Here is a 55,617-nt window from a genome sequence, read left to right as displayed (position 1 = left end):
GGTCAGGATCAGCTTGCCCAGCCGCGTGGCCTGCAGGCGGTAGGTCAGGCCGTTGTGGCTGATGTCCACGGCTTTTTGACCGCGCAGCAACTCGGCGCTGTCAACGCAGCCAGGCCTGCCGATCGCCGGGGTGCCCGGGGAAGCCTTGCCGTCGGCAGGCGACAGCGGTTGCTGGTCCGCGCTGGCGGCGGGACATGGTGTTCTGGACATGGCTTTCTCAGTTCCTGGGTTCGGTGATGAAGCCGATCTTGCGCAGGCCGGCCTGCTGCGCCGCCGCCATGGCCTGCGCCACGCGTTCGTAACGCACCGCCTTGTCGCCGCGAATATGCAGGTCGGGCTGCGGGTTTTGCGCCGCAGTCGCCCTCAAGCGGGGCGCCAGGTCCTCGTCCCTGATTTTTGCGTCGTTGAGGTAATAGCTGCCTTCGGCATCGACGCTGAGCCGCACCGTTTCTGGCTTGATGGCTTGCCGCTCGTTGGTGGCGCGTGGCAGATCGATGTTGACCGAATGCTTCATGACCGGCACGGTGATGATGAAGATGATCAACAGTACCAGCATCACATCGACCAGCGGCGTCATGTTGATCTCGTTCATCACCTCGTCGGTGTCGTCCTGGGTTCCGAAGGCCATGTTCAGCTCCCTTTTCTCATCGCGACGACGTTGGCCGAAGCCGGTCCGGTGACGCGGGCGCCGGTCACGAAATAGGCATGCAGGTCATGGGCAAAGCGGTTGAGCTTGCTGCTCACCGACTTGTTGCCGCGCACCAAGGCGTTGTAGCCGAGCACTGCCGGAATCGCCACGGCCAGGCCCAGCGCCGTCATGATCAGCGACTCGCCCACCGGACCGGCCACCTTGTCGATGCTGGCCTGGCCATTGAGGCCAATCGCCAGCAGCGCATGGTAGATGCCCCAGACGGTGCCAAACAGGCCGACAAACGGCGCGGTCGACCCGACCGACGCCAGAACGGCCAGGCCGGACTGCATCCGGGTGCTGATGTCATCGATTGAATTGCGCAGGCTGCGCGTCACCCATTCGCTCAGGTCCAGCACATCGTGCAACTGCGGCTTGGCATTGCCGTCCTTGTGCAGCACATGGGCCGTGGCCTCGCGGCCTTCCACGGCCAGCAGGCGGAACGGGTTGGCCGCATCCGGGCCGAACTTGGCCAGTCCATCGGCAAAGTCGGCGCTGTGCCAGAAGCTTTCGGTGGCCTTGGCCTGGCTTGACAGCCGGCGCAGGTCCAGCGCCTTGGTGATGATGACGATCCACGAGGCCAGCGACATGAGCAGCAGCAGCACCGCGACGCTTTTGGTGACGATATCGCCTTGTGACCAGACATGGGCAAGGCCGAATTGGGTTTCCATTTGCGAACGACTCCAGGGAAAGTAAAAAATTATTCAAGAACAAAATTGATCGGGACGTTGAACCACATGTCCTCGGCCACGCCACCGCGCTTGCCCGGGACGTAGCGCCATTTGAGGACGGTGGTCAGCGCCGCCTGGTCCAGGCGCTCAAAGCCGCTGGACTGGCGAAGCTCGGCCTTTTGCGGCGTGCCATCGGCGCCGATCAGCACCCGGACCACGACCTTGCCCTGCTCGCCCAAACGTTTGCTGAGCGCAGGGTAGGCGGGTTTGGGGTTTTTCAGGTAGTCGGCATTACTCGACGGCAACTGGACCGACGGCGCCGCCGGCGGACCGCTCGGTGCGGCCGGTCCTGCGGGCGCTTCAGCCACCGGGGCTGGCGTGACCGCAGGCGCCGGGTTGAGGCTGCCCGTCGGTGCATTGGGCGAGGGCGTCGGGTCGGCAATGGCCAGCGGCTGCGCCTGCGGCCGGACGACCGGCTTGGGCACGAATTTTTTCTGCACGGTGGGCGCAGGCGTGACGGGCCGCACTGGCGGCGCCGGTGGCGCAGGTTCAGACTGGGGCTGAGGCGACTCGATCAATTCGGCCAGCACCTCGACCGGCACGATCAATTCGGCCGTGCGCTGCAGAAGGCCGCTTTGCAGCGCCCAGATCAGGCTGACATGCAGCGCCACCACGACCAGGGCAATCACCGCTGTGCGGCTCAGGCGCGCTGGCGGCTTGGGCGTATCGTAAGGAAGACCTGGAAAGGTGGCGTTCATGAAAGGGAGCGTATTCAAAAAAATGAGCAATGCTGCAACGATAAACCCGTTGGCAACAGCTCTTTGACCGGTTTTAGCGGCGAAAAATCCACCAAGCAGAACCCATCACCAACATCAGGCTGGCGGGAAGGATAGAGATCAAGCTGCCTGCATGTTCCATGAAGTGCCTTGCGCAAGGTCTACGGCCAGCGAGATGTTGGCGCTCGGGCAGGTGGCACTGCACCGGGCCATGCCAAGCTCAAACTGGATGTTGTCAAAACCCATGCCGGCATGCGCATGGCGGGCGATTTCCCGGTCGGAAATTCGGCGGCAGGCACAGATGATCATGATGGATGGGTAAATTTAACTGGCTACTGAACAAGGCGTAAAACAAGTATAAATGCGAATGAATCTTATTTGCGATGAATTTCGTTTTGGCCAGTTACTTTTTTGTAACCGGCTGATGGCAGCGTCCGCCGAGCCGGTGGCCCATCAAGCCGGGACCTGCCGGGGCCGGTGAAACAGAGCGCAATTGACTTCGACTGCCCACCATGAAGCGCAAGGCGCCTGATAGTTTTGCTATTAAATAAATAGCTGCTTGCGCATACTGAGTATGCGCGAAAGGGGTTTTTTCTATAAATTTTCGCAAAATACAGCCGCAGCGGATCAGTCTGGCATGAACAGCAGGTGAGGGCCGACCTGCGCCAGCGTACGGCAGCCACACAGCGCCATGGCGATTTCCAGCTCGTCGCGCAGCAGGCGCAGCACATGCGCCACGCCCAGCGCGCCGGCATTGGCCAGGCCGTAGAGGTAAGGGCGTCCGACCAGCACGGCGCTGGCGCCCAGCGCCACGGCTTTCAAAACGTCGGTGCCGCGCCGGATGCCGCCATCGACCAGCACCGGCATCTGACCGCCCACGACCTGCACGATGCGCGGCAGCACGCTGGCCGTGGCCGGCAACGTGTCGAGCGTGCGTCCGCCATGGTTGGAAACAATCACGCCGCCCACGCCCAGCGCGGCGGCCTGCCGCGCATCGTCGGGATGCAGCACGCCCTTGAGCACGACGGGCAGGCGCGTGATCGACTGCAGCCAGGCCACGTCTTCCCAGGTCGGGGCGCTGGCCAGCAAGTCGTCGAACAGCGCGCTCTGGCCCGGCTGCAACGTGCGTTGCGCCGGCGCGGCCATCCCGGCCAGGTTGACCGCCGAGACATGCGCGGGCAAATGAAAGTTAGTGCGCCTTTCGCGGTCGCGCGCGCCGCTGGTCGGCGCATCGACCGTCAGCACCAGCGCTTCATAGCCGGCGCGCTCGGCGCGCTGCACCAGTTCGCGGGTAAAGCCCCGGTCGGGCTGGATGTAAAGCTGGAACCACAGCGGGCCACGATTCGGGTCGGTCGCGATGGCTTCAGCGACCGTTTCCAGCGGAAAACTGGCCTGCGTGCTCAGCACCATGCCGGCGCCCAGCGCGGCCGCCGCGTAGGCGCTGGCCACTTCGCCGCCCGCATGCGCCATGCGCTGGTAGGCCACGGGCGCGAGCAGCACCGGGTGCGCCAGCGTGCGGCCCAGTAGTTTGACGCGCGTGTGTCCGCCGGCCAGCGGCTGCAGCACGCGCGGATTGAGCAGGCGTTCGTTCCACGCGCTGCAGTTGGCGCGCAGGGTGAATTCATCCCCCGCGCCGCCGCTGAAGTAGGCCCAGGTCTTGTCGTCCAGCCGCGTGCGGGCGTGCGCTTCGTGGTCGGCCAGCGTGACGACGCCGGCGGGAATCTGCTCGACGCTCAGCGGCGCAGCACTCATGTGTCGGCCCACATGCGCAACAGGTTGTGGTAAGCGCCGGTGAGTTGCACCACGGCCGGCTCGTCGCCCCGGCGGCGCAGTTGCAGCAGCGCCATGTCCATGTCGAACAGCAACTGGCGCTGCTCGGTGCTGCGCACCATGCTTTCGATCCAGAAAAAGCTCGCCAGCCGCGCCCCACGGGTCACGGGCGCGACCTGGTGCAGCGTGCTGCCGGGGTAGAGCACCATGTCGCCCGCCGCCAGCTTGATGCCGCGCTCGCGCTGCGCTTCCTGGATCAGCAGCTCGCCGCCGTCATAGTCGGCCGGGTCGGCCAGGAACAGCGTGCAGGAAATATCGCTGCGGACCCATTGCGATGTGGCCTTGGAATGCACAACGGCACCGTCGATGTGCGTGCCGTAGAAATTGGAGTCGCCGCTGTAGCGGTTGAACAGCGGGTTGAAGATTTTTTTCGGCAGTGCGGCCGAAAAGAGCAGCGGCTCGCGCTGCAAGGCAGCCAGGACCAGGGCCTGCAGCTGCCGGGCATTCCCGCTGTCCTGGGCGAGTTGCTCGTTGTGTTTTTTGGCCAGGGCTTGATCGCCCGCGCTGCTGCGCCCGTCGATCCACGGCGCGTCGCTGCCAAGCAGACGGCGCGCGCTGTGGAGTTCGTCGGGTGTCAGGATGTTTTTCAGATGCAAAAGCATGGTGTTGACGCAGTGCGGGTGGGGGGTTAAGACGGCCAGGCTTAGAACAGGGTTTTCAGCGTCAGCTGGACCGACCGGGCGGCGCCGGGGGTGTAGAAGCCGCGGTACAGCGAGTCGGCATAGAGCTTGTCGGTGAGGTTGGTGATGTTCAGCTTCAGGGACGTGGTGTCATTGACGCTGTGCTCGGCCATGGCGTCCACGGTGGTGAAGCTGTCGGCCTGGACATGGCGCGCGCCTTCGGGGTTTTGCTTGCCACGGTAGGTAAAGCCGCCGCCGACACGCAGTTGTGGCATGACGCGGTAAGTGGTCCACAGGCTGGCGCTGTGCTTGGGCGTGAGGGCCGAGCGGTCGCCCTTGACCTGCGCGCCGGTGCCTGCCGCATTGAGCGCCACGTTACTCTCGTCGATCTTCGCGCTTGGAATCCAGGTGTGGTTGTAGAAAATTTCCCACAGCGGCGTGATGCGGCCGGCAAGGTTCAATTCCATGCCGGTGGCGTGGCGCTTGCCCGACAGCAGGTTCTGCTGGCTTGCGGTGTCCGGGTCGGTGTTGCGCTCGTTGTATTTCTCGGAGTGGAACAGGGCAACGCCCAGGGATGCGCGTTTTTCAAACAGCTCGAACTTGCTGCCGAACTCGATGTTGCGGCTCTTTTCCGGGCCGGTGTTGGCATCCTTGGCGCTCGGGCTGCCGGGGCTGAACTGGTAGGTGTCGCCCGAGGTGTTGAAGGAGGTGCCGAAGGAAGCGTAGTAGGAACTGTTGTCGTCAGGCTGGAACAGGGCGCCCAGGCGTGGGCTCCAGAGGCCGTCGGAGCGCTCGAAGTTCGCACCTGCATTGGTCTGGTAGGACGCCTTGAAATTGTCATGGCGCAAGCCGCCAATCAGCTTGACGGTCGGTGTGAGGGTCACCGTGTCCTGCACATACAGGCCCAGGTTTCGGGCATCGAAGGTGCCAAACGGTGGAGCGCCCCGGGTGTCGATGCGCGAATCGCCACTGTTGGGCGTGCCCACGGTCGTCATCAAGCTGCTGGCGGCGCCGGCAAAGTTGTTGGCCCGCTTGGCGTCTTCCTGGTAGTAGTCCACCCCGGCGATCAGGCCGTGCTTTTTGCCCAGCGCGCTGAAGCTGCCGGTGTAGTCGCTCTGCAATTGCGTGGTGTCGCTGATGCCGATGCGCCCCTTGGGCGAGCGGCTGATGAGGGTGCTCGGGCTCAGGTTGTTGATGGTGGTGGCCGCGCCGTTGGTCTGGCCGAAACGGATCACGCTGGCCCACAGGTCGCGCTCGTAGCGGCCATGGCGCAGGCGGGTGCTGACCTGGCTGTCCTGGTCAAAGCGGTGGGTGTGGCTCAGGGTTCCGTAGGTCGCCGAGGTGTTCAGGTAGTCGCTGTCGAAGCCATAGTAGTTCCTGGCGGGCAGCGTGGGCTTGATGATGCCGTCCTGGATGAACCAGGGATGGTTGTAGTTGGGCGTGCCCTTGACGTCCAGATGGTAGAGGCCGACCGAAAATTCGTCGCGCGTGCCGATGCCCCAGCGATACGTCGGCGCAATGCCGCGCTTGCTGACTGTGGCGCCGTAGTTGTCGGCTTCATGCACCATGGCATTGATGCGCAAGGCGGACTCTTCGCCTGTCTTGACATTGAAGTCGCCCGTCAGCCGGTGTTCCCTGCCGGTGCCCAGGGTGTAGTTGACCTCGTGCTGGGTCATCAGGAAAGGCTGCTTGTTGACCTGGTTGACGATGCCGCCGGTCGAGCCCTTGCCGAACAGCATCGATGCAGAACCCTTGAGCACCTCGACGCGGTCGTTGTTGAAGGTGTCGCGCTCATACAGGGCGCCATCGCGCATGCCGTCGGTGTAGATGTCGCCGGCCATGCCCAGCGAGAATCCGCGCAGGCGCACATCTTCCTCGCCGGTTTCGCCGGCCTGGAAGGTCACGCCCGCCGTGGTACGCAGCACTTCGCGGAAGTCGTCCAGGTTGCGGTCGTCGATCAGGCGTTCGGTCATCACCGTGACCGATTGAGGAATGTCTCGCAGGGCTTGCGTGCCCTTGCCGATGCCGGTTTCGGTGGCCCGCAGCGTGGCCTTGGAATGGGTGCCTTCGGCTTTTTCCTTGACGATCACCGTGCTTAGGGTTTTTTCGGCGGTCGCTGGCACTGTTTGCGCCCAGCCGCCGACCGAAGCGGCCAGCATCAGCGCGCCCAGGGGAATCAGCGCCTTGTCCGAAGATGCGGGTTTTGGCGTGACCGCCAGGTTCATGAAGGAAACAGAATCAGCGCCGGGACGGGAAATTTTGTTGCGCGCAGGGCGTGCCAAAGGGTGTGCCAAGGAAAGGGCTCCAAGCAGGGACCGTTTTTTTAAATGACGGACCCGGGTTACAGAAAATGGCTTGGCTGTGCTCGGAGCTGTCTTTGGGGGGACGCGAGTTGGCTGGCTTGTGGAATCAGCCCTTGATTCTACAGTGAATGAGAATGATTCGTAATGGCTCATGCCGGAAAAATGCATCTTTTCCCCGGTTTGTTGTTCAACGCCGCAGCCCTCTATACAGCGGCAAGTTGTGCTGCAGCTTTAGCTCAACTCGCCCATCTGGCTTTGCATAAAGTTCTGGATGCCGACCTTGCCGGCCAGCTAGATCCGGGTTTCCAAAAAGCCGATCTGCACTTCGGCTCAGGCAACCCGAAAGACCATCGCTTGACCGTTGTCAGGACCTTCACCCAAAAAAGCACATGTTTTGCAGGAAAATCCCTGCATGAGCAGTTTGAGACACCTCCGCATCAAGATGTACAGAACCGTGGCGCGCCAGTTGCATGGCGTGGTGCCTTGCTGGGTCTGCGGCCAGCATGTCACGCTGGAAGCCGCCACGCTGGAGCACATCCTGGCGCTGTGCGACGGCGGCAACAGCCACGCCGAGAACCTGGCCATCAGCCATGAAGTGTGCAACGGCCAGCGCCATGCGACCGGCCTGGTTCCGGCATCAGGCACCTTGCCCGGGCAGGTGCAGCGGCGGAAAACTGGCGCGCTGTCCGGCGCCGAACCGGTTTTCCTGCACACTCCCGCAGGCTGAGTCCATCTGTCAAAAAAGTAGTATCCATTCATGACCTCCAGCCCGCCGCCCGTTTCCCTTCCTGCTTCGATGAAGCCCAGCTTCCTGCCGCCCGACGACCCGCAGCGCGCCCTGCTGCACAACGAAGTCCACGCACGCCCGCCCGCCCGGGTGCGGCTGCCGGCGCTGATCGTCCAGGTGGCGGTGCTCAATGCAGGCGTCAGCCGCGAACAGGAATGCGAGCATCTGCGGCGCCTGACCGGCCAGGCGCAGCTGTCGCCAGAGCGCCTGCAGGGTAATTTCTTGCGCCTGCCGTGCGGCAACCACACTGTGAAGTGGGAGCGGCACACCGAATTCACCCGCTATTCCATCGTCCAGGCGCTGCCTGATCGCGCCCTGCTGGGTGCGCAGGAGCCCGAATTGCTGTCCAGTCTGGCGGTTGCGCCCGAATGGCTGCGCGGCATTCCGGGGCGAACGGTCTCGGCCATCCAGCTGGTCATGGTGGAGGCAGCGCTGCACGATGAGGTCGCGCTGATGGGCCAAGCGCAGGACTGGTTCGGCGGACGCCCGGTGATTGCGTCGCAACTGGGTCATGGCCATTCCTGGGCGGTGACGGATTTTCAGATCGGCGCCGACGGCTTCGAGCGCATGCTGGTGATTGCCGCGCCCGGCACCAGCGAAAGCCGCGCCGGCCGCATTTCGCAGCGACTGCTGGAAGTCGAAATCTACCGGCTGATGGCCCTGCGCGGCCTGCCGGTGGTCAAACAACTGGCGCCCATGCTGTCCGAGGCCGAAAGCGCGCTGGCCGACATCACCGCGCGGCTTGAAAGCAAGTCGGCTTCGGACCAGGAACTGCTCGACACCCTGGTGTCGCTGGCGGCGCGGGTCGAGCGCGCCACGGCCGAGCATATTTACCGGTTCTCGGCCACCCGCGCCTACAGCACGCTGGTCGGCCAGCGCCTGACCGAACTGCGCGAAAAGCCGATTCCCGGCACCCAGACCCTGAGCGAATTCATGCAGCGCCGGCTGTCGCCCGCCATTGCCACGGTGGCCGCCACGGCGCAGCGACTGACCTCGCTGTCGGAACGGGTGACGCGCACCAGCGCTCTCTTACGCACCCGGGTGGACATTGCCACCGAAACCCAGAACCAGATCCTGCTGGAAAAGCTCACGCGCGGCCAGGAGCTGCAGCTGCGCCTGCAGTCCACGGTCGAAGGCCTGTCGATTGCCGCCATTTCGTATTACGTGATCAGTTTGCTGCTCTACGGCGGCAAGGCGGCCAAGGCGGCGGGCGCGCCGGTGAACCCTGAAATCGTCGTGGGCGCGGCGATTCCGCTGGTGCTGTGGCTGGTGTGGCGCAATATACGGCGCATCCATGCCAAGCTGCATGGCGGGGATTGACGGGCAGGGCGGCTGTTACTTCATCAGCTCCAGCAAACGGTCCAGTCCGCCCGCGTTGATTGCCACCATCGCCTGCTCGCGCACCTTGGGCTTGGCGTGGTAGGCCACCGACAGGCCGGCCGCGCCCATCATCAAGAGGTCGTTCGCGCCGTCGCCCATGGCTATTGCCTGCAGCGGGTTGATGCCCAGCTGGCCGCAGGTTTGAATCAGCATGCGGCGCTTTTCCTCGCCGTCGCAGATGTCGCCCCAGGGCTGGTCCACCATGCGCCCGGTCAGCACGCCGTTTTCAATTTCCAGGATGTTCGAGCGCGTGAAGTCGATGTCCAGCAGATCGCGCACCCGGTCGGTGAAAAAGGTGAAGCCGCCGCTGACCAGCAGGACTTTCAGGCCCGCGTCCTTGCAGGCCCTCACCAGTTCAGCCGCGCCGGGGTTGAGCTTGAGGCGCTCGCGATAGACCTCGTCCATGCTGGCCACGCTCACGCCCTTGAGCAGCGCCACGCGCCGGCGCAGGCTGTCCTTGAAGTCGGTGATTTCGCCGCGCATGGCGGCTTCGGTGATGGCTGCGACTTCGGCTTTGCGGCCCACGGCATCGGCGATTTCATCGACGCATTCGATGTTGATCAGCGTCGAATCCATGTCGAAGGCAATCAGCTTGAAGTCGCCGAGTTGGAGATCGGGGGTGGCGATGTTGACGACCAGGCCGGGGGAGTGTTCGATGGGGTTCATAATTTTTTTACTATTGTTTTGATAGCTGATTGCGAAGGTGGAGCGTGCGCTAAAGGCCTTTTTGATGTTAAAAATATGTCAGGCAGCAGGCGCCGAGTCGCGCATCCATTGCCGCAGGCGCGTGAGGTTGTCAAAGTCCACCACTTCGCTCAAGCTGCCGCTGTCGTCAACAATCTTGAAGCGCTGGGCGTCCTTGGTCAAAAACAAGACCTTGCCATAGGTGCTTGACTGGTGCTTGCCCTTGCGGCTGGCATCCTTCACATCGTGCTTGGTCTCGACCAGCCGAATCAGTGGCTCGTCACCCGGTTCATGCTGCAGACACACCACGAAGTCGGGGTAAAACATGTGGCGGCTGTCGCTGCGCATCAGCGCAATGCTGTAGGGCTTGCCCTGCGGGTTGCGGTGCCACCAGGCGACAAAATCCGCCCGGTCCAGCGACTGCGCAAAAGCCAGCTCCTGCGTGTTGAATTCAAATGTGGCGTCCAGCCGCGCGGTTGAAAATACGTCGCCCGACGGCTGGCCGCCGGCATCCTGCGCAAACACATAGGTCTCGTTTTTAAACAGAGGCTGGGCTTGCAGCGGCAACGCGCTGGCCGCCAGCGCCACGCTGTCGGTTTCGGGGAACAGCACGCCGTAAATATTCTTTCTTGACCGCGCCAAGGGTTTGCCGGCCGGCATCAAGAGTGCATCGGGCAGCGCCTGCGCCGGGGCTTCGCGCGCCTTGCTGGCCCATTGCGCCTGCAAGGCCTCCTGCAGTTCGGGCAATTGCTTGTGAATCACCCAGCAGGCGGCGTCGCGCGCCTGGGTGCGCAGCACGCCGGCGGGCGGGGTTGCGTCTTGCTCGCGGTAGGCGTGGGCGCGCTCGATTTCGGGCAGCAGCCGCCGCGCCAGTTCGCCAATGAGGTCGATGTGGTCCTGCTCTTCAAGCCCCATTTTTTCCAGCGCCGCCTGGGTGTGGTGCATCAGCGCCGTGCGGTCCGTCACGACCTGAACCCGGTCTTCACTGCTAACGCCCGTGAACAGTTCGGTGCGCACTTCCCACTCCGTCAGCAGGTTCAGCGCCGCGCGCGTGGCCATGCTTTTGACCTCTTCGGGCAACGGCAATGCACGCGCCGCCGCTTTGATGTCGAGTTCCAGCACGTCAAACACCGGCTTGGTTTCGGTGACGAACTGTTTGGGCGTCGCGCGCTGCGCCACCCGGTCCAGCCGGGGGTAGGCGCGAAGCCCGCAGGCGTCCAGCGCCGCCAGCAATTGGACCTGGTTCGCCGGCGCGTTGCGCGTGGATGCCGGCCGGTTGCCGCTGACCGCCTCCATGAAGTCCAGCGCATCGAACTCGCCGCTGTGCGCCATGGCGCCAAACAGCTCGGGGGTCGTGCCAATTTCGGCCAGCGGCGGCGCGGGCAAACCAGCCGAGTCACCCGGCAGCGGCGCGGCGGGCGCTACCGGCGGGCGCACCGTGCCATCCTGGCCCAGCGTGGCCAGCAAGCCTATTTCATAGCTCAGCGGCGTCTGGTCCGTGGCGTGGTTGCTCAATGCAATGCCACCGTGCGCGGTGCGCCGCACCACCAGTTCCTCGATCTGGCCTTCGAGCTGCGAGATCACCGCTTGCGTCGAAGCCGCCGCCTCTGCAAAACCCGTCTGCGCCTGCTCATTGGCCAGGAAAACATAGGCCGTGTCCAGTTCCGGTGGCGCGGTGTAGGGCACTGGAAAAGCCCGCTGCAACTCAGCCGGCACCCGCATCACGCGGCCGATGAACTGCATTGCAAAGTCTTCATCGTTCACGTTTTTCGTCGAAGCCAGCACAAAGGCGCGCGGCGCGTCAAAGCCCGTGCCCGCCGACTGCTTGAAGACCAGCACCTCGATGCGCGTGTTCACCGCAATCGCCGCCATCATCACCGGGTCGGGCTCGTCGGCTGAGTGCATGCCGATTGCTTCCGGCGCAATGCCCAGGTGTTGCGTCAAAAACGCAAAGGCCTCCCGAATCGCGTCCTCGCCATTGGCCACCTGCACCAGCATCAGCGGCACCGTGGCCAGGCCCCGGTTTTTCAGCATCTTGCCAATATGTTGGTTGCGCAGCCAGGCGCGGCGCAGCACCGTCAGCTTCAGGTCAGTGACGCCCTGCATCGACTCGCTCATCGGGTAGATCACGGTTTCCAGCCAGGGCTTGTTCAGCCGCTCGGCCACCACGTCGGCGCGGCTGACGCTGAAAGCCTTGAAGGCGATGTTGCCCGCGCTGGCGATGAAGGCGTTGAGCCGCGCATCCTTGGGCGTGGCGCTGGCCATGAGCAAATAGTCGGCCTTGAGCCATTTCACAAACTTGCCGAACTCGGTGGCGCTGTCCAGCGCAATGTGTACCTCGTCCACCACCAGGCCAATTTCCATGCCGCGCGCCCTTGCCAGTTCAAAGTAGGCGGCCAGGCTGCGCCGCTCGTCGTCGCTTTTGTCGGTATAGCCGGCCTTGTGCGACTTGGCGCTGGCCACACCCTGCAAGGTGGAGACCAACACCTGGCCCGCTTCAGGCGCTTCGTTTTGCGCCGTGGACAGGTGTTTGGCGACCAGCCCAGTTTCGGTGGTCTGGTTGTCCAGCGTGTCCACGGTTTGCGCCACCAGGTTGACGTAAGGCACGAACCACAGCCACAGCACCGGTGTTGCCTGGGAGATGTTGGCCAGAATGCGGGTCAGCACGAAAGTCTTGCCCGACCCCGTGGGGCTGCGCAGCAGGCAGGGCGGGCGCGGCTGGCGGGCCAGGGCGTCGCACACGTTGCTGATGATCTGCGCCTGAAAGGATTTGGGAACCAGCCCGGCTGACTGCGGGGCGGTGATGGGGCTGATGGGGGCGAGGGCGCTCATGAGCTGGCGCTTTCTGAAGGGGTTTGGGGAGAATTTTCAGTGCCATTTAGGCCTGATGCGCTTGCTGCATCTGCGTGGCTAGCTATTGAATTAGTAGCGTCTGGCGGCAAAGCGACGGCCTTGCGCCGCGCCCGTGGGCTTTGCTGGCCGTGCAGCAGCGCTTGCGCCAGCGACAGGCTTTCGACCTCGCGGCCCAGCGCCTGGAAGTGTTCGCGCACCGTTGCCGGGCGCGTCGAATAGACCCGCAACTGGCGGCACGGCAGAGCGGCCAGCGCGTCGAGCGCGGCGCGCGTGAGCTTGTGGCACAGCACCGTGAGCGCGCCGTCGCCCGTGTTTTGCACGAGTACCTTGACGCCCCGGTCGGTGGCCGGCACGGGTCGGGCAACCTGGCCCAGGCGCAGCGTGAGCAACTGGAAGGCCTGCGCGCAACTGGAGTCAAACGGTGCATCGCCGGGCGCAAGCTTGTCGAGCTGCAGGTAGGCAAAGCTGTTGCCGGACAGCGCCGCGTCGGATTCGATGACCTTTTTGATGCGCGCCGCGCACACGTCGCGGCACAGGTTCTTGGCCGGTTCTTTGGCGGTGGCTTCAGTGCTGGAGCAGAGGATGAATTTTCGGTTGCCACCGTCCAGCGCATTGAGCGCCAGCACCGCGTGGCCCGTGGTGCCGCTGCCCGCGAAGAAATCGAGGATGGTGTCGCCGGGGCGGCTGGCTTGGGCTAGCAGGCCTTGGATGAGGGAAATCGGTTTGGCGTAATTGAAGGCGCGGTTGCCAAAAATCTCGGCTACCTGCCGCGCTCCTTCCTGATTGGTGGCGGAAACGAGGCTGTTTTCAGCTTCGTAGTCGCCATCTTCAAAAGTTGGAACAATCCAGCTGCTTAAAGGCTGCGTCTGATTGCGTAAATCTGCCTTGTAGCGTTTGAATGCAGGCCGACCAAAGCCAACTGGTTTGCCCACCCAAAATTCCAAATTTGGCAAATCGCGCCGCAAAATGGGCGATTTGCCCGAACGAGGAACGTCGCCCGAGTCAATGGCTGCAAGCAGCGCGTCCATGGTTGGCCATGTTTCGACACGTTGTTCTTTCGGGAACAAAATTTGTTTGAGCCGAATGAACTCATCCATTGTTTTGGCTTGAACGGTTTGCCCTTCTTTTAACCGGGACTCCGATGCATAGACCCAAATTCGGTCTGGATTGGGCGGGTAGTAAATTCCCGTTTCCGTGTCCTGCAAGGGGTAGTACAAGTTTGGACGCTCCTTGAAGGAAAAACCTAGCGTCAAGTCACTTGTCCGCCAGTCGCCGCGCAGATCGTTGTCCGCATTCCCATACATCTGATAGCTTTTCTCGAAGCCGTTGAACTTGAAACCCGGATTGCCATAAACCAGCACATGTTCATGGTCAACCGATAAAAAGCATTGCTGGTCGGCATTGGAGCCCTGGCGGGTTCGCCAGGTGATGGTGCCAAGCCGCCGCCCCGGAAACACCTCGTCCATCAGCAACTCCAGCCGCGCCCGGTTTTCGTCGTTGATGCTGACCATGATCACGCCGTCCTGCGTGAGCAAATCCCTGGCCAGCAGCAGGCGCTGGAACAAAAATTCCAGCCACTGGCTGTGCCGCCAGCGGTCGTTGGCGCCCACGAAGCGGTCGTTGTACACCCAGTCTTTGTTGCCGGTGTTGTAGGGCGGGTCGATGTAGATCACGCGGATTTTGCCGGCGTGCGTGCTTTTGAGCAGGCGCAGGGAGTCGAAGTTGTCGCCCTCGATGACCAGGTTGGCCGTGCCCGGCCCGCCAAGTGCGGCCAGTCCGTGCGAGTCGGCTTCGCTCAGGCGCGGCAGCACGATGTTGGCGTTCAGCGCCGCATCGCGCTCGATGGCGCTGCTTTCCCAGTACAGCCCCAGCTTTTGCTTCGTCAGATGCTCGGTCAGCAGGCGGCGCAGTTGAGCCGCGCTCAGGTGCTCCAGGTTTTTCAGCAGGTCGTCGGGTTGACTCATGGGGGAATTGTTACTATGTTTTTGATAGCTGCCTGCGCACGGCTGGTGTGCGCAAGAGGCTTATTTCGTTATAAATTTTAGGCTGTGAAGCTCGGCGCAAGGGTATATCAGTCGTCGTTCCCTGCCCAGCCTTGCAAACGCGCTGCAATCTGCTCCGGGCTGGGCAGGTCGTTGCGGTAGCTGGCCGGCAGTTGCGGGGTGACGGTGTAGGTGGCAATGCCCAGCGGGCGCGTCATGGTGCGCAGGGCGTACTCGACCATCGTTTTGGTCTTGTTGCGGCAAATCACGATGCCAATCGGCGGGTTTTCGCCTTCCATGCGGTGTTGCTGGTCGAGTGTGTCCAGGTAGAACTCGATCTGGCCCTTGTGCTCGGGCTTGAAGTCGCCGATTTTTAGCTCGATGGCGACCAGGCAGCGCAGGCGGCGGTGAAACAGCAGCAGGTCGATGAAGTATTCCTTGCCATCGACTTCGAGCCGGTACTGGTTGCCGACAAAGGTGAAGGCGCCGCCCATCTCGCTCAGAAAGCTGCGCAGGTTGCGCACCAGCGCCTGCTCCAGTTCGCGCTCAGAGTGTTCTTCGGCCAGGCCGAGAAAGTCGAAGGTGTAGTGGTCCTTGACGGCCAGCAAGGCCTGGGCCTTGATGCTGTCAGGAACGGCGGCGTCGAAGTTGGTCTGGCCGTTCAGGTATTGGGCGTAGCTGTGGTTGTCGAGCTGATGTTGCAGCACGCTTTTGGTCCAGCCGAAGCGGGCTGTTGCGCGCAGGTAAAACTCGCGCTCCAGGTCGTCCTTGCAGCGGGCCAGGACGACGAGGTTTTTGGCCCAGCTGATTTCTGCAACCAGCGGTTGCAGTTTTGGCTTGCCGGCATAGTCGCGGTAAAAATCCAGCATGTTCCAAAGGTTACGGGCTGAAAACCCGTTGCGCCCCGGAAACTCAGCCTGCAGGTCGCGCGCCAGATTCTCCACCACGCTTTTTCCCCAGCCGAGCGCCAGCTGCCGCTGGCTGATGTTCTCGCCCAGCCACCAGTACAGCGCCAGCAGTTCGCGGTTGGCGGCGCGTAAGGCCTGGAACTGCCGCTGGCGAATCTGCGCCTTGATTTCAAGCAGGAAGTCGCCGTAGCCTGCGGGCGCCACTGGCAGATTCGCTGATTCGGAATGGGCGGCAGGTTTGGATGTCATGGGATTTCCTTCGCCAGCCAGTTCTCGACCCGCAAACCGGGCACGCGCAAAAACTCGGCATCTGCGCTGACCAGGGTGGCATTCAGGGCCATGGCATGGGCGGCAATCAAGGCGTCGTTGGCGCCTATGAGCGTGCCTTCGGCTTCAAGCTGCGCGCGTAAGCGGGCGTAAATTGGAGGGACCGTCTCGGTCAGCGGCATCACCTGCAAACGGGCAATTTCAAGATCGTAGGCCGCTTGCAGCCGAAGAGATGGCCGTTTCAAGAGACCGAACATCAACTCGCACTGCACGATCACGCTGGTGCAAACCGAAGCCATCCTGCCTTGCGCAACCGCCTCGCGGCCGCGCAGCGCTGCCAGGCTGCGTTCGCCTTTCATGAGGTCGCTGATGATGTTGGTGTCGAGCAGAAAAATGCCTGATGCCGCGCCGGCGTCTGTGTTCGCTGCCTTGCTCACAGCACGATGTCGTCAAGCGGCAGCATGCCAGCGTCCACATCGGGAAATTCGTCGTCGCAAGGGCCGAGTTTGGCAATTTCGTCGAGCGCCTGTAAAAAAGCCTGCGGGGAACCTCGGGGATACTCCACTGGCAACAGCTCTATGACCAGGGTATTCCCAACTTTGCGCATCATGGCCTGTGTTCCGGCCAACTCAAATTCACGGGGAATTCGCACCGCCTGGTTGGCGCCGTTTCGAAACAGCCTGACCTGGCGGGCTGGCGTTTCACCTTGGTCGTCAAAGGGTTTTTCAGCGATTTGATTCATTGCTTTTCTCCAGTGAAGTGGTGAAAGTAGTTTAGCCTATGCCATGGCCTATGCCAATACCTCTGCCGCCACCGGCTGCCCCAGACTTCGCAGCACATCGCGCACCATCTGCGCCCGATCCTTTGCTTCCGGCAGAAGGCGCTCGATGCGCAGCTTGTCGTTGCCGGCGAGCTTGATGTGCTTGTTTTTCTGGATCAGGTGGATGATGGCCATCGAATCAATCGGCGGGTCTTTGCGGAAAGTGATGGTGATGGCGCCGGGCGCGGCATCGACCTTGACCACGCCGTAGGGCTTGGCAATCACGCGCAGGCGGTGCACGTCGATCAACGTCTGCGCCTGGGCGGGCAGCTTGCCGAAGCGGTCCACGATTTCCTCCAGCAGCGCGTCAATCTGCTCGGTCTTCTTGGCTGTGGCGAGCTTTTTGTAGAACGACAGGCGCAGATGCACGTCGCCGCAGTAGTCGCTCGGCAGCAGGGCGGGGGCGTGCAGATTGATCTCGGTCGTGACGCTGAGCGGCGACAGCAGGTCCGGTTCGCGGCCGGCCTTGAGAGACGCGACCGCCTCGCTGAGCATTTCGTTGTAGAGCTGAAAGCCGATCTCCAGCATGTTGCCGCTCTGGTTTTCGCCCAGCACTTCGCCGGTGCCGCGAATCTCCAGGTCGTGCATCGCCAGGTAAAAACCGGAGCCGAGTTCTTCCATCTGCTGGATCGCGTCCAGCCGCTGGCTGGCCTGCTTGGTCAGGCCTTCGAGGTCGGGCACCATCAGATAGGCATAAGCCTGGTGGTGGCTGCGGCCAACCCGGCCGCGCAGCTGGTGCAGTTGCGCCAGGCCGAACTTGTCGGCGCGGCTCATCAAGATGGTGTTGGCGGTCGGCACGTCAATGCCGGTTTCGATGATGGTCGAGCACAGCAGCAGGTTGTAGCGCTGGGCGACGAAATCCTTCATCACCCGCTCCAGGTCGCGCTCGGGCATTTGCCCGTGAGCGACGGCGATGCGCGCCTCGGGCAGCAGTTCTTCGAGCTTCTGGCGGCGGTTCTCGATGGTTTCGACTTCGTTGTGCAAAAAGTAAACCTGGCCGCCGCGTTTCAATTCGCGCAGCACGGCCTCGCGGATCACGCCGTTGCCTTCGCTGCGCACAAAGGTCTTGATGGCAAGCCGCCGTTGCGGCGCCGTGGCGATCACGCTCAGGTCGCGCAGGCCTTCAAGCGCCATGCCGAGCGTGCGCGGAATCGGCGTGGCGGTCAGCGTCAGCACATCGACTTCGGCGCGCATGGCTTTCATCGCCTCCTTGTGGCGCACGCCGAAACGGTGTTCCTCGTCAATGATCAAGAGGCCCAGCCGGGCGAACTTCACGTCCTGGCTCAGCAGCTTGTGGGTGCCGACGACGATATCGACCGTGCCGTCAGCCAGCCCCTTGATTGCGGCGGTGATTTCCTTGGCCGAGCGAAAGCGGCTCATTTCGGCGACCTTGACCGGCCACTTGGCAAAGCGGTCCACCAGCGTCTGGTAATGCTGCTCGGCCAGCAGCGTGGTCGGCGCCAGCAGCGCGACCTGCTTGCCGCCGGTGATGGCGATGAAGGCGGCGCGCAGCGCGACCTCGGTTTTGCCGAAACCCACGTCGCCGCAGACCAGCCGGTCCATGGGGCGCGGGCTGATCATGTCCTGGATGACGGCGTGAATCGCCGCGCTCTGGTCGGGTGTTTCGTCAAAGCCGAAATCGTTCGCAAACATCTCGTAGTCGCCGGGCGAGTAGCGAAAGGCATGGCCTTCGCGCAGCGCGCGGCGGGCGTAGATGTTGAGCAGTTCGGCCGCCGAATCGCGGATTTGCTCGGCGGCTTTGCGCTTGGCTTTTTCCCACTGGCCGCTGCCCAGGCGGTGCAGCGGCGCTTCGTCGGCGCTGACGCCGGTGTAGCGGCTGATCTGGTGCAACTGGCTGACCGGCACATACAACGTAGCCTTGTCGGCGTATTCGAGGTGCAGGAATTCCTGCAATGCGGGCGAGCCATCGGGACTTTTTTCGCCCAGGTCGAGGTTGATCAGCCCCCGGTAGCGGCCGATGCCGTGGGCGCTGTGCACCACCGGGTCGCCAACGTTGAGCTCGGACAAGTCCTTGATCAGCGCTTCGACATCGCTGACCTGTTCCTGCCGCTTGTTGCGCCGGCGGATGGTGACGCCGGCGGCGAACAGCTCGGTTTCGGTGACGAAGTCGATGCTTTCTTCGAGCCAGCTGAAGCCGCTGTTCAGCGCGGCGGTGGCGATGCCGATTTTTTCGCTGCTGGTCTGGAAGTCTTCGAGCGAGTCGAAAGCGGGCGGGCTGACGTTGCTGGCGCGCAAAAAGTCCAGCAGGCTTTCACGCCGGCCATCGCTTTCGGCCAGCAGCAGCACGCGGTGGGGGGTAGCTTTGGCATGGCGTTTGAAGCCGGCCAGCGGGTCTTCGGCGCCACGCACCACGGCCATTTCGCCGAGTTTCTGGAACTGGGCGTTGTCGGCCACGTCTTCGACCGTGCCGCGCAGCGCCAGTTGGGCGTAGTCGTTAGCGCGCGAATAAAACTGCTCGGCGCTCAAAAACAGCGACTCGGGCGGCAGCGCCGGGCGGTCAGGCGCGTCCTTCACCAGACGGTAGCGGTCTTTCGTGTCCTGCCAGAAGCGCTGAAAAGCCGGCTCCAGGTCGCCGTGCAGCACCACGGTGGCGTTCTTGCCGAGGTAGTCGAACACGGTGGCGGTTTCCTCGAAAAACAGCGGCAGGTAGTACTCAATGCCTGCCGTGGCCACGCCGTTGCCCATGTCCTTGTAGATGCGGCTCTTGGTCGGATCGCCCTCTAACAGCTCGCGCCAGCGGTTGCGGAACTTGGCCCGCGCGTCGTTGTCCATGGGGAACTCGCGGCCCGGCAGCAGCCGCACTTCGGGCACCGGGTACAGGCTGCGCTGGCTGTCCGGGTCAAAGGTGCGGATGGAGTCGATCTCATCGTCGAACAGGTCCACCCGGTAGGGCACCAGCGAACCCATCGGGAACAAATCGATCAGCCCGCCGCGCACCGCATATTCGCCGGGGCTGACGACCTGGGTGACATGGCTGTAGCCGGCCAGCGTCAACTGAGCTTTCAGTTTCGCCTCGTCGAGCTTTTGCTTGACTTTGAATTCAAAGGTGTAGCCGGCGAGAAAAGCGGGCGGCGCCAGCCGGTACAGCGCCGTGGTGGCCGGCACGATGACCACGTCGGCGCCGGTTTCCTTGTCGCGCTGCTGGATGCGCCACAGCGTCGCCAGCCGTTCGCTGATCAAGTCCTGGTGCGGAGAAAACGCGTCGTAGGGCAGGGTTTCCCAGTCGGGAAAAAGTGCGCAGCGCAGGTCGGGCGCAAAAAATGCCATCTCGTCCATCAGCCGCTGGGCGGCGCTAGCATCCGAGGTGACGATGGCGGTGAGTTTGCCGGCGGCTTTCTCGCGTTGCCCGAGGCTCGCCAGGATCAATGAGTCGGCGGAACTGGTGGGTTGGGGCAGGGTGTAGCGTTTGCCGGTCACAAGTAGGGGAAGGTGCATCGGCCCGATTTTAGAATTTATGATGAGGCGATGATGACCGAACCCGCCGATACCCGCCCCAGCGCCCGATTTTTTGCACTGATTCCCTGCGCTGGCCAGGGCAGCCGGGCCGGCGTGGCGGCCGGACAGGCCAAGCAATACCAGGCCATCGCCGGCCTGCCGATGGTGCTGCACACGCTGGCGGCCTTTCTGGAAATCGAGCGCCTGGCCCGCACGCTGGTGGTGGTCGCACCGGGTGACGGGTTTTTTGATTCCATCAGTAAAAGACCATTCGACGTGGCTGCCTGCGGCGGCGCCAGCCGCGCCGATACTGTGCGCCAGGGGCTTGACGCGCTGCTCCAGGCGGGGGCTGAAATTGGCGACTGGGTGCTGGTTCACGATGCCGCCCGCTGCCTGGTGACGCCTGGCCAGATCAATCAACTCATCGATGCCTGCCAGCATGATGCCGTGGGAGGGCTGCTGGCGCACAAGCTGCCGGACACGCTGAAAAGCGAAGGCACGCTGGACCGGAGCGGCCGGGTGGCCGTGACGCTGGAGCGCAGCGACAAATGGCTGGCGCAAACGCCGCAGATGTTTCGCATCGGCATGTTGATGCAGGCGCTGGTGCTGGCCGGCGCGGCGGTCACCGACGAGTCCAGCGCCATCGAAATGCTGGGCCTGGCGCCCCGGCTGGTGGCGGGCAGCGCGCAGAACTTCAAGGTGACGTACCCGGAAGACTTTGCGCTGGCCGAAGCGATTTTGCTGAACCGCAGCCGCACGGCCTAGCCATTTTTAATCCAACGAAAGCCCGACCCATGAATTCGAACCCCATCGCCCCGCCTCCCCCGTTCCGCATCGGTGAAGGCTGGGACACGCATGCGCTGGTGCCCGGCCGCAAGCTCATCCTGGGCGGCGTCGAAGTCCCGCATACGCTGGGCCTGCTGGGCCATTCGGATGCCGATGTGCTGCTGCACGCCATCATCGATGCGCTGCTGGGTGCGGCGGGGCTGGGCGACATCGGCAGCCATTTTCCGGACACCGATGCGCGCTTCAAGGGCGCCGATTCAATCGTTCTGCTGCGCGAGACCGGCCGGCTGCTGGCTGAACGCGGGCTGCGCATCGGCAACATCGACAGCACCGTCGTCGCCCAGGCGCCCCGGTTGGCGCCGCACATTGCGGCCATGCGCTTGCGGATCGCGCAGGCGCTGGGTTTGCAGGAGGACAGGGTGAACGTGAAGGCCAAGACCGCCGAGAAGCTTGGCCCGGTCGGCCAGGGCTTGAGCCTTGAAGCTCGCGCCGTGGCGCTTCTTTATTGATAGCTGGTAACGCCCGTGAATAGTGCGTGAAAGCCGTATTTGGTTCAATAAATACGCTAGCCCCGGCGCAACTTGATGTGGGCAGCCAGGCCGCCGGAGCCGGTGTTGGACAGGCTGAACAGCCCGCCCATGCGCAGCACGGTCTTTTCGGCAATTGCCAGCCCCAGGCCGGCGCCGGTCGCCTCGGTGCGCGCGACATCGCCCCTGAAAAAAGGATTGGTGAGCCTGGACAACACTTCGGATGCCACGCCGTTGCCATGGTCGCGGATCTTCAGCAGCACCCAGGCTTCGCTGACCCGGGCCGTGATGTCCACCTGCGCCGTGCCGGTGTCGCTGCTCTTGCCATAGCGCCTGGAGTTTTCCAGCAGGTTGGCAATCACCCGAGACAGATCGACCCGGTCGGCCAGCACCTTGGTGTTGTCCGGAATGCTGACGGTGACGTCCATGTCCGGGTAGTCGGCTACCGCGTACATCGATTGCGCAATCACGTCGTTGAGCACGATGGGCTCCAGGTGGGCCGGTTCAGGCCGGGCGTAATCGAGGAATTTGTCGATGATCGCGTCGAGCTGGGCAATGTCGGCCACCATGTGCTGGCGCGCGTCCGGGTCTGCCACGCTCATTTCGGTTTCCAGGCGAAGCCGGGCCAGCGGGGTGCGCAGGTCATGCGAAATGCCGGCCAGCATCACCACCCGGTCCTGTTCGACCTTGGACAGCTGCGCGGCCATGCGGTTAAAGCCGATGTTGACCTCGCGCACTTCGCTGGTCGCCACCTGCTCGTCAAGCCGGCTGGCATCGAAGTCGCCGTCGCGCATCCGGCTGGCGGCAAAAGACAGCTGCTTGAGCGGCTGGTTGATCAGGCGCGCAATCACTGCGGCACCGGCCAGCGACAGGGCCACTGCCGTGACCAGCCAGATCGCCCAGGTGCTGGTGCGCGACGGTCCCAGCTGGGAAGGGTCGGTCAATAGCCAGTAATCGTCGCCATTGATGGAAAAGCCGATCCACAGGCCTTTCTTTTGGTTGACGGCGCCGGCCACCACCGTTCCGCCACCAAGCCGCTGGGCCAGTTCGTTCGCCATCCGTTCACCGAATTCATCGCTGACATAAGGCGCGAAAGCATCCTTCGGGTTACGCAGCATGATGCGGACATGCTCTTCCTCGGCCAGCGTCTTGATCAGCATGCCGCGCCCAATCGGATCGGCATAGCGCAGCGCTACCCGGGCGGTGTTGACCAGGGTGGCCAGCTGCTGCGCACTTTGAATCGCCCTGGGTTCGGTTTCAAGCGTGCGGAACGTCTGCAACCAGGCAATGATCGAGCCGAACAGCAGCAGCGCCAGAAAGAAAAAAGTTCGCCAGAACAAGTTGATGCGCCGACGCGGGCGCACTTCCAGCGGCGCAGGCATGGTTTCAAGCGGGGACGGGCGGGAAGATTGCATGGCAAAGAGCGGACGTCCTCGGGATGAACGGTGAATCAGGCTCGGCGCGCTGAAAGAGGGAAATTGGCCATTATCACTTGGCCGGCATGGCGATTTTTATCTGCCGCAGGCCAGCGGCAGAATTCAAAAAAGGCGGCAGGTGCTCAGTTGTTGCCGTCCGGCACAAACACGTAGCCGATTCCCCAGACGGTCTGGATGTAGCGCGGGACTGCTGCATCGGTTTCAATCAGCTTGCGCAGGCGCGACACCTGCACGTCCAGGCTGCGGTCAAAGGGTTCGAACTCGCGGCCACGTGCCAGCTGCGCCAGTTTTTCACGCGACAGCGGCTGGCGCGGATGGCGCACCAAGGTCTTGAGCATGGCGAATTCGCCGGTGGTCAGTGGCAGTTCCTCGCCGTTTTTCTGCAGTGTGCGCAGGCTCATGTCGAAAGAGAACGGGCCGAAAGTGATGACTTCCTGGTCGCTCGACGGAGCGCCCGGCACTTCGGCGGTGGGCCGGCGGCGCAGCACGGCATGGATGCGCGCCAGCAGTTCACGTGGGTTGAAGGGCTTGGCCAGGTAGTCGTCGGCGCCGACTTCGAGGCCGACGATGCGGTCCACGTCCTCGCCCTTGGCGGTCAGCATGATGATGGGCGTGCGGTCGTTGGCTGCGCGCAGGCGCCGGCAGATCGACAGGCCGTCTTCGCCCGGCATCATCAGGTCGAGCACGATCAGGTCCACCGCATCGCGCAGCATGATGCGGTTCAGCGCCTTGCTGTCTTCGGCCAGGATGACGTCAAAACCCTCCTGGGCCAGGTAGCGGCGCAACAGGTCGCGAATGCGAGCGTCGTCGTCAAGAATCAGGATTTTGTCGGCACGGGCGTTGGATTGGGATTGAAGCATGGTGGTCTTTTAATATGTAACAGAGGCCATTTTGAAGGCGGAAAAAAGCAAATGTCTCTTTTTTTCGTCAAAAAAACTTTATGTTACCCATATTTCTATTTGTGTTATTCGCGTTGGACACGCTTCGAATGGCTGGTTCTTTGCAATCAATATCGCTTTTGCGACAGCTGGAGTGCAGGGTTTCGGTGTGGACAAGACGCGCTTCGGGAGGCGTTGCAGTCTTGAAGAACCTACCGGATTTTGGTGAGTTTATGCTAGGCCGCTGCACGCATGATGTTGCGCCATGCCGCCGCTTGCTGTTTGGGTTGCGGCCTGGACTATAGGCCGGTTTTCAGCGGCTTTCATGCGATTTGTCTCTTCGTGAAAGGTAAATCCAATATGCTGACTGCTACTAAATCAATAGCTGCTTGCGCCCTTGCAGTATGCGCAACCGGCGTTTTTTCTCAAAATATGCCGAACGAGGCGCTGAAAAACGTGGCCCAGCTTTCCGCCAACGGTTCGGTCGAGGTGCAGCAGGACCTGTTGTCGATTTCGATGACCACCAGCCGCGACGGGCCAGATGCCGCCGCCGTGCAAACGCAGCTCAGGCAGGCGCTTGATGCCGCCTTGAGCCAGGCCCGGCAGGCCGCATCGCCTGGCCAGATGGACGTGCGCACCGGCAATTTCAGCCTCTACCCGCGCTACGGCAAGGACGGCAAGATCAACGGCTGGCAGGGATCGACCGAACTGGTGCTCGAAGGCAAGGATTTTCCGCGCATCACCGCAACGGCCGGCAAGATTCAGACCCTGAGCCTGGGCAGCGTCAGCTTTGCCTTGAGCCGCGAACAGCGCGCCAGGGTCGAGGGCGAGGCGCAGGCGCAGGCGATCGAGCGCTTCAAGGCCAAGGCGGGCGAGGTTTCCAGCGCCTTCGGCTTTGGCGGCTACGCCTTGCGCGAGGTCTCGATCAACACCAACGATCAGGGCTCCATGCCGCGCCCGCGCGCGATGGCCATGAGTGCCAAGTCCGAGATGGCCGATGCGCCCGTGCCGGTCGAGGCCGGCAAGAGCACGGTGCTGGTCAACATTTCGGGGTCCGTGCAGATGCTGCCCTTGCCGGCCCGCCCTTAGTGTCGCGTGACGCGACACTAGCCCTGGCTTGACGAGGCAAGCCAGGGACCCGCCTGAAAAGCGGGTTTGGCTGACAATGCAGCCCATGCCGCCGGTTTATTCTTCCGGGCATGACCGACACTCAGGAAATCGCCCGCTGCGGGCCGCTATTCATCGTATTCAACGGCGGTTCGGGCCATCGCGACGCTGAAGAGGAAAAGCAGACCATCAGTCGCGTGCTGCAGGAAGGCGGACGCGAATTCGAATTCCTGCAATGCGAAGGAAGCGAGTCCATTGACATGCTAGCCAGGCGAGCGGTGGACCAGGCCAGGGCAGAGCGCGGCGTGGTGGTCGCCGCAGGCGGCGACGGCACGATCAATGCCGTCGCCAATGCGGTGCTTGGCAGCGGCTGTCCTTTTGGCGTGATTCCCCAGGGCACCTTCAATTATTTCGGCCGGGACAATGCGATTTCGCAGGACAGCGCCCGGGCCGCCCGGGTCCTGCTGCGTGGCCGCGTCTCGCCGGTCCAGGCCGGCAAGGTCAATGGCCGGCTGTTTCTGGTCAATGCAAGTGTTGGCCTTTATCCCCAGATACTGGAAGATCGTGAAGCCTGGAAGCAGCAGTTCGGGCGCAGCCGCTTCGTCGCTTTTGTCTCGGGCATGGCGACGCTGCTGAAGGCCCGGGGCCAGCTGGACCTGCGCATTGAATCGGCCGGCCAGGCCGCGTCCTGGCGCACGCCCACGCTGTTTGTCGGAAACAACCGCCTGCAGCTGGTCCAGGCCGGCATTGATGCGCAGCATGCCGATGCCGTGGGGCAGGGGCAACTGGCGGCGGTGGCGGTTCGCCCGATGGGCACGCTGGCCTTGTTTGGCCTGCTGCTCCGCGGCGTTCTCGGGCGGCTCGGGGAAGCCGAGAACATCCGCAGCTTTTCCTTTCGCCGCCTGACGGTCACGCCGCGCCGGATGAAACGCATCAAGGTGGCCACCGACGGCGAAATCGTCTGGATGCAGACGCCGCTGGTGTTCGAGGTGGCGCCCGAGCCCTTGCTGCTGGTGGTGCCGTTGCCGGACGACCAGGCGGAGATTGAATGAACCATCATGACCATGATTCAAGGGCGGCCGGCGCATGAGCAGCCTGCTGCAAATTTCCGACCCGCACTTTGGCACCGTCCAGCCGGCCGTGATGCAGGCGCTGGCGCAACTGGCCAGGGAGCAGCGGCCCGACGTGCTGGTGCTGTCCGGAGACATCACGCAACGCGCCCGCGCGTCGCAGTTTGCGCAGGCGCGAGGCTTTTGCGACAGCCTGGCGATTCCGCGGTTGCTGGCCATACCGGGTAACCACGACGTTCCGCTGTTCAACCTTTACCAGCGGCTGTTCACGCCGTATGCGCGCTACCGTCAGGCTTTTGGCCCGGTGCTGGAGCCCGTGCTGTCCACGCCCGGGATGCATGTCATCGGCGTGAAGACGACGCGCCGCTGGCGGCACAAAAACGGCGAGGTGTCGAGCGCGCAAGTCGAGTGGGTGGTGGCTCAATTGCAGCGTTCCGACCCGGGGCAATTGCGCATCGTCGTGGTGCACCAGCCGGTGCATGTCATGAATGCCGAGGACCAGCACGACCGCCTGCGCGGCTGGGAGCCGGCCGTGCATGCCTGGTCAAGAGCGGGGGCTGACATTGTCATGGGCGGGCATATCCACCTGCCTTCGGTGTGCGATCTGTCGACGCGGCTTGACGGCCTGGAGCGCCGGCTCTGGTGTGTGCAGGCGGGCACCGCGCTTTCCAGCCGGGTGCGTGCGGGCATACCGAATTCGGTCAACCTGTTGCGCTGCCACGGCCCTGGAGAGCCGCCGTCGTGCCGGTTGGAGCGCTGGGATTTCCAGGCTGCCAGCGGCCGTTTTGAATGCGTCGAGTCCAGCGAACTGCCGCTTGGAAGCCGTGGCATGGGCAGCTGAGCCGCCAGGTTCAAGCCCGGGCGCGCCGGATTTTTCGGGCGATGAGGCGTGCCCGCAGCACGTCGTAGGTCCAGTTGAAAAAATACGTGTACGGCAGGAAGAACAGCGCAATGCCGATGTCCAGCACGAAAGCCTGCCACAGGCCGATGCCGAGCCACCAGGCGGCCAGCGGCACGATCGCCAGCAGCAATCCGATTTCAAACAGCACCGCATGAATGGCGCGCACCACCACTGTCCGGTCAAAGCCCATGCGGCGCTGGGCGCGGTCGAACAGCAGGTTGAACAGCATGTTCCAGCTCATCGCAATGAGCGAAATCATCAGCGTCAACCAGCCGATATGCGCCAGCGGATAGCCCAGCAGCCACGCGCCAAGCGGCGCGCAAAGGGCAATGGCCAGCACTTCGAACAGCAAAGCTTGGAAAAAACGTTCACTGACTGACTTGTCGGGATGCATGGGGGCGGGGTTGTGCTCTGGAGTCAAGAAAATCCTCGTATTTTCGCTGATCAGCGCGCCGCACCGGGATCGCGGCTCGTCAAGCAGCAAAAATCCAGCGGCAAAAGAAAAGGCCCGCAAACCGGCTAGGGTCTGCAGGCCTGGCTGGCCGGCTTGGGCCGGCGGGCAGGGTGCTTAGAAGCGGTAGCGCAGGCCGACCGTGGTGGCGTTGACGCGGTCGCTGCCATCGCCAGCAAACTTCAGCTTGTGCTCGTCATACTGAAGCACGGCGGACAGCTGCGGATTGAAGGAGTATTCCGCGCCAATGCCGTACGACACGCCAAAGCCGTTTTCCTTGCCCGATGCCACGCCAAAACCCTGGCTCGACACATCAGTGCGGCCGTAGGTGGTGCCGAGCTTGCCGAACAGGTTGAACGACTGGGTGATGGGTGCCCGGCCGACCAGGCTCAGGTTGATACCTTGGGCCTTGGTGTTGCCGCCCGCCCGCTCGATCTTGCCGAAGTTGGTGTAGCCCAGTTCAAGTCCGAAGTTTGGGGTGAAGAACGTGCCGGTGTAGATGTTGTAGACCGTGTCGGTGTCATCCGATGCGAAGGGTCCAAACCCGTTGCCCAGCGAGTAATTGGACGAACCAAGGTTCAGGCCGATATAACTGGCGCCGGGTGAATACAAGGAGTAATTGCTTTGGGCCTGAGCGCCCGCGACAGCCGTCAGTGCAGCGACCGACAGGACGGCGGCTGAAAAGCTACGGTTGAATGATTTCATGATGCTCCTTTGATGGGTAAATAATGGCAAGCGCTGGTGTATGACCTGAACTTCGGGCTGTTGTTCCTGAATAATTCTAGGGAAGCAAACAGTTGCAACCATGGGGTCAACAGGGAAAGTTTTGTAGGACAGAAGGCTGGCTTGCAAGGATTTTCCAGAAAGGCCTGATTCGCCCCAGCCTATTTTTGCAAGCCTGCGGATCTGCGTTCAACGCGGTTACGCGCAGTGTGAAGGCTGCTGATAAAGTCGCATCATGCAGCTCATCACCCATCTTCCCGGCACCAGTGCGCTGGTCCTTGACTCGCCGCACAGCGGCGTGGTGTATCCCCCGGACTTTCTGTATACCTGCGAAACATCGGTTCTGCGCAAGGCCGAAGACACGCATGTTGAAAAGCTCTACGACTTTGCGCCTGGCCTGGGCGCGCACTGGATCGAGGCGCAGTTTCCGCGCAGCTACCTGGACGCCAACCGCAACACCACGGAACTCGATGTTTCGCTGCTGGACGAACCCTGGCCTCATCCGGTCGCGACCGATCCGGTCGTGCTTTCCAAGGTGCGGCTCGGCAAGGGGCTGATCTGGCGCACGACCGATGACGGTTTGCCGATTTACGAGCGCAGGCTGTCGGTGGGCGAGGTGATGCAGCGCATCGAGCAGTGCTGGACGCCCTACCACGCGGCGGTGGCCGAGGCGATTGATGCTGCGCATGCCGCGCACGGCTACAGCATTCATGTCAATTGCCATTCGATGCCGGCGGTGGCCTCCAGCCATGCGACGAACTTTCCGGGCGAAAAACATGCTGACTTCGTCGTCGGCGACCGCGACGGCAGCACCGCCAGCCCGGCCCTGTCCCGGCTGGTCTGCGCGCATCTGACTGCGCTGGGCTATCGCGTGGCCTATAACCATCCGTACAAAGGCGTGGAACTGGTGCGGCGCTACAGCGACCCGGCTGCGCAACGGCACAGCATCCAGCTGGAAATCAACCGCAAGCTCTACATGAACGAGGAAACACTGGAATTGACCGCCGGTTTTGACACGCTGAAGGCGCACCTGCGCTCGCTGGTCGAGCTGCTGCTCAAGACTGATCCCCGGCTGCTGTGACCGCGCCATGCCGCCGCAATGCCGGGCTTTTTTTGTTCGTGAGTTGCTTTTTCGCGTTCTCGGATGACGTTTGAAGCGCCGGGGCTGGACACGTTCGAGGATGATCCGATCTCGACGTTCGCCCTGAAGGCGGGCGATTTCAGCCGCTTGGGCCAGCGCCTGGGCGCACTGGGCCTGCCCACGGTCTTTGTGCTGGAGGGCGGTTATGCGGCGGCCGCATTAGGCATGAATGCGGTCAATGTGATTGAAGGTTTTGAGGAGGCATGAATGGAAAAAATCGAATGCGTGGTGATTGGCGCGGGCGTGGTCGGGCTGGCCGTGGCGCGCGCCCTGGCCTTGCAGGGCAGGGATGTGATGGTGCTGGAAGCGGCCGATGCCATCGGCACCGGCACGAGTTCGCGCAACAGCGAGGTCATTCATGCGGGCATTTACTACCCGCAAGGCTCGCTCAAGGCCTTGCTCTGCGTGCAGGGCCGGGCCATGCTGTACGACTACTGCGCAGCGCGCGGCGTGGGCCATAGCCGCTGCGGCAAGCTGCTGGTGGCCACCAGCGACGAGCAGGTGGCGCAGCTGCAGGGCATCATCAAAAAAGCCGCCGCCAACGGCGTGCATGACCTGGTGCTGATCTCGCGCGAGCAAGCCCAGGCCATGGAGCCTGCGCTGCAATGCGTGGCCGCCGTGCATTCCCCCAGCACCGGCATCGTCGACAGCCATGCGCTGATGCTGGCCTTTCAGGGCGATCTGGAGAATGCAGGCGGACTTGTAGTGCTTAACTCGCCTCTGGCGCACGCCCACTGTTCGCCAGGCGCTATCACTTTGGTGGCAAACGACGGTACCGAATTGCAGGCCCGCTGGGTCGTCAATTCAGCAGGGCTGCAGGCGCAGGCGCTGGCGTTGCGCTTTGCCGGGCTGCCTGCGCAGGCGGTGCCGCCGAGTTATTTCGCGAAAGGCAATTATTTCACCCTGGCCGGCCGTTCGCCGTTTTCCCGGCTCATCTACCCGGTGCCGGAAGCTGCCGGGCTGGGCGTTCACCTGACCATCGACCTGGGCGGTCAGGCCAAGTTCGGCCCCGATGTGCAGTGGGTCGAGTCAAGCGACGATCTGGTCGTAGACCCGGCGCGCGGCGATGCCTTTTATGCCGAGGTGCGCAAATACTGGCCGGACCTGAAGGATGGCGCCTTGCTGCCGGGCTATGCCGGCATGCGCCCCAAGATCCAGGCGCCCGACGAGCCGGCAAAGGATTTCCTGATCCAGGGGCCTGCGGCGCATGGCGTGGCCGGTCTGGTCAACCTGTTCGGCATCGAGTCGCCGGGCCTCACGAGTTCGCTGGCGATTGGCGGGCTGGTGAGCCGGATACTGGCTGATGCGTAACGTCAGGTGTCGCTCCGATTGCTATTTAATCAATAGCTTGTGGCGCATGCTGGGTATGCGCAAAATGCCTTTTCGATGCTAAAAATCCGCTCGCTGATCGCAACCCATCAAGGTCATTGCGCGGTCCAGCCGCCGTCCATGTTCCAGGCCACGCCGCGAATGTTGGCGCCGGCCGGCGAGCAGAAAAACACCGCCAGCGCGCCCAGTTCCTCGGGCGTGGTGAACTGCATCGAAGGCTCTTTTTCGCCCAGCAGTTGCTGCTTGGCCGCCTCATTGCTGATGCCAGACGCCTCGGCCCGGGCATCGACCTGTTTTTGCACCAGCGGCGTGAGCACCCAGCCCGGGCAGATGGCATTGCAGGTCACGCCGGAGGTGGCGTTTTCCAGCGCCGTCACCTTGGTCAGCCCGACGATGCCGTGCTTGGCCGCCACATAAGCCGATTTTTCAGCCGAACCCACCAGGCCATGCACCGATGCCAGGTTGATGATGCGGCCCCAGCCCTTGCCGCCATCGGCCGCCTGCATGGCCGGCAGTGCCAGGCGCGTGGCATGAAAGGCGCTGCTCAGGTTGATGGCGATGATGGCATCCCACTTTTCAGCCGGAAAATTTTCAATGCGGGCGACATGCTGGATGCCGGCGTTGTTGACCAGGATATCGACCTGGCCAAACTCGGCAGCGGCAAACTTCATCATCGCCTCGATCTCGCCGGGTTTGCTCATGTCGGCGCCATGGTAGGCAACCTTCACGCCCAGCTCGGCAATCTCGGCCTTCGGGCCGTCCACATCGCCAAAACCGTTGAGCACGATGTTGGCGCCTTGTGCGGCCAGTGCCTTGGCAATGCCCAGGCCGATACCGCTGGTCGAGCCGGTGACAAGAGCCGTTTTACCTTTGAGCATGAAATTCCTCCGGATGATTTACGATGGTTGACTTGAAGCGCGGTAGCGTCTTGCGCGCCAGGCGGCGCAAAACTTGCTCGGACAATTATCAAGCTTTCTCCAGCCTTTTCCCGAGAGCCACACCATGACCGAACCCAGCCTGAACCACGTGATCTGCCTTGATGCCGCCGACGGCCACCGCATGGCCTATTGGCAATGGGGTCATCCCGACAGCTCGCATGTGGTGCTGTGCGTGCATGGCCTGACCCGCCAGGGCCGCGACTTCGACGTGCTGGCGCGGGCCTTGTGCGCGCAGGCCGGGCTATCGGCTGCGGACGGCATTCGCGTCGTCTGTCCCGACGTGGCGGGCCGTGGCGAAAGCGAGTGGCTCAAGGACCCAATGGGCTACCAGGTGCCGGCCTATGCGGCAGACATGCTCGCGCTGCTGGCGCAGCTTCATGCGCAGGCGCCCATCGCCACGCTGGACTGGGTCGGCACCAGCATGGGCGGGCTGATCGGCATGGTGGTGTGCGGCCAGCCGGGCTTGCCGCTGCCGGTGCCGGTGCGCAAACTGGTGCTGAACGACGTCGGCCCGGCGCTGCAGTGGCAGGCGATTCAGCGCATTGGCGCCTATCTGGGGCAGGCCGGCCATTTCGATACGCTTCAGGATGCGGCCGACGCGATGTGGACCATCTCCAGCAGTTTTGGCCCGCATACGCCGGAGCAATGGCTGGCCCTGTCGCAGCCCATGGTCAGGCCGGTGTTGCCAGGTGCCGCAAGTCCGCTGCGGCTGCACTACGACCCGGCCATTTCCATTCCTTTCAATCTGGCTGACGAAGAAGGCGCGCAGCAGGGCGAAACAACGCTCTGGCAGCTTTACGATGGCATTCAGGCCGAAACGCTGGTGCTGCGCGGCGCGCAGTCCGATTTGCTGAACCCGCAAACGGCCCACACCATGACGCTGCGCGGTCCGCGCGCCAGGCTGGTCGAGTTCGACGGCGTCGGACATGCGCCAACGCTGATTGCGCCGGATCAGGTCGCTGCGGTGACAGGTTTTTTGCTCTGGTGAGGAATGACAACAAGGTGACAGGGATTTCATGAAAAACAAAGCGGCGGGAACGCACATTCCCTCGGCTTCCCCCGACGTGCCTAGCCCTATCGTCATGGCCACGGCCGACAACCTGGCCGATCAGCCGCACGCGCTGTTGCGCGCACGCGCCTTTGCCGAGCCGCTGATCGCCTGCGAGGTGATGGACACCGGCGAAAACGTACTGGTCCATGCCGACGCGGTGGTGGCGATCCTCCAGTCTATCGGCGGCTCCGAGGCGATGCAGGCGGCCATTTACCTGGTGCATGCATGCCAGCACCTGAACAAGCCGCAGGAGGTGATTGCCAAGGCTTTTGGCCCCAGCTATGCCGCGCTGGCGGTGGAAACCACCAAGCTGATCTATGTGCAGCGGCAGACGCGCGCGGTTGACAGCAAGTCCCAGTTGCATGACGACCCCGCCGCCCAGACCGAGAACGTGCGCAGGATGCTGCTGGCGTTTTCCCGCGACCTGCGGGTGGTCATGTTGCGCCTGGCTTCGCGCCTGCAGACTTTGCGCCAATACGCGGCCAGCCGCCAGGCTGCTCCGAGGGCCTTGGCGCATGAGTCGCTGCATGTGTTTGCGCCGCTGGCCAACCGCCTGGGCATCTGGCAGATCAAGTGGGAGATGGAAGACCTGTCGTTTCGCTTCCTGGAGCCCGAAACCTACCGGCAGATCGCCCGGCTGCTCGATGAAAAACGTGCCGAGCGCGAAGTCTTCATGGAAGCCCTGCGCACGCAACTTGAACGCGACCTGAACCGCAACGGCATTGCCGCGCTGGTGCAGGGTAGGCCCAAGCACATCTACAGCATCGTCAAAAAGATGCGCGGCAAATCGCTTGACTTTGACCAGGTGTTCGACATCCGGGCGATGCGCGTGATTGCTGCCGATGTGAAGGGCTGCTATGCCGCGCTGGGTTTTGTGCATTCATGTTTCGAGCCGATAGACGGGGAGTTCGATGACTACATTGCCAAGCCCAAGGCCAATGGCTACCAGTCGCTTCATACGGTGGTCCGCGACAAAAACGGGCGCGCCGTCGAAATCCAGATTCGCACGCAGGCCATGCACGACCATGCCGAACATGGCGTGGCGGCGCACTGGGCCTACAAGGAAGCCGGCACCAAAGGCTACGCCGGCGTTTCGGCCAGCAGCGAGTACGACGCCAAGATCGCGGTTCTGCGGCAGTTGCTGGCATGGGAGCGGGAGCTGTCCGCGCCGGCGGCACAGCGCGCCCGTGATGCCAACCAGGGCTTGTTCGAGGACCGCATCTATGTGCTGACGCCCGATGCCGCCATTGTGGAGTTGCCCCAGGGTGCCACCACGGTCGACTTTGCTTACAGCGTCCACACCAGCCTGGGCCATCGCTGCCGTGGCGCGCGCGTTGACGGCGTCATGGTGCCGCTCAACACGCCTTTGCAGAACGGCCAGACGGTTGAAGTCATCACCACCAAGGAGGGCGGGCCATCCCGGGACTGGCTGAACCCGGAGCTGGGTTTCCTGTCGAGCAACCGGGCCAAATCGAAGGTACGCGCCTGGTTCAACGGCCTGGCCATGGAGCAGACCGTGGCCAAGGGCCGGGAGGCCGTTGAAAAACTCCTGCAGCGCGAAGGCAAGACGGCCATGAAGCTGCAGGATCTGGCGCTCCAGCTGGGTTTCAAGACGGCAGATGATCTGTTCGAAGTGGTGGGCAAGGACGAGTTTTCCTTGCGTACCATTGAAACCATGCTCAGGCCTCCAGAACCCGTCTTGTCGCCAGACGAGTTTGTGCTCGCCAAGAAGCCCAGGCAGTCCGACAAGTCGGGCGCCACTGGAAAAGGCGGGCAGGGCAGCGTGCTGGTCGTGGGAATGGATTCGTTGCTGACCCAACTGGCCAAATGCTGCAAGCCCGCGCCCCCGGATGTGATCCTTGGGTTTGTCACCAAGGGAAAGGGTGTGAGCATCCACCGAAGCGACTGCAGTAATTTTCGCAACATGGCCAGCGGCAGTCCTGACCGCGTGATTGAAGTCCAGTGGGCTTCGGCCAAGGCACCGGACGGCGCGGTTTATCCGGTGGATGTCACGGTGGAAGCGGCCGACCGGCAAGGCCTGCTGCGCGATATTTCAGAAGTGTTCGCAAAAGAAAAAATGAACGTGATCGGCGTGCAGACCCAGTCGGTCAAGGACAACCGTGGAGGAACTGCCTGGATGACCTTCACGGTCGAGGTATCCCAGTCTGGCCGGCTTCATCAGGTGCTCGGTATCGTCGGCAACGTGCCTGGCGTTCGCTCGGCGCGAAGGCGGTGAACTGATTGCAGTTATTTTCACGACGGTTTGAAAACTCATGTTTTGCACTGCTAGAATACGACCTTCGAATAGTTCTTTAGGCGCGTAGCTCAGCTGGTTAGAGCACCACCTTGACATGGTGGGGGTCGTTGGTTCGAGTCCAATCGCGCCTACCAATTTTTATGAATTGGTTTTTTTTCAATGTTCAGTTCCTGCTGAGGAAAACATTGGCAAAAGATAATCCATAAAAAATTGTGTAGATCAAGACATTCCTAGAATGTACTAAACCCCGCCCTGAAAAGGCAGGTAGCCGTCATTTCATGGAGTCATCATTGCATAGCAACAAGCCCGTAATTTCGCCAACTCTTTCGCCTCCCTTTGAAGGCGAATTGCCTGCGGCTGCCAGTTCTAATAGCGCAAGCAAAGAAATGGCTGCCGGTAGCATCGAGCCAGCACGTATCATCAAAAAGTACCCCAATCGGCGTCTCTATGACACCGAAACGTCGGCCTATATCACGCTTGCCGAGGTACGCCGCTTGGTAATGAGCAGCACGCATTTTGTTGTGCGGGATGCCAAAACCAATGAAGATCTCACGCGCAGCATTCTGCTTCAGATTATTCTCGAAGAAGAGGCCGGCGGTGCGCCCATGTTTACCGAAGCCGTACTGTCCAACATTATTCGTTTCTACGGCGATGCGATGCAAAGCTTCATGGGGGCGTATCTCGAAAAAAATGTGCAGAGTTTCATGGACTTGCAGTTGAAGATGGCAGAGCAGTCCAAAGGTTTGAGTCCAGAAATGTGGGCACAGTTTATGAATGCGAAGTCGCCCATGATGCAGGGCATGATGGGTGCTTACGTCGAGCAGTCCAAGAATGTCTTTACGCAAATGCAGGAGCAGATGCAAAAGCAAAGCGAGCAGATGCTCGCGGCACTGGGATTGAAGCGTTAGCAGGCCGCTGGGACTCCCCATGCAGTCAAGCATTACTGATTGAGCTGCTTTTCCTTGATTACGGTACTCGGCGTTGGTGTGAGGCAAAGCGGCTAGAAAACAAGGAACAGACTGCACATTGACAGACGGGCTTGTTGCACGGATGGTGCGACCCCAGATACGAACCGTTTGGTGGGACTCCATTTGCTGAACGGCACGATACCGAAGCATTCCCTTGCCTGCCATCGAGTTTTCCACCATCGGTCTGACCTGTCTTCTGCATCTTCAATTTCATGTCTTGCAGAAACACACCTATCGACTCAACTGCATCATTGCTGTTGCTGCACCAACTGGGTTGACACTCACATGCCTGGGATCAAAGCGACACCCTTTGGTCATCATGTCCCACCATAAGCGCGCATTTTTGTTTGTCACTGCCACGGTCGCCTTTTGCCAGCCCGACTTCTCTCGCAGTTGAAACAGCCATCTTCAAGCGCATGGTTCACCGTTTCCAGCGGGGCTGTCTTGTGCAGCCACAGGTCGGCATAAACCGGCAGCATGCCGGCCTTGTGCGCTTGCGGCGCCAAGTCGTGGTCCAGAAAGAAGGTTTTGCCGACGCGCCGGGGCGCAAACAGCGCCAGCGGCCGGCCGGGCTGGGCGCCCAGCAGCGCGAGATACGCTTGCGCAAGGACAGGCCGCCGGACTTCAAGGTCATCGAAGGTTTTCATGAATCCATTGTTGTTGATTGCCGTAAAAATCGCAATTGCTGATTTTTTGGCATTCAATCGCAATGCTTGCCGGTCATGAAAAAACCCGCCGAAGCGGGTCGGGCTAACGGCCGTTTGACCAATCGGTCTGCCGTGACGCAGCCTTATTGGGAAGCGGCCGGCGCGGGTGCGCTGGCCGAAGGTGTCTGGATAGCCGCAGCTTCCGGCGCCTGGGCTGGCGCCGGTGCGGGCATGACCGGCGTGGTTGGCACGCTGGCGGGCGTACTGATGACCGTGGGCGCCACGACGGGCGCGAGCGGCGCGGCGTGCACCTCGCCGCCGTGGAATTTCATCACCAGCGGAACGATCAGCAACGCCACGATGTTGATGATCTTGATCAAGGGGTTGATGGCCGGGCCGGCCGTGTCCTTGTAGGGGTCGCCCACGGTGTCGCCCGTGACGGCGGCCTTGTGTGACTCGCTTCCCTTGCCGCCGTGGTGGCCGTCCTCAATGTATTTCTTGGCGTTGTCCCAGGCGCCGCCGCCGGTACACATCGAAATGGCGACGAACAGGCCGGTGACGATGGTGCCCATCAACAGGCCGCCCAGCGCCTTGGGACCGAGCAGCAGGCCGACCAGGATCGGCACCACCACGGGCAGCAGGCTGGGAATGATCATCTCCTTGATCGCCGCCGTCGTCAGCATGTCCACCGCGCGGCCGTATTCGGGCTTGGCCGTGCCTTCCATGATGCCGGGAATTTCCTTGAACTGGCGGCGCACCTCGACCACCACGGCCCCTGCGGCGCGGCCCACGGCTTCCATCGCCATGGCGCCGAACAGGTAGGGAATCAGCCCGCCGATGAACAGGCCGACGATGACCATCGGGTCGCTCAGGTCAAAGCTGATGGCCCGGCCGTAGCTTTCCAGCTTGTGCGTGTAGTCGGCAAACAGCACCAGCGCGGCCAGGCCGGCCGAGCCAATCGCGTAGCCCTTGGTCACTGCCTTGGTGGTGTTGCCCACGGCGTCGAGCGGGTCGGTCACGGCGCGCACTTCGGGCGGCATGTCGGCCATTTCTGCAATGCCGCCGGCGTTGTCGGTGATCGGGCCGTAGGCATCCAGCGCCACCACGATGCCGGCCATGCTGAGCATAGAAGTGGCGGCAATTGCAATGCCATACAGCCCGGCCAGGTTGTACGACACCAAAATCGCGATGCAGACAAAGATCACCGGCCAGGCGGTCGAGCGCATCGAAACGCCCAGGCCGGCAATGATGTTGGTGCCGTGGCCGGTGGTCGAGGCCTGCGCGATGTGCCGGACCGGTGCGTACTGCGTGCCGGTGTAGTACTCGGTCACCCAGACCAGCGCGGCCGTCAGCACCAGTCCGACGGCGCAGGCGCCGAACAGCTTCATCTGGCTGCCGCTGGCGTAAATCGCGTTGTCGGGCATCAGCCAGGTGGTGACTGCGTAAAACGCGATCAGGGAAAGCACGCCGGCCACGGCTAGCCCTTTGTACAGCGCCGGCATCACATTGGTCATGCCCGGCGAGGCCTTGACGAAAAAGCAGCCGATGATCGACGCGATGATCGACACCGCGCCCAGCGCCAGCGGATACAGCACCGCATTCATCGGGCTGGCCGCCACCAGCAGCGCGCCCAGCACCATGGTGGCAATCAAGGTGACTGCGTAGGTCTCGAACAAATCGGCCGCCATGCCGGCGCAGTCGCCGACGTTGTCGCCCACGTTGTCGGCAATCACCGCCGGGTTGCGCGGGTCGTCCTCGGGAATGCCGGCTTCGACCTTGCCCACCAGGTCGGCGCCCACGTCGGCGCCCTTGGTGAAGATGCCGCCGCCCAGCCGCGCAAAGATCGAGATCAAGGAAGAGCCAAACGCAAAGCCGATCAGCGGATTGAGCAGGTCCGCGAGTTTGGCGGTCGGCGTGTAGTTGCCGTTGCCGACCAGGAACCAGAAAAATCCGGTCACGCCCAGCAGGCCCAGCCCCACCACCAGCATGCCGGTGATGGCGCCGCCGCGAAACGCCACGTCCAGCGCCGGGCCAATGCCGCGCGTGGCCGCCTGCGCGGTTCGCACATTGGCGCGCACCGAGACATTCATGCCAATGAAGCCGCAGGCGCCCGACAGCACCGCGCCGATCACAAAGCCCACGGCGGTCTTGCCGTCAAGGAAAAAGCCGATCAGCACCGCCAGGATCACGCCGACGATGGCAATGGTGGTGTACTGCCGGGCCAGGTAAGCGCTAGCTCCCGTCTGGATGGCGGCCGATATTTCCTGCATTCGCGCGTTGCCCGCGTCTTGGGAAAGAATCCAGCTTCTCGCCCAGAAGCCGTATCCCACGGCAATGAGCCCGCAAACCAGCGCAAGAATGAGCGCGGCTGAGTAACCAGTCATAAATACCTCCGACGTTATTTTTTTGCCTTGATGGGTGCCACGCAAGCGGACCCCCGCTGCGTTGCTTCCTCGTGGCTCACGCGCAAGGCGATCGGACGATTGGCCAACTCAAGGAAATTAAACGCGAAAACAGGCGCCGTTGGCAACCCGTAAGGTGGGCATCAGTAAAATGAAATGCAAAACCGTCCGGTTGACGTTGCTGAGCGCGCCTGCGCAATCAGCCAGATTCCGGCAATCCGGCAGAAGCGGCACGGCAGCTGTTTCCTTTTTTCAACGTCTTTTCATCAACTCCAAAGCGACCATGTCCCTAGATAAAGTTACCCCCGGCAAAAACGCTCCTGACTCCTTCAACGTGATCATCGAAATCCCGATGAACGCCGACCCGGTGAAGTACGAGGTGGACAAGGAGTCCGGCGCGATTTTTGTCGACCGCTTCATGAGCACGTCCATGCATTACCCCTGCAACTACGGCTATGTGCCCCAGACCCTGAGCGGCGACGGCGACCCGGTCGATGTGCTGGTGATCACGCCGGTGCCGCTGATTTCCGGCGTGGTGGTGACCTGTCGCGTCATCGGCATCCTGAAGATGACCGACGAAGCCGGCGAAGACGGTAAGGTGCTGGCCGTGCCCATCGACAAGAAATGCTCGCTGTACAGCCACTGGCAAAAGCCCGAGGACATGAATCCCTTGCGCCTGAAAACCATTGCCCACTTTTTTGAGCATTACAAAGACCTCGAAGAAGGCAAATGGGTCAAGGTGTCGGGCTGGGAAGGCCCGGAAGCCGCCAAGCAGGAAATCGCTGACGGCATCGCCAACTATGCCAAGGAACAGCAGGCCAAGTAATTCCAGCTTTTTATAAGACTTTTATGCCCTTTGCGCTTTACCAGTGTGCATAAACTGCTATAAAAATAATAGTATTTCGTAAGGTCGGTCTTTGCACGCAAAAGCGCCTTCAGTTTAGTCTGGAGGCGCTTTTTGCATGCTAAGTGGATGCCTGCGGTGCGGCAATCCTTCGGCCGGGGCTGTTTGGCGCTCTATGTCCAGGTTTTATGCCTGATACCGAGAATGACGGCGTTCGGGGCCTGGTCATTCTTGCTGGCCCGGATAAATAATGTCGGATGCGATGCGGCGTCAGCCGGGAACATTTTCATGTCAGTATCCAACGGTATTATCAAATTCCATTTACGCAGACTGGTTCATCAGGATGGCAGACCCGCATGACGTTTCCCCGCACCCTGGAAATACCGACGAGTTGACCAAAAGCATGCTCAATTTCCCTGTGGTGGGCATCGGCGCCTCGGCTGGTGGCCTGCAGGCTTTGCTGCGCTTCTTCGAACACATGCCCGCTGGCAATGGAATGGCTTTTGTGGTCATTCTTCATCTGTCGCCAGATCATGAAAGCAATGTGGCCGAGATTTTGCAGCGGGTGGCCAACATGCCGGTCGTCCAGGTCAACGAGCCGACCGCTATCGAAGCCAACCATGTGTACGTGATACCGCCCACGCACGACCTGGAAATGAATGACGGGCATCTGCAACTGTCCGGTCGTTCGCGCGCAAGGGGCGCGCACTTGGCCATCGACCTGTTTTTTCGTACCTTGGCAGCGGTGCACCAGGAAAGAGCGATTGCCGTCGTGATGTCCGGCACGGGCAACGACGGCGCCGCCGGCCTGGCGCGGGTCAAGGAAGAGGGCGGCATCACCTTGGTGCAACAACCCGGGGATGCCGAATATGACGGCATGCCCAAAGCCGCGATCGCCACCGGCATGGTCGATTTCATCGTGACTTCAGCCGACATGCCGCAGCGACTGCAGCAACTCTGGGCCAATGCCTCCCGCATCAGCCTGCCCAGGAAAGACGGCTCGTCGCTACGGGCCGCGGCTCCCGACAGTGAGGAGGTAGCCCGGCTTGCCGAAGATGCACTGCGCGACATCGTGTCGGCGCTGCGTATCTACTCCAGGAATGATTTTCGTCAGTACAAGCGGGCCACGGTTCTGCGCCGCATCGAGCGCCGGCTCCAGGTCAACGGCCTGCCGGACCTGCCGGACCTGCCGGCCTATCGGAACTTCTTGCGCGCGCATCCTGAAGAGGTCAAGCTGCTGCTTCAGGACATGCTGATCAGCGTCACGAACTTCTTTCGCGACCCGGCGGCTTTTGAAGCGCTTGAACGCGAGGTGCTGCCCGCCCTGCTGGCCCATCGTTCGCCAGACGAGTCGGTGCGGGTCTGGGTGGTGGGCTGCGCCACGGGTGAAGAAGCCTATTCGGTGGCTATCTTGCTCAAGGAGCAGATGGAACTGCACCACTGCATGTCCGAGCTCCAGATTTTTGCCACCGACATTGATGAAAGGGCGGTCAACTTCGGCCGCAACGGGCTGTTCCCGGCATCGATCGCAACCGATGTGTCGCCTGCCAGGCTGAAAAAGTTTTTCAGTCAGGAAAAAGAGCAGTTCAGGGTGATCAAGCAGGTACGAGAAAAGGTGCTGTTTGCCAACCACAATGTGCTGCGCGATCCGCCATTTTCCCGCATCGACCTGATTTGCTGCCGCAACCTGCTGATCTACCTGGACAAATCGGCCCAGGCCAGTGTTCTGGGAACCTTTCGCTTTGCGCTCAAGCCCGAAGGATTTTTGTTTTTGGGCTCTTCGGAGTTTGTCGAGGCAGCGCCCAAGCTTTACACCGTGTTTGACAAAAAGAACCGCTTCTTCAAGGTCAATCCGACGGGCATTTCCATCCGCCATTTGCTGCTCGCCACCGACCAGCCCAGAAATCGCCTGGTTTATAACCCGCGCGGGCCGGACCGGCGTGCGCCCAAGCCGGCTTCGTTCGCGGATCTGCACCACAAGCTGATTGACCAGATTGTCTTGCCCAGCGTGTTGATCGACGGCAACCACAACATCCTGCACCTGTCGGAGAATGTTGGAAAATTCCTGCTGCCGGGTAGTGGCACGCCATCGGTCAACCTGCTTGACAACACGCAGGCCGAGTTGCGCACCGAATTGCGCACGGCGCTTTACCAGGCAACGCATACCGGCAAGCCGGTCAGGACGCATGCCGTTCCGGTCCGGCGCGGAAACAGCACGATCCTGGTGGAAATGAGCGTGCATTTCTTCAAGGAAGTTGAAGCCGAATCGGCGCTGGCGCTGGCGCTGGTGATGTTCGAAGAGGTGCCTGAAAAACCGCCAGCCCAGGAGCCCAGCGGCGATGGCCAGGCGCACCAGGTGCTGATAGAGCAGCTGGAAACCGAGATCAGGCAGCTCAAGGAAAATCTTCAGCAAACCATCGAGCAGACCGAGATATCGACCAAAGAACTCAAGTCATCCAACCAAGAGCAGCAGGCCGTCAATGAAGAACTCCGCTCGGCGACCGAGGAACTGGAAACCAGCAAGGAAGAACTCCAGTCGATCAACGAAGAGCTGAGCACCGTCAACTTTGAATTGAAACTCAAGGTCGATGAAACCTGCATGATGAACGACGACCTGCAAAACCTGATTGCCTCGTCGGACATTGCCACCATCTTCGTTGACCGGAGCCTGCACATCAAGCGCTTCACCCCGCAGGCCACCCGCATCTTCAACCTGATCGAGTCCGACATCAACCGCCCCTTGATGGACATCACCCACAAGCTCGACTACGGGTCGCTGGCTGACGATGCTGCCGGAATGCTCAAGACGCTGAACCCGATCGAGCGGCCAGTCGGCAGCAGCGACGGCAGGAGTTACCTGGCCCGCATTCGTCCCTACCGCACGATGGATGACCACATTGATGGCGTCGTGCTGACGTTTGTCGATGTCACCAAATTGCGCAAGGCCGAGGAAAGGCTGCGCGCTGGCGAGGAGCGGCTTCGAATTGCCGCTGAAACCACCAAGGATTACGCCATTTTGACCATCGATGAGGAGGGCATCATCACCAGCTGGAACGTCGGTGCCCAGCGCAATTTTGGCTATACGCCGCAAGAAATCGTTGGCCAGCCGTTTTTCACCATTTTCACCCCCGAAGACCGTGCCGCCGGGGCGCCGGAGGAAGAGTTGCGGGGCGCGCGCGAGGAAGGCCGCAGCCTGGACGAGCGCTGGCACCTGCGCAAGGATGGCAGCACCTTTTTTTGCAGCGGCGTGGTCACCCGGCTGGAAGGCAAGGCCGGCGGCTTTGCCAAGATTGCCCGGGACATGACCGAAAGCCGCTCGCAGCAGGTGAGCCGCGACGAGTTGCTGGCCATGGAAAAGCAGGCCAACGAACTCAAGGACCAGTTTTTGGCCGTGATGTCGCATGAACTCAAGCACCCGCTGAACCTGATCCAGGTCAACACCGAATTGCTGCTAAGCCATCCCGAGGTGCGCGCGCTGCCTGAAGTGGCGCGGGCTGGCGAAACCATTCGCAGCGCCGTGGTCAGCCAGACCAAGATCATCGATGACCTGCTGGACCTGTCGCGTGCCCGCACGGGCAAGCTGACGCTGCGGCTGGCGCCGGTTGACCTGGCTGAAATGGTCACATCGATTGCAGCGGCTGCGCGCGAGGCCGCCAGCAAGAAAAGCCTGACACTGAATTACGAATGCAGGGAAAAGGAACTGGTGGCGGCCCTGTGCGACCGCGTTCGCACCGAGCAAGTCCTGTGGAACCTGATCAACAACGCCATCAAGTTCACGCCTGCCGGGGGAAGCATCACCGTGCGGCTGGGCCGCGACGGCACGTTTGCCACCGTCAGCGTGATCGACACCGGCCAGGGCATCGAACCGGCGTTCCTCCCGCACATCTTCGGCATGTTTATCCAGGCGCCCGATCAGAAAATCTACAACACCAACACCGGGCTGGGCGTGGGCCTGACGCTGGTGCGCGACCTAACGGTGGCACAGGGCGGCAAGGTGCTGGCCGATTCGGAGGGCATCGGCAAGGGCACGTGCTTGACCATCTGGTTGCCGCTGGCGCAAACCAAGGTGCAGGACAAAAAAACCGACCTGCCGGGCGGAAACCTCAAGGGGCTGAGGATTCTGGCGGTCGATGACATGATCGACCTGCTGGAGCCTTTTTCGGCGCTGCTGCGCCTGGAGGGCGCGACTGTTGACATGGCCACCAGCGGCCAGCAGGCGCTGGAAATGCTGGAGGCAACTGGCTACGACCTGCTGATCTCGGACCTGGGCATGCCCTATATGGACGGCTACGAGCTGATCCGCAAGATACGCAAGCGCCCCGACTGGCGCAACCTCAAGGCGATTGCGCTCAGCGGCTACGGCCGGCAGGTGGACACCGTGCGGGCCTTGCAAAGCGGCTTCAATGCCCATCTTTCGAAACCTGCCACGGTGGCGCATATCTGCCAGAGCATTGCGCAACTGGTTCCCAGCGGCCAGGGTTGATGTTTGCCGCCTGGCTTGGTCGCGCGAGGCTGCTCATGGCTGGCGGGTTTGACAACTTGTTATAAAAGTGCCGAGTGAGTAGTTGCTGGTTACAAATTCACGAGCTTCAAAGGGCCGGGGCGTGTTTTGTTTTGATACAAACAGTCCAGCATATTTTTCAGGAAACTTGCTCCGGCAGCCATCTGCTTTAAACACCATGCCTTGGGTACACACGTCAACAAGACGTTACACAAGAAAGCCAACCCATTTCTCGTGGAGAGCAGCAAAAATGACCATCCAGGAAACCCCTCAAGCTTCAATAGAGTGCGCGTTGCCCGCCGAGGTGTCCGCCCAGCAGATCGAGGCAGCGCGTTATGCGGTGCTCAGGCGACTGGCGCCTGCATTGCGGCACCACATGGTTCGGCCGTTGCAGCCTATCGGGCTGATCTACGGCGTCATGCACCACAAGCTTTCAGCCGCCCAGCCCGATCTGCGGTCGGTGCGCGAAGAAGCCGGCAAGATCAATGAATTCGCCAAGGCCGCGCTGGACGAATGCATAGACATGGGCACTTGGCTGGCGCCCGAGCCGGGTGTCGTGACCGCTGTTGAGTCCGGCGTGCGGGAGTGCGTCGGCCTGATGGCCACCACGCTGCATTTTTGCGGTTTTCGCTTGGTCAACGAGGTCGAGGACGTGCCGGCCCAGGTCCTGCGCGATGCCCTGCGCATGGTGCTGAGCGCTGCCTTGTTTGCGTTGACCGATGCCATGGACGAGCCCGTCACCGTGACGATCCATGCCCAGGCAAGCCCGGTCGATGTCACGGTTACGCTGCTGACCGATCCCATCGGCGACGGCCAGCTGGACCGTTATGACGATGGTTACCGACAACTGGAGTGGGTCGATGTGCAGGCGCTGGCGCTGGCGGAGCATGTCGGCCTGTCCCGGCAGGGCAGTCAGGTCACCCTGTGCTTTGCCGTCGAGCCGGCGCGCGTGGATTAAAGCCCGGCAACACCGCCGGCTTGTTCCCGGCGTGAAGCCGAATCAGGCGGGCCGGGACGGGTCGGGGTAGATCAGGTCCTGGATCCGGCCGCGCGTTTCACGCATGAAAGGGGTCCATTGCCCTTCCGGCTGGGCCAGCCGGTCGGCAATTGCCCACCAGGCGCTGGGGTTGAAACCGAGTCCGACATGGCTGGCCAGGACTTCGATGTTTTCAGTCTGCGGGTTTTGGCGGCTCGGCGACTGGACGCTGCCCTGCCAGGCGACCACGCCGTCGGTGCGCGAATAAATGCTGGTGGTCGGCACGGGCGGCGCCTTCGGCAGGTTGAAACTTTCACTTTCCTGCTCGATGCTGCGGCCGCTGGCGAGTTCGTACAGCCGCCAGGCATTGGTCGATTTGTGCGAACCCGCAAATGGCGTTCCCAGCGTGATGACGCCGCGCACCATCTGTGGCACTTCTTTGGCCAGTTCGCGCGCATAGATGCCGCCCAGGCTCCAGCCCAGCAGGCTGATCTTGCGGCCGGTGCTTTCGAACGTGCGCAACAGCTGGTCCCGGGCCTCAATCAGAACGCCAGGGCGCGGGCCGAAATTGAATCCCTGGTCCCAGCCGCAGGCCGAATGGTTGAGCAGCTGAAGGTAGCGGCGCAGCGGCGCGGTCGATATGTCATTGGCCGTGAGCCCGGGAAACACCACCACCGGGTGGCTGTCGCCCCGGGGTGCGCGATTGAGCAACGGCCAGGCCGGCAGCAGTGCGCTGAGTTCCCAGAGGGCGCGCACTTCAAGCGCCAGCAACCAGCCGCTGGGTGGCACGTCATGCAGCGCCGCTTTGGACTTTGGCAAGGGCGCCCCGGCAGTCAGGACGGAAAGGCTTTGCGCTGGCGGTCGATTGGATGGTTTTGCCATGGCGTGAAAAGGTCTGGAAAGGTTGCCGCGTGGGGCATGAACCCAGTCAGTATCGGTCTGGCCGGCGCGATTGAACAGGGGAGAGCCCTCTAACCGGGCCGCTTCCCTGAGCGTCTGCCAGCTAGGCGCATTCGCCGAGCAGGCCTTGCATGCCATCGTTCAGGCCGGCCACCGGCGTCGCCTTGGCCAGTGCCATCCACACGCCCAGCGGCAGGTTTTTCCGCGAGCGCCGGGGCGCTGGCCGGGCCACCACCAGTCGGCCGTTTTCAAGCTGCATCACGCCGCATTCGGCGGGAATCTCATCGGCCGCGCCTATCGGCCGGCCTTTGGCGTCGCAGCCCAGCACGTACCAGCATTCGCCGCCCAGGTCGAGGTAGGCGCCGCGCTTCTCAGGCCGGCGCAGGTCGCCGAGCAGGTCCGAGCGCTTGACCTTGATCTCGTGGACGATCGGGTCCACATAGGTCTCGACCGTCGTGTTGCGGATCGAAAACACGTCGGGCCGTACCATGCACCACCGGGCCTTTTCGCCTTCCGTGGCCGGTGGCAGTTGTGCACGCAGGCTCAGGGCGCGCCAGGCGATGCGGCCGGCGCGCACCATTTCGCAGGCCATGCGTTCCACCAGCGCCTCGTGCGCCGACAGCGTCGCCCGGTTGACCGCCAGCGTGGCTGCCAGCCAGGCAATGCCCGCATCACTGACGCGCAGGGTCTGGTGGCCCGCCGGGCTGGCGACGCGCTCCAGCATGCCACCGGCCAGCAGTTCGACCTCGACCATGTCCTGGCAGGGCCAGCCGGCCGAGCGGTAAATCTCGCGCAGCCGCCGGGCGTGGGTGCGGCCGAGCGCGATGGCGGGTGCCATCGGCGTGGCGGCAAGCGGCTCGGCCAAGGATGGCGAGGCGTTATCGGGGCTGGATTTGGAATTCATGGTCAAAAAAGCTTTTTGCGCAATCAGCGCGGGCGTAAGCAGCTATCAATAAAGAAGCATTGAAGCCTTGATGTTCAGAGGCTGATTTCAAACCGTGCGTCACCCGTGTCGCGGTTCAGCGGCTTGAGCGCCGTCATGATGGCTTTATCCTCGGCGTTTTCCCAGAGTGCGATCACTTCGCGTTCGGCAGCATGGTCGGCGTCGGCCAGTTCCTCGGGCGCCAAATGGCGGGTGAGCGACCGCGCCAGCATGCACGCCTGCAGCGTGGGCACGACCAGATCGCGGCCGCCGACGCCGGCTTCCAGCGCCATGCGAAAACGCAGTTCGGCGGCGCTGCGCTCGACGGCGCTCAGGCCGGTGGCGTCAACCAGCTTGACGGTGTAGGGGGCAGTCTTTTCGCTCATGAGGGGATTGTCGGGTCTGTTGGGTGTTGAAGAAGTGCCGGCGCCTTGAAGGGGCTGCGCCGCTCCAGGTCTTCCATGTATTGGTCGATGCCCGCGCCTTCGCGCTCCAGGAAACGCTCGACGGCGTCGGCAAAGGACGGGTGCGCCAGCCAGTGCGCACTGGTGGTCTTGACGGGCAGCAGGGCTCTGGCCATCTTGTGCTCCCCTTGCGCGCCGCCTTCAAAACTTTGAAAGCCATGCGCAATGCACCATTCGATGGGCTGGTAGTAGCAGGCCTCGAAGTGCAGGCAATCCACCCGCGCCAGCGCGCCCCAGTAGCGCCCGTAGGCGGTCAAGCCTTGAGGTGGCGGGTTCGCTGAACTTTCTGGCTGTCCTGGATGATTTTCAGTATCAAAACGGTCATTTGCGCAATCAGGACGGGCGCTGACAGCTATCAAACTGCTAGCAACGGGGGTTTCGCCATGCTCGGCCACGAACAGCAGCCAGTTCTCCGGCATAGTGCTTTCCATGCGATGAAAGAAGTCGCGGCTCAGGTAAGGCGCATTGCCGTGCTCCAGGTAGGTGCGCTCATAGCAGCGGTAGAAAAAATCCCAGTCGGCGCTTGAAATCTGCGGTCCCAGCGACCAGCGAAAGGTAATCCCGGCGTCCCGCACCTTGCGGCGTTCCTGGCGGATTTTCTTGCGCTTTTCCTGGCTCAGCGTCATCAGGAAGTCGTCGAAGTCCTTGAACAAGCCAGTCCCTTCAAGAGGCAGCGCGGTACGCGCAGCGACAGACGTGGAGGCGGCAGTTCCCTGCGAGTCAGGGCCGTGGAACCGGCTTTGCCGGGCCGCAGGCGCAGCGGCCCCCTCGGGGGGCAGCGCACCACGCGCAGCGGGAAGCGTGGGGGCTTTATTGGTCCAGTGAAACTGCACGGTGTGGCGCAGCATCAATCCAGCGTCTTCGCAGGCTTTCACATCGTCATCGGCGCCAAACAGCAGATGCAGCGAAGACAGTTTTTCCTCATCGCACCAGGCCACCAGCGCGTTGACCAGCAGCGCACGCTCGGCCGGGTTGCGCGCCAGCAGCCGTGCGCCGGGCACGGGCGTGAACGGCACGGCGACCAGCGCCTTGGGGTAGTAGTTCAGGCCGTTTTGCGCATAGGCATTGGCCCAGGCCCAGTCAAAAACGTATTCGCCGTAGGAATGCGCCTTGAGGTACAGGGGACAAGCCCCGGCCAGCGTGTCGCCCTGCCACAAGGTGACAAAGCGTGGCGTCCAGCCGGTCTTGGGCGTGGCGCTGCCGCTGGCGTGCAGCGCGGCCAGGTACTCGTGGCGCATGAAGGGGTTTACGGTGGCGTCCGGGCCTTGCGCGGCCAGCAGGGCATTCCACTGGCCGGCATTCACGGCCAGCGGCGAATCTAGGATGCGGATGACATAATCGTTTGACTTGTTTTTCACGTGTTTCTTGGCGTTTTTTTCAGGGTTCGATTTTTCACATGTCACTCAAAATCTGCGTTGCCCAATTGAACTACTGCGTCGGCGACATGACCGGCAATGCGCAAAAAATTATCGCCGCCGCCCGCACCGCCTACCAGCAGGGCGCCCGGCTGGTGCTGACGCCGGAAATGGCGATTTGCGGCTACGCGGCCGAAGACCTGTTTTTGCGGACCTCGTTCATCCAGGCCTGTGATGATGCCGTGAATCTGGTGGCCCGTGAGCTGGCCGGGTTAAAAGGCTTGAGCGTCGTCGTCGGCACGCCCACGCACGGCGACAGCGGCCTGGGCCTGCGCACCCGAAGCGTGGCCGTGCAGCAGCGCCACAATGCCGCACGGGTGCTGCGCGAAGGCCGCATCATTGAAAGCTACGCCAAGCGCGAACTGCCCAACTACCAGGTGTTTGACGAGCGCCGCTATTTCACGCCCGGTCAAGGCACCTGTGTGTTTCAGGCCGGCGAAGGCATTGACGCGGTCAGCATCGGCCTGCTGATCTGCGAAGACGCCTGGTTCGAGGAACCCGCGCGGCTGGCCAAGCAGGCCGGCGCTGAGTTGCTGGTGGTCATCAACGCCTCGCCGTTTCACGTCGGCAAGGGCAGCGAGCGCGAACTGATGATGCGCGAACGCTGCCTGGCGACCGGCTTGCCGCTGGTCTATGCGCACTTGGTCGGCGGCCAGGACGAAATCGTTTTCGAGGGCCATTCATTTGCCCTGCAGGCCGACGGGCTGCTTGCTGGCCGGGCCGAGAGTTTTAAGGAAAATCTGTTTTTTGCGCAGGCGGGACGGGCGCAGGGTGCTATTGAACTGGTAGCGGACAGCGTGCCTTTGCGCAGCCCCGAGGCTGACCTCTGGGATGCGCTGGTGCTGGGCGTGCGCGACTACCTGGGCAAGAACGGCTTTCCCGGCGCCATTCTGGGCCTGTCGGGCGGTATCGACTCGGCGCTGGTGCTGGCCATCGCGGTCGATGCCCTGGGAGCGGACAAGGTGCGCACGGTGATGATGCCGTCGCCCTACACGGCCGACATTTCCTGGATCGACGCGCGCGACATGGCCGAACGCATGGGGGTGCGCTACGACGAGATATCCATCGTTCCCGAATTTGAAGCCTTCAAGGCCTCGCTGGCCGGCGAGTTCAAGGGGCTGGCCGAGGACACCACCGAGGAAAACATCCAGGCGCGCATCCGGGGCGTGTTTCTGATGGCGCTGTCCAACAAGTTCGGCTCGATTGTCCTGACCACCGGCAACAAGAGCGAAATGGCGACCGGCTACTGCACGCTGTATGGCGACATGGCCGGCGGCTTCGCGGTCATCAAGGACCTGCTCAAAACCACGGTGTTCCGCCTGGCCCGCTGGCGCAACGAGAACGACCCCTACGGCACCGCAAGCAGCCCGATCCCGGAGCGCATCATCACGCGCCCGCCCAGCGCCGAGCTGCGTGCCGACCAGACCGACCAGGATAGTTTGCCCCCCTACGACGTGCTCGACGACATCCTCAAGCGCTACATGGAAAACGACCAGAGCGTCGACGCCATCGTGGACGCAGGCTTCGAGCGGGCTGTGGTCGAGCGCGTGGCCCGGCTCATCCGCATCAATGAATACAAACGCCGTCAGGCGCCGGTCGGCATCCGTGTGAGCCACAGGAGTTTCGGCAAGGATTGGCGTTATCCTATTACCAGCAAGTTTGGCGCCTGACGACCGGTAGCGATTCACAATCGTTACATCTCCGACCTCAGTCAGCCTTTACCATTTAGTTTTCAGACCCATAGAGAGATTTTCGTGAAACAAATTACCGCCATCCTCAAGCCCTTCAAACTGGAAGAAGTCCGCGAAGCTCTTGCGGAATGCGGCGTGACTGGCCTGACCGTGACCGAGGTCAAGGGCTTTGGACGCCAGAAAGGCCATACCGAGCTTTATCGTGGCGCCGAGTATGTGGTTGACTTCCTGCCCAAGGTCAAGGTCGAAGTGGTCGTCAAGACCGACGACGTTGATCGCTGCGTCGAAGCCATCGTGCGCGCGGCGCGCACCGGCAAGATTGGCGACGGCAAGATTTTTGTCACCAGCGTCGAGCGCGTGTTGCGCATTCGCACTGGCGAAGAAGACGAATCGGCAATCTAAGCCGGCTCAGATCTGGTCCAGCTGCACCGTCGTCAACGCTGTGCCGGCCGCCTGCACCAGTTCGGTCATGAGCAGTTCCGCATCGTTGCCGGTGCGGATCAGTCCCATCTGCCATTCATTCATGAAGCCGCTCGTGACCGCAGAATCCAGGAAGGTGAGCAGGCTGTCGTAAAAGCCGCCCAGGTTGAGAAGGCCGACCGGCTTGTCGTGGTAGCCGAGCTGGCGCCAGGTCCAGACCTCAAAGAATTCTTCGAGCGTACCAATGCCGCCGGGCAGCGCCAGAAATGCGTCGGCATGCTCGGCCATGATGCGCTTGCGCTCATGCATGTTTTCCACGACATGCAGTTCTGTGCAGCCGGTGTGCGCCCATTCCTTTTCGACCAGCGCCTTTGGAATCACGCCGATGACCCGCGCGCCAGCCGCCAGCGCCGCATCGGCCAGGATGCCCATCAGGCCATTGTGGCCGCCGCCATACACCAGCTGGCCGCCATGGCGGCCAATCCAGGTGCCGACCTGCCGCGCCAGCGCGGCAAATTCAGGGCTGTTGCCGGGACGCGAACCGCAGTACACGCACAAGGAAAATGAAGGTTTGTTCATATTGCCAGTTTCACGATTCATGCCCCAAGCCGGTCGGCCAGCGCCAGCGTCCAGGTGCCTGCGCAAAGCAGCAGGCAGAGCAGAACCGCAGCGCTGCCCATGTCCTTGGCGCGTTTGGACAGTTCATGCCATTCAGGCCCGATGCGGTCGATGGCCGCCTCGATGCCGGTGTTGAGCAATTCGACAATCAACACCAGCATGACGGTTCCTGCGAGCAAGATCGTTTCCACCCAGTTGCGGCCCAGCCAGAAGGCGGCCGGCACCAGCACCAGCGAGACTAGCGCCTCTTGCCGGAAAGCCGTTTCCCTCCACGCGGCGCGAAGGCCGGCCAAGGAGAAGCCGGCGGCATGCCACATACGGCTCAGGCCATGGCGGTTTTTCTGAGCGCTGGCGGGGGAAGGAAACGGAACTTGTTCAGGCATGAAGATCATTGTTGCGGCGCAGCATGATAATGCGCTTTCAGGACGGCTTTGAGCCCGCAGCCTTTGCGGATGCCGTGCGCTTGGCTTTGGGTGGGGTGATCGAGGTGATCAGCCGGGTGCCGGCCCAGGCGTCGTGCCAGAACTGCTGCTGCGGATGAAAGCGCGCCAGGATGGCCCAGATGGCCACCCAGCCCATGGTCAGAACGGCACCGTCCGCAGCCGACAGGCCTAGTATCCAGCTTGCTGCCAATGCCGGCAGAAACCACATCCAGCTGAGCAGGTAGCGAAGCAGGGCACGTTGCTGGGTGATGGGCTGGCCATTCATACCAACAACGCGGATGTGCCAGGTTTTCATGGCAAGTGTCTGGCCCTTGGCCCAGAACCAGACAAAGTAGACGGCAAAAACCATGAATACGAAAGCCTGCAACCCATGGCGGTTGTCCAGCGCATTGCGCGTCTGGCTCAGTGTGCCGAACAGGTAGCCGGCGATGAACACCACGCCGAACATGAGCATGCCTTCATACATCCAGCAGGCCATGCGCCTCAGAATTGACGGTATTTGAATATTTTTTGCAATCAAGGGGGCAACTTATGGTGAATACGGACAGGATGCCATTGCACTGACTGGGGCAAACAATGCCGGGCCGGTTCTTTATCGCTGCGGTGCCGTCTCGTTTGCTGGCGCAGGCGGCGTCGTCGGAGCAAGCACTGGCACTGCGGGCAAAGGACCAATTTTAGGAGCAGGCTTGAAAGCCTGTTGGCTGGCAGCCTGTTCGGGAACGGTGGCGAGTTTTTGCGGCGCCACGGGCTTGACGGCAGTGGCCGCGCCGCTTGGCCTGGGACTTGCCGTGGCGGCGAGTTTTTGTTTTTCCTCAGGGCTCAAGGCTTGGTAGGCCTCCCACTTGGCCTTTTTTTCTTCTGGCGTCAGTTGCCGGGACAATTCCAGCGTTTTGCCGAAATTCAGCCGGGCCTGGGCGCGCTGCTGCGGGCTGAGTGCCACCCATTCATTCATGCGGCTGTTCAGCGTGGCCTGGGCCTGGGGCGAGAGGGCGCCGTAGTTTTTTGAAATCTCCAGCCACTTGCGTTTTTGCGGCTCGCTCATGCTGGTGTTCCAGCTTGACGCCAGCGGTGCCAGGGTCTGTTGCTGCGATGGCGTCAACTCGGACCAGGCTGGTCCGGAGGCTGGGGGCTTGCCCAAAGCCGGTGCACTGGCTGGCGTCGAAGGTTGCTGAATCTGTGACGAAGCGACGGGTGGCCAAGCCAGCAGGATGGCAAGCGCCAGGCCCAGCAAGACTGCACGCATTGGGGCCAGCGCTCGGTGCGCCATGGGCCCGTCAAGAATGCCGGAGGGCAGCGCCCCTGAAAAATCAGCCGGTAGCGTCATTGGGGGTTGGCAGGCTGGCGTCCTGTTTGAAGGAACTGGACAAAACCAGGGTCTGCAAATGCGGCCGGCGGCAAGTCATCGGTCAGCAGCGCAGCGTCCACTTCGGCCAGTTCCTGGGTCCAGTTGTCACTTTGAAACGAATTGATAGCCAACAGGCCAGCAACCAATGCAATCAAGGGCAGCACCGAGCCAATCCGGCTCCACCAGCTCAAGCCTTCGCCGGACCCCCAGGTCAGCGCCGCGCTGCCTCTTGAGTGAACCACCCCGCCGGCAGTCTGGGTAGTGGTGATCTTGCGCTGGGATACCGCTTGGACGCGGGCGGACCGCAGCCGTTCGGAAATGTCGTGGGGTAGCTCGGCCGTACCGGCCGACAGATAGGACGCAGTTTTGAGTCCAAACCGGTCCTGCAAAAGAGCAGCTTTTTTTGGGGGCGAAATCTTCATAGTTTTATTCCTTTGGCGCTCAGGGCTTTGCTGAGGGCGTGAACTGCACGAGAACAGTGTGTCTTGACGCTGCCTTCTGAGCAACCCATGGCGGCGGCCGTTTCGGCCACATCCATTTCCTCCCAATAACGCATCAGAAAGGCTTCCCGTTGACGGTCTGGAAGCGCCTGAATCTGAACTTCTATGGAATGCAAAATCTGAGCCCGTTCGGTAGCATCCTGCGCACTTTCTGTCCCCTCAGAGTTGGTCAAGCTCTCCAAAGTTTCCAGAAGATCGAAATCTCCATCATCTCCGGACGCGGAAAATTCGCTCATATTGGAAAAAAGGGCGTTTCGCGTCTTGCGGCGCCGGAACCAGTCCAGTGTCGTATTTGAAAGGATTCGCTGAAACAGCATGGGCAATTGGGCCGCCGGCTTGTCGCCGTAGTGCTGGGCCAGTTTCATCATGCTGTCCTGAACGATGTCAAGTGCTGCTTCTTCGTCGCGGACGTGATAAATGCTTCGCTTGAAGGCCCGCTTTTCAACGCTTTTCAGGAAGTCGGAAAGTTCTTGTTCAGTTGCCAACGGTGTGAGTCCTGGTTGTCCATCGTTGTCAGTGTGCTCAGGACTTGATGTGTTGTTACATGGGCTTCAGGCCGATGCCCAGCGCGAAATTATCGCATTGCGCCTGCGCCTGCCCCAGGCGTGCCGTCTCCCGCATCGGTGGGTTCATGACGGCAGGCGGGCTGCGCTCGGTGTCATAATGCGGCCTGCACATCAAAAGGCAAACGGGTCATGGCTCGGCGGATTATGTTTCTGCTTATGGTTTTGGCCTCAAGTCTCGACGCAGCTTCACAAGAGCGGGCCAAGAGGCACCCTAGGTATTTCGTTAGAGAAATTCACAAAGGTTCATCATGGAAATCAATAAAGCGGAAATCGCTTCCGCAGCAGCAGCATCTGCCCCCACCAGTTCTCAAGACCTGCGCGGTGCTGAAATCCTCGTCAAGTCGCTTCAGGCTGAAGGTGTCAAGTACATCTGGGGCTATCCGGGTGGCGCGGTTCTTCATATTTACGACGCTTTTTACAAGCAGGACTCGATTCAGCATGTGCTGGTGCGCCACGAGCAGGCTGCGGTGCATGCCGCCGATGGCTACGCCCGCGCCACCGGCGATGTGGGCGTGGCCCTGGTCACCTCGGGCCCGGGCCTGACCAATGCCGTGACCGGCATTGCGACCGCCTACATGGACAGCATTCCGATGGTCATCATCAGCGGCCAGGTGCCGACGGCCGCCATCGGCCTGGATGCCTTCCAGGAATGCGACACCGTGGGCATTACGCGCCCCATCGTTAAGCATAACTTCTTGGTAAAAGACGTGCGCGACATGGCTTCCACCATGAAAAAAGCTTTTCACATTGCCCGTACCGGCCGCCCCGGCCCGGTGGTGGTGGATATTCCCAAGGATGTCTCGTTCAACAAGACCCTGTACACCGGCTATCCGAAGAACGTCGAGATGCGTTCTTACAATCCGGTTCGCAAAGGTCATGCCGGCCAGATCCGCAAGGCGCTGCACCTGCTGATGGCTGCCAAGCGGCCCTATATCTATACCGGTGGCGGTGTGCTGCTGAGCAATGCATCGCAGGAATTGCGCACCCTGGTGGACATGCTGGGTTACCCCTGCACCAATACGCTGATGGGCCTGGGCGCCTATCCGGCCAGCGACAGGAAATTCCTGGGCATGCTTGGAATGCACGGGACGCTCGAAGCCAACAATGCCATGCAGAACTGCGATGTGCTGCTGGCCGTCGGCGCCCGTTTCGACGACCGCGTGATCGGCAACCCCAAGCATTTCGCCCAGAACGAACGCAAAATCATTCACATTGACATTGATCCTTCGAGTATTTCGAAGCGCGTCAAGGTGGACATTCCCATCGTCGGCGATGTCAAGGATGTGCTGACGGAACTGATCGCCATGATCCGCGAGTCGGGCCTGAAGCCCGATGCCGATGCGCTCGGCGGCTGGTGGAGCACGATCGATGAATG

50 protein-coding genes, 1 tRNA gene and 2 pseudogenes (2 of these 53 only partly in view) are annotated in these 55,617 nt (G+C 62.0%); 20 read left to right on the top strand and 33 right to left on the bottom strand.

Annotated elements, in window-relative coordinates:
* The 8 genes from ACP7AD_RS02480 to ACP7AD_RS02445 form a co-directional block, all read right to left on the bottom strand.
* On the bottom strand, positions 1 to 210 hold the 5' portion of the coding sequence (locus ACP7AD_RS02480) for a hemin uptake protein HemP (RefSeq protein WP_426144712.1). It extends 6 nt beyond the left edge of the window; 210 of the gene's 216 nt are visible here — the first part of the coding sequence; its start codon is at positions 208 to 210; its stop codon lies off the left edge, out of view.
* A 7-nt stretch (positions 211 to 217) separates the two neighbouring features.
* Positions 218 to 628, bottom strand: coding sequence for an ExbD/TolR family protein (locus ACP7AD_RS02475; protein WP_426144714.1), 411 nt, complete (start codon positions 626 to 628; stop codon positions 218 to 220).
* Between the two features lie 2 nt (positions 629 to 630).
* Positions 631 to 1,359 (bottom strand): MotA/TolQ/ExbB proton channel family protein, encoded by a 729-nt coding sequence (locus ACP7AD_RS02470; RefSeq protein WP_426144716.1) that lies wholly within the window; start codon positions 1,357 to 1,359, stop codon positions 631 to 633.
* Between the two features lie 29 nt (positions 1,360 to 1,388).
* Positions 1,389 to 2,117: an energy transducer TonB gene (locus ACP7AD_RS02465; RefSeq protein ID WP_426144717.1), complete on the bottom strand. Its 729-nt coding sequence runs from the start codon at positions 2,115 to 2,117 to the stop codon at positions 1,389 to 1,391.
* 138 nt (positions 2,118 to 2,255) lie between these two features.
* Positions 2,256 to 2,444 carry a (2Fe-2S)-binding protein gene (locus ACP7AD_RS02460; protein ID WP_426144719.1) on the bottom strand — a complete coding sequence of 63 codons (189 nt, stop codon included), beginning with the start codon at positions 2,442 to 2,444 and terminating at the stop codon, positions 2,256 to 2,258.
* Between the two features lie 318 nt (positions 2,445 to 2,762).
* A complete protein-coding gene (locus ACP7AD_RS02455) occupies positions 2,763 to 3,887 on the bottom strand; it encodes an alpha-hydroxy acid oxidase (RefSeq protein ID WP_426144721.1) in 1,125 nt (374 codons plus the stop codon).
* Positions 3,884 to 4,567 carry a Fe2+-dependent dioxygenase gene (locus ACP7AD_RS02450; protein WP_426144722.1) on the bottom strand — a complete coding sequence of 228 codons (684 nt, stop codon included), beginning with the start codon at positions 4,565 to 4,567 and terminating at the stop codon, positions 3,884 to 3,886. The genes ACP7AD_RS02455 and ACP7AD_RS02450 overlap by 4 nt, the downstream gene beginning before the upstream one ends.
* A gap of 41 nt (positions 4,568 to 4,608) precedes the next feature.
* Positions 4,609 to 6,744, bottom strand: coding sequence for a TonB-dependent receptor (locus tag ACP7AD_RS02445; protein WP_426144897.1), 2,136 nt, complete (start codon positions 6,742 to 6,744; stop codon positions 4,609 to 4,611).
* A 556-nt stretch (positions 6,745 to 7,300) separates the two neighbouring features.
* Here ACP7AD_RS02445 and ACP7AD_RS02440 point away from each other — a divergent pair.
* Entirely contained in the window at positions 7,301 to 7,615 is a 315-nt protein-coding gene (locus ACP7AD_RS02440) for an HNH endonuclease signature motif containing protein (protein WP_426144723.1), read from the top strand.
* Positions 7,616 to 7,645: 30 nt separating this feature from the next.
* Positions 7,646 to 8,995, top strand: a complete 1,350-nt coding sequence (locus tag ACP7AD_RS02435; RefSeq protein WP_426144725.1) for a DUF3422 family protein — start codon at positions 7,646 to 7,648, stop codon at positions 8,993 to 8,995.
* A 15-nt stretch (positions 8,996 to 9,010) separates the two neighbouring features.
* Here the strand turns inward: ACP7AD_RS02435 and serB are convergent, their stop codons facing one another.
* The 7 genes from serB to mfd form a co-directional block, all read right to left on the bottom strand.
* Positions 9,011 to 9,721 (bottom strand): phosphoserine phosphatase SerB, encoded by a 711-nt coding sequence (gene serB, locus ACP7AD_RS02430; protein ID WP_426144727.1) that lies wholly within the window; start codon positions 9,719 to 9,721, stop codon positions 9,011 to 9,013.
* Positions 9,722 to 9,799: 78 nt separating this feature from the next.
* Positions 9,800 to 12,571: a DEAD/DEAH box helicase gene (locus ACP7AD_RS02425; protein ID WP_426144729.1), complete on the bottom strand. Its 2,772-nt coding sequence runs from the start codon at positions 12,569 to 12,571 to the stop codon at positions 9,800 to 9,802.
* The gene (locus ACP7AD_RS02420) at positions 12,568 to 14,556 is read right to left on the bottom strand and encodes a site-specific DNA-methyltransferase (protein WP_426144731.1); all 1,989 of its coding nucleotides are present in this window, start codon (positions 14,554 to 14,556) and stop codon (positions 12,568 to 12,570) included. The genes ACP7AD_RS02425 and ACP7AD_RS02420 overlap by 4 nt, the downstream gene beginning before the upstream one ends.
* Before the next feature lie 107 nt (positions 14,557 to 14,663).
* The gene (locus ACP7AD_RS02415) at positions 14,664 to 15,731 is read right to left on the bottom strand and encodes a PDDEXK nuclease domain-containing protein (protein WP_426144732.1); all 1,068 of its coding nucleotides are present in this window, start codon (positions 15,729 to 15,731) and stop codon (positions 14,664 to 14,666) included.
* The gene (locus ACP7AD_RS02410) at positions 15,728 to 16,186 is read right to left on the bottom strand and encodes a type II toxin-antitoxin system VapC family toxin (RefSeq protein ID WP_426144733.1); all 459 of its coding nucleotides are present in this window, start codon (positions 16,184 to 16,186) and stop codon (positions 15,728 to 15,730) included. The genes ACP7AD_RS02415 and ACP7AD_RS02410 overlap by 4 nt, the downstream gene beginning before the upstream one ends.
* Positions 16,183 to 16,491: an antitoxin gene (locus ACP7AD_RS02405; RefSeq protein ID WP_426144735.1), complete on the bottom strand. Its 309-nt coding sequence runs from the start codon at positions 16,489 to 16,491 to the stop codon at positions 16,183 to 16,185. Before ACP7AD_RS02405 ends, ACP7AD_RS02410 begins: the two co-directional genes overlap by 4 nt.
* A 48-nt stretch (positions 16,492 to 16,539) precedes the next feature.
* On the bottom strand, positions 16,540 to 20,025 hold the full coding sequence (mfd, locus tag ACP7AD_RS02400; RefSeq protein WP_426144737.1) for a transcription-repair coupling factor: 3,486 nt from the start codon (positions 20,023 to 20,025) through the stop codon (positions 16,540 to 16,542).
* A 33-nt stretch (positions 20,026 to 20,058) separates the two neighbouring features.
* On the opposite strand from mfd, the gene ispD reads away from it, so the two are divergent.
* Positions 20,059 to 20,790: a 2-C-methyl-D-erythritol 4-phosphate cytidylyltransferase gene (gene ispD / locus ACP7AD_RS02395; RefSeq protein WP_426144899.1), complete on the top strand. Its 732-nt coding sequence runs from the start codon at positions 20,059 to 20,061 to the stop codon at positions 20,788 to 20,790.
* 29 nt (positions 20,791 to 20,819) lie between these two features.
* Positions 20,820 to 21,320: a 2-C-methyl-D-erythritol 2,4-cyclodiphosphate synthase gene (ispF, locus tag ACP7AD_RS02390; RefSeq protein WP_426144738.1), complete on the top strand. Its 501-nt coding sequence runs from the start codon at positions 20,820 to 20,822 to the stop codon at positions 21,318 to 21,320.
* A 56-nt stretch (positions 21,321 to 21,376) separates the two neighbouring features.
* Here ispF and ACP7AD_RS02385 read toward each other — a convergent pair whose 3' ends face one another.
* Positions 21,377 to 22,753, bottom strand: a complete 1,377-nt coding sequence (locus tag ACP7AD_RS02385) for an ATP-binding protein (RefSeq protein WP_426144740.1) — start codon at positions 22,751 to 22,753, stop codon at positions 21,377 to 21,379.
* 143 nt (positions 22,754 to 22,896) lie between these two features.
* A complete protein-coding gene (gene ompR / locus ACP7AD_RS02380) occupies positions 22,897 to 23,634 on the bottom strand; it encodes a two-component system response regulator OmpR (RefSeq protein ID WP_036810756.1) in 738 nt (245 codons plus the stop codon).
* A gap of 378 nt (positions 23,635 to 24,012) precedes the next feature.
* Between ompR and ACP7AD_RS02375 the strand changes: the two genes are divergently transcribed.
* The 3 genes from ACP7AD_RS02375 (at position 24,013) to ACP7AD_RS02365 (ending at position 26,670) form a co-directional block, all read left to right on the top strand.
* Positions 24,013 to 24,741, top strand: coding sequence for an SIMPL domain-containing protein (locus tag ACP7AD_RS02375; protein WP_426144742.1), 729 nt, complete (start codon positions 24,013 to 24,015; stop codon positions 24,739 to 24,741).
* Between the two features lie 110 nt (positions 24,742 to 24,851).
* A complete protein-coding gene (locus ACP7AD_RS02370) occupies positions 24,852 to 25,811 on the top strand; it encodes a diacylglycerol/lipid kinase family protein (RefSeq protein WP_426144744.1) in 960 nt (319 codons plus the stop codon).
* A gap of 34 nt (positions 25,812 to 25,845) precedes the next feature.
* Positions 25,846 to 26,670, top strand: coding sequence for a metallophosphoesterase family protein (locus tag ACP7AD_RS02365; protein ID WP_426144745.1), 825 nt, complete (start codon positions 25,846 to 25,848; stop codon positions 26,668 to 26,670).
* A gap of 10 nt (positions 26,671 to 26,680) precedes the next feature.
* Here the strand turns inward: ACP7AD_RS02365 and ACP7AD_RS02360 are convergent, their stop codons facing one another.
* Both ACP7AD_RS02360 and ACP7AD_RS02355 read right to left on the bottom strand, forming a co-directional pair.
* Positions 26,681 to 27,124: a multidrug/biocide efflux PACE transporter gene (locus tag ACP7AD_RS02360; protein WP_426144901.1), complete on the bottom strand. Its 444-nt coding sequence runs from the start codon at positions 27,122 to 27,124 to the stop codon at positions 26,681 to 26,683.
* A gap of 174 nt (positions 27,125 to 27,298) precedes the next feature.
* On the bottom strand, positions 27,299 to 27,886 hold the full coding sequence (locus tag ACP7AD_RS02355) for an outer membrane beta-barrel protein (protein ID WP_426144747.1): 588 nt from the start codon (positions 27,884 to 27,886) through the stop codon (positions 27,299 to 27,301).
* A 253-nt stretch (positions 27,887 to 28,139) separates the two neighbouring features.
* On the opposite strand from ACP7AD_RS02355, the gene ACP7AD_RS02350 reads away from it, so the two are divergent.
* From ACP7AD_RS02350 to ACP7AD_RS02340, 3 genes and pseudogenes are all read left to right on the top strand, one after another.
* Positions 28,140 to 28,985: an N-formylglutamate amidohydrolase gene (locus tag ACP7AD_RS02350; protein WP_426144748.1), complete on the top strand. Its 846-nt coding sequence runs from the start codon at positions 28,140 to 28,142 to the stop codon at positions 28,983 to 28,985.
* Between the two features lie 81 nt (positions 28,986 to 29,066).
* Positions 29,067 to 29,252 (top strand): annotated as a pseudogene (locus tag ACP7AD_RS02345) (histone deacetylase family protein); the annotation flags it as partial.
* On the top strand, positions 29,253 to 30,356 hold the full coding sequence (locus ACP7AD_RS02340; RefSeq protein WP_426144750.1) for an NAD(P)/FAD-dependent oxidoreductase: 1,104 nt from the start codon (positions 29,253 to 29,255) through the stop codon (positions 30,354 to 30,356). It begins immediately after the preceding pseudogene.
* A gap of 113 nt (positions 30,357 to 30,469) precedes the next feature.
* On the opposite strand, the gene ACP7AD_RS02335 is transcribed toward ACP7AD_RS02340, so the two are convergent.
* Positions 30,470 to 31,252, bottom strand: a complete 783-nt coding sequence (locus ACP7AD_RS02335) for a 3-hydroxybutyrate dehydrogenase (RefSeq protein WP_426144752.1) — start codon at positions 31,250 to 31,252, stop codon at positions 30,470 to 30,472.
* 124 nt (positions 31,253 to 31,376) lie between these two features.
* On the opposite strand from ACP7AD_RS02335, the gene ACP7AD_RS02330 reads away from it, so the two are divergent.
* The 4 genes from ACP7AD_RS02330 to phaR all read left to right on the top strand — a co-directional run bounded on the left by ACP7AD_RS02330 (position 31,377) and on the right by phaR (position 35,528).
* A complete protein-coding gene (locus ACP7AD_RS02330; protein WP_426144753.1) occupies positions 31,377 to 32,300 on the top strand; it encodes an alpha/beta fold hydrolase in 924 nt (307 codons plus the stop codon).
* 28 nt (positions 32,301 to 32,328) lie between these two features.
* Positions 32,329 to 34,599 (top strand): RelA/SpoT family protein, encoded by a 2,271-nt coding sequence (locus ACP7AD_RS02325; protein WP_426144754.1) that lies wholly within the window; start codon positions 32,329 to 32,331, stop codon positions 34,597 to 34,599.
* A gap of 78 nt (positions 34,600 to 34,677) precedes the next feature.
* Positions 34,678 to 34,754 (top strand) — tRNA-Val (locus ACP7AD_RS02320).
* Positions 34,755 to 35,006: 252 nt separating this feature from the next.
* A complete protein-coding gene (gene phaR, locus ACP7AD_RS02315; protein ID WP_426144903.1) occupies positions 35,007 to 35,528 on the top strand; it encodes a polyhydroxyalkanoate synthesis repressor PhaR in 522 nt (173 codons plus the stop codon).
* A 291-nt stretch (positions 35,529 to 35,819) separates the two neighbouring features.
* On the opposite strand, the pseudogene ACP7AD_RS02310 reads toward phaR, so the two are convergent.
* From ACP7AD_RS02310 to ACP7AD_RS02300, 3 genes and pseudogenes are all read right to left on the bottom strand, one after another.
* Positions 35,820 to 35,996: pseudogene (locus ACP7AD_RS02310) on the bottom strand (IS110 family transposase); the annotation flags it as partial.
* Positions 35,939 to 36,235 (bottom strand): hypothetical protein, encoded by a 297-nt coding sequence (locus ACP7AD_RS02305; RefSeq protein WP_426144756.1) that lies wholly within the window; start codon positions 36,233 to 36,235, stop codon positions 35,939 to 35,941. The pseudogene ACP7AD_RS02310 and the gene ACP7AD_RS02305, both read right to left, overlap by 58 nt.
* A 143-nt stretch (positions 36,236 to 36,378) precedes the next feature.
* Positions 36,379 to 38,619, bottom strand: a complete 2,241-nt coding sequence (locus ACP7AD_RS02300) for a sodium-translocating pyrophosphatase (protein ID WP_426144758.1) — start codon at positions 38,617 to 38,619, stop codon at positions 36,379 to 36,381.
* Between the two features lie 301 nt (positions 38,620 to 38,920).
* Between ACP7AD_RS02300 and ppa the strand changes: the two genes are divergently transcribed.
* The 3 genes from ppa (at position 38,921) to ACP7AD_RS02285 (ending at position 44,940) form a co-directional block, all read left to right on the top strand.
* The gene (gene ppa / locus ACP7AD_RS02295) at positions 38,921 to 39,463 is read left to right on the top strand and encodes an inorganic diphosphatase (RefSeq protein WP_426144760.1); all 543 of its coding nucleotides are present in this window, start codon (positions 38,921 to 38,923) and stop codon (positions 39,461 to 39,463) included.
* Between the two features lie 421 nt (positions 39,464 to 39,884).
* Positions 39,885 to 43,964, top strand: coding sequence for a chemotaxis protein CheB (locus ACP7AD_RS02290; protein ID WP_426144761.1), 4,080 nt, complete (start codon positions 39,885 to 39,887; stop codon positions 43,962 to 43,964).
* A gap of 268 nt (positions 43,965 to 44,232) precedes the next feature.
* The gene (locus tag ACP7AD_RS02285; protein ID WP_426144763.1) at positions 44,233 to 44,940 is read left to right on the top strand and encodes a hypothetical protein; all 708 of its coding nucleotides are present in this window, start codon (positions 44,233 to 44,235) and stop codon (positions 44,938 to 44,940) included.
* Between the two features lie 42 nt (positions 44,941 to 44,982).
* On the opposite strand, the gene ACP7AD_RS02280 is transcribed toward ACP7AD_RS02285, so the two are convergent.
* The 4 genes from ACP7AD_RS02280 to ACP7AD_RS02265 form a co-directional block, all read right to left on the bottom strand.
* On the bottom strand, positions 44,983 to 45,840 hold the full coding sequence (locus ACP7AD_RS02280; protein WP_426144765.1) for an esterase/lipase family protein: 858 nt from the start codon (positions 45,838 to 45,840) through the stop codon (positions 44,983 to 44,985).
* A 121-nt stretch (positions 45,841 to 45,961) separates the two neighbouring features.
* Entirely contained in the window at positions 45,962 to 46,762 is an 801-nt protein-coding gene (locus ACP7AD_RS02275; protein ID WP_426144766.1) for a hypothetical protein, read from the bottom strand.
* A 74-nt stretch (positions 46,763 to 46,836) separates the two neighbouring features.
* The gene (locus ACP7AD_RS02270; RefSeq protein ID WP_426144767.1) at positions 46,837 to 47,166 is read right to left on the bottom strand and encodes a hypothetical protein; all 330 of its coding nucleotides are present in this window, start codon (positions 47,164 to 47,166) and stop codon (positions 46,837 to 46,839) included.
* Positions 47,163 to 48,602, bottom strand: a complete 1,440-nt coding sequence (locus ACP7AD_RS02265) for a GNAT family N-acetyltransferase (protein WP_426144769.1) — start codon at positions 48,600 to 48,602, stop codon at positions 47,163 to 47,165. The genes ACP7AD_RS02270 and ACP7AD_RS02265 overlap by 4 nt, the downstream gene beginning before the upstream one ends.
* Positions 48,603 to 48,640: 38 nt before the next feature.
* On the opposite strand from ACP7AD_RS02265, the gene ACP7AD_RS02260 reads away from it, so the two are divergent.
* Together ACP7AD_RS02260 and ACP7AD_RS02255 are read left to right on the top strand one after the other, a co-directional pair.
* On the top strand, positions 48,641 to 50,329 hold the full coding sequence (locus tag ACP7AD_RS02260) for an NAD+ synthase (protein ID WP_426144771.1): 1,689 nt from the start codon (positions 48,641 to 48,643) through the stop codon (positions 50,327 to 50,329).
* An 84-nt stretch (positions 50,330 to 50,413) separates the two neighbouring features.
* On the top strand, positions 50,414 to 50,752 hold the full coding sequence (locus ACP7AD_RS02255) for a P-II family nitrogen regulator (protein ID WP_426144773.1): 339 nt from the start codon (positions 50,414 to 50,416) through the stop codon (positions 50,750 to 50,752).
* 6 nt (positions 50,753 to 50,758) lie between these two features.
* Here the strand turns inward: ACP7AD_RS02255 and ACP7AD_RS02250 are convergent, their stop codons facing one another.
* The 6 genes from ACP7AD_RS02250 to ACP7AD_RS02225 all read right to left on the bottom strand — a co-directional run bounded on the left by ACP7AD_RS02250 (position 50,759) and on the right by ACP7AD_RS02225 (position 54,161).
* Positions 50,759 to 51,349, bottom strand: a complete 591-nt coding sequence (locus ACP7AD_RS02250) for a TIGR00730 family Rossman fold protein (protein ID WP_426144774.1) — start codon at positions 51,347 to 51,349, stop codon at positions 50,759 to 50,761.
* Positions 51,350 to 51,366: 17 nt separating this feature from the next.
* Positions 51,367 to 51,771 (bottom strand): diacylglycerol kinase, encoded by a 405-nt coding sequence (locus ACP7AD_RS02245; RefSeq protein ID WP_426144775.1) that lies wholly within the window; start codon positions 51,769 to 51,771, stop codon positions 51,367 to 51,369.
* Positions 51,772 to 51,808: 37 nt separating this feature from the next.
* Positions 51,809 to 52,318: an RDD family protein gene (locus ACP7AD_RS02240; RefSeq protein WP_426144905.1), complete on the bottom strand. Its 510-nt coding sequence runs from the start codon at positions 52,316 to 52,318 to the stop codon at positions 51,809 to 51,811.
* Between the two features lie 105 nt (positions 52,319 to 52,423).
* Positions 52,424 to 53,074, bottom strand: a complete 651-nt coding sequence (locus tag ACP7AD_RS02235) for a DUF3106 domain-containing protein (protein ID WP_426165968.1) — start codon at positions 53,072 to 53,074, stop codon at positions 52,424 to 52,426.
* Positions 53,075 to 53,151: 77 nt separating this feature from the next.
* Entirely contained in the window at positions 53,152 to 53,598 is a 447-nt protein-coding gene (locus tag ACP7AD_RS02230; RefSeq protein ID WP_426144778.1) for a DUF3619 family protein, read from the bottom strand.
* Positions 53,595 to 54,161, bottom strand: coding sequence for an RNA polymerase sigma factor (locus ACP7AD_RS02225; RefSeq protein ID WP_426144780.1), 567 nt, complete (start codon positions 54,159 to 54,161; stop codon positions 53,595 to 53,597). The genes ACP7AD_RS02230 and ACP7AD_RS02225 overlap by 4 nt, the downstream gene beginning before the upstream one ends.
* 329 nt (positions 54,162 to 54,490) lie before the next feature.
* Here ACP7AD_RS02225 and ACP7AD_RS02220 point away from each other — a divergent pair, with 329 nt between their 5' ends.
* Positions 54,491 to 55,617: the 5' portion of an acetolactate synthase 3 catalytic subunit gene (locus ACP7AD_RS02220; RefSeq protein WP_426144782.1), read on the top strand. Its footprint extends 652 nt past the window's final position; only the first 1,127 of its 1,779 coding nucleotides appear in the window; the start codon lies at positions 54,491 to 54,493; the stop codon falls past the right edge of the window.

The organism is Polaromonas sp. DSP2-3-2b2, from assembly GCF_049895905.1.
GTDB lineage: Bacteria > Pseudomonadota > Gammaproteobacteria > Burkholderiales > Burkholderiaceae_C > Polaromonas.
Note: the sequence above shows the minus strand (reverse complement) of the source record. Positions and strands in the feature narration are given on the sequence as shown.

Excerpts from the sequence above, each read along its gene's own strand:
- ACP7AD_RS02475 (WP_426144714.1), bottom strand. The coding sequence starts at position 628 with ATGGCCTTCGGAACCCAGGACGACACCGACGAGGTGATGAACGAGATC.
- ACP7AD_RS02470 (WP_426144716.1), bottom strand. The coding sequence starts at position 1,359 with ATGGAAACCCAATTCGGCCTTGCCCATGTCTGGTCACAAGGCGATATC.
- ACP7AD_RS02465 (WP_426144717.1), bottom strand. The coding sequence starts at position 2,117 with ATGAACGCCACCTTTCCAGGTCTTCCTTACGATACGCCCAAGCCGCCA.
- ACP7AD_RS02460 (WP_426144719.1), bottom strand. The coding sequence starts at position 2,444 with ATGATCATCTGTGCCTGCCGCCGAATTTCCGACCGGGAAATCGCCCGC.
- ACP7AD_RS02455 (WP_426144721.1), bottom strand. The coding sequence starts at position 3,887 with ATGAGTGCTGCGCCGCTGAGCGTCGAGCAGATTCCCGCCGGCGTCGTC.
- ACP7AD_RS02450 (WP_426144722.1), bottom strand. The coding sequence starts at position 4,567 with ATGCTTTTGCATCTGAAAAACATCCTGACACCCGACGAACTCCACAGC.
- ACP7AD_RS02445 (WP_426144897.1), bottom strand. The coding sequence starts at position 6,744 with ATGCTGGCCGCTTCGGTCGGCGGCTGGGCGCAAACAGTGCCAGCGACC.
- ACP7AD_RS02440 (WP_426144723.1), top strand. The coding sequence starts at position 7,301 with ATGAGCAGTTTGAGACACCTCCGCATCAAGATGTACAGAACCGTGGCG.
- ACP7AD_RS02435 (WP_426144725.1), top strand. The coding sequence starts at position 7,646 with ATGACCTCCAGCCCGCCGCCCGTTTCCCTTCCTGCTTCGATGAAGCCC.
- serB (WP_426144727.1), bottom strand. The coding sequence starts at position 9,721 with ATGAACCCCATCGAACACTCCCCCGGCCTGGTCGTCAACATCGCCACC.
- ACP7AD_RS02425 (WP_426144729.1), bottom strand. The coding sequence starts at position 12,571 with ATGAGCGCCCTCGCCCCCATCAGCCCCATCACCGCCCCGCAGTCAGCC.
- ACP7AD_RS02420 (WP_426144731.1), bottom strand. The coding sequence starts at position 14,556 with ATGAGTCAACCCGACGACCTGCTGAAAAACCTGGAGCACCTGAGCGCG.
- ACP7AD_RS02415 (WP_426144732.1), bottom strand. The coding sequence starts at position 15,731 with ATGACATCCAAACCTGCCGCCCATTCCGAATCAGCGAATCTGCCAGTG.
- ACP7AD_RS02405 (WP_426144735.1), bottom strand. The coding sequence starts at position 16,491 with ATGAATCAAATCGCTGAAAAACCCTTTGACGACCAAGGTGAAACGCCA.
- mfd (WP_426144737.1), bottom strand. The coding sequence starts at position 20,025 with ATGCACCTTCCCCTACTTGTGACCGGCAAACGCTACACCCTGCCCCAA.
- ispD (WP_426144899.1), top strand. The coding sequence starts at position 20,059 with ATGACCGAACCCGCCGATACCCGCCCCAGCGCCCGATTTTTTGCACTG.
- ispF (WP_426144738.1), top strand. The coding sequence starts at position 20,820 with ATGAATTCGAACCCCATCGCCCCGCCTCCCCCGTTCCGCATCGGTGAA.
- ACP7AD_RS02385 (WP_426144740.1), bottom strand. The coding sequence starts at position 22,753 with ATGCAATCTTCCCGCCCGTCCCCGCTTGAAACCATGCCTGCGCCGCTG.
- ompR (WP_036810756.1), bottom strand. The coding sequence starts at position 23,634 with ATGCTTCAATCCCAATCCAACGCCCGTGCCGACAAAATCCTGATTCTT.
- ACP7AD_RS02375 (WP_426144742.1), top strand. The coding sequence starts at position 24,013 with ATGCTGACTGCTACTAAATCAATAGCTGCTTGCGCCCTTGCAGTATGC.
- ACP7AD_RS02370 (WP_426144744.1), top strand. The coding sequence starts at position 24,852 with ATGACCGACACTCAGGAAATCGCCCGCTGCGGGCCGCTATTCATCGTA.
- ACP7AD_RS02365 (WP_426144745.1), top strand. The coding sequence starts at position 25,846 with ATGAGCAGCCTGCTGCAAATTTCCGACCCGCACTTTGGCACCGTCCAG.
- ACP7AD_RS02360 (WP_426144901.1), bottom strand. The coding sequence starts at position 27,124 with ATGCATCCCGACAAGTCAGTCAGTGAACGTTTTTTCCAAGCTTTGCTG.
- ACP7AD_RS02355 (WP_426144747.1), bottom strand. The coding sequence starts at position 27,886 with ATGAAATCATTCAACCGTAGCTTTTCAGCCGCCGTCCTGTCGGTCGCT.
- ACP7AD_RS02350 (WP_426144748.1), top strand. The coding sequence starts at position 28,140 with ATGCAGCTCATCACCCATCTTCCCGGCACCAGTGCGCTGGTCCTTGAC.
- ACP7AD_RS02340 (WP_426144750.1), top strand. The coding sequence starts at position 29,253 with ATGGAAAAAATCGAATGCGTGGTGATTGGCGCGGGCGTGGTCGGGCTG.
- ACP7AD_RS02335 (WP_426144752.1), bottom strand. The coding sequence starts at position 31,252 with ATGCTCAAAGGTAAAACGGCTCTTGTCACCGGCTCGACCAGCGGTATC.
- ACP7AD_RS02330 (WP_426144753.1), top strand. The coding sequence starts at position 31,377 with ATGACCGAACCCAGCCTGAACCACGTGATCTGCCTTGATGCCGCCGAC.
- ACP7AD_RS02325 (WP_426144754.1), top strand. The coding sequence starts at position 32,329 with ATGAAAAACAAAGCGGCGGGAACGCACATTCCCTCGGCTTCCCCCGAC.
- phaR (WP_426144903.1), top strand. The coding sequence starts at position 35,007 with ATGGCTGCCGGTAGCATCGAGCCAGCACGTATCATCAAAAAGTACCCC.
- ACP7AD_RS02305 (WP_426144756.1), bottom strand. The coding sequence starts at position 36,235 with ATGAAAACCTTCGATGACCTTGAAGTCCGGCGGCCTGTCCTTGCGCAA.
- ACP7AD_RS02300 (WP_426144758.1), bottom strand. The coding sequence starts at position 38,619 with ATGACTGGTTACTCAGCCGCGCTCATTCTTGCGCTGGTTTGCGGGCTC.
- ppa (WP_426144760.1), top strand. The coding sequence starts at position 38,921 with ATGTCCCTAGATAAAGTTACCCCCGGCAAAAACGCTCCTGACTCCTTC.
- ACP7AD_RS02290 (WP_426144761.1), top strand. The coding sequence starts at position 39,885 with ATGCTCAATTTCCCTGTGGTGGGCATCGGCGCCTCGGCTGGTGGCCTG.
- ACP7AD_RS02285 (WP_426144763.1), top strand. The coding sequence starts at position 44,233 with ATGACCATCCAGGAAACCCCTCAAGCTTCAATAGAGTGCGCGTTGCCC.
- ACP7AD_RS02280 (WP_426144765.1), bottom strand. The coding sequence starts at position 45,840 with ATGGCAAAACCATCCAATCGACCGCCAGCGCAAAGCCTTTCCGTCCTG.
- ACP7AD_RS02275 (WP_426144766.1), bottom strand. The coding sequence starts at position 46,762 with ATGAATTCCAAATCCAGCCCCGATAACGCCTCGCCATCCTTGGCCGAG.
- ACP7AD_RS02270 (WP_426144767.1), bottom strand. The coding sequence starts at position 47,166 with ATGAGCGAAAAGACTGCCCCCTACACCGTCAAGCTGGTTGACGCCACC.
- ACP7AD_RS02260 (WP_426144771.1), top strand. The coding sequence starts at position 48,641 with ATGTCACTCAAAATCTGCGTTGCCCAATTGAACTACTGCGTCGGCGAC.
- ACP7AD_RS02250 (WP_426144774.1), bottom strand. The coding sequence starts at position 51,349 with ATGAACAAACCTTCATTTTCCTTGTGCGTGTACTGCGGTTCGCGTCCC.
- ACP7AD_RS02245 (WP_426144775.1), bottom strand. The coding sequence starts at position 51,771 with ATGCCTGAACAAGTTCCGTTTCCTTCCCCCGCCAGCGCTCAGAAAAAC.
- ACP7AD_RS02235 (WP_426165968.1), bottom strand. The coding sequence starts at position 53,074 with ATGCGTGCAGTCTTGCTGGGCCTGGCGCTTGCCATCCTGCTGGCTTGG.
- ACP7AD_RS02230 (WP_426144778.1), bottom strand. The coding sequence starts at position 53,598 with ATGAAGATTTCGCCCCCAAAAAAAGCTGCTCTTTTGCAGGACCGGTTT.